Below are 56,112 nucleotides of genomic sequence, written 5' to 3' on the forward strand. Positions count from 1 at the left end.
CCTGGTCGCCACCGACGACCACACCCTGGACCTGGACATGCCGCGTGCGATGGACCTCAACCGCGTGTTCGCGGCGCTGGAAGCCGCCGGCATCCGCGTGCGCTCGATGCGGACCAAGAGCAACCGGCTGGAAGAACTGTTCGTGCGCCTGACCGGCCCGAAGCGGGAGGCCACCGCATGAGCGGCAATATCGATACTGCCGCCACCGCGGCCGCGACCCGCAGCGACGCGACGCGCAACTGGATCGCGCTGGGCACGATCGTGCGCCGCGAGGTCCGCCGCATCCTGCGCATCTGGGGCCAGACCCTGGTGCCGCCGGCGATCACCATGACCCTGTATTTCCTGATCTTCGGCGGCCTGATCGGCTCGAAGATCGGCGACATGGGCGGCTTCAGCTACATGCAGTTCATCGTCCCGGGCCTGGTGATGATGAGCGTGATCCAGAACAGCTACGGCAACATCAGCTCTTCGTTCTTCGGCGCCAAGTTCGGCCGCCATGTCGAGGAACTGCTGGTCAGCCCGATGCCGAACTGGGTGATCCTGTGGGGCTACGTCTCCGGCGCGGTGCTGCGCGGGATGATGGTCGGCGTCATCGTGCTGCTGATCGCGATGTTCTTCACCCCGGTGCGCGTGCCGCATCCGCTGGTGACGTTCAGCACGGTGCTGCTGGGCTCGACGATCTTCGCCCTGGCCGGCTTCGTCAACGCGGTGTACGCCAAGAAGTTCGACGACGTGGCGATCGTGCCGACCTTCATCCTGACCCCGCTGACCTACCTGGGCGGCGTGTTCTATTCGGTCACCCTGCTACCCGGCTGGGCGCAGGTGCTGACCCACGCCAACCCGATCTTCTACATGGTCAACGCATTCCGCTTCGGCCTGCTCGGCAGTTCCGACGTGCCTTTGTGGGTGGCCTATGCACTGATGCTGGCCTTCGTCGCCGCGCTCTCGGCGCTGTCGCTGTGGCTGCTGCGCCGCGGCGTGGGCCTGCGCAGCTGAGCGCAGCCATGCGCATCCTCGTCCTCGGCGCCGGCGGCACGGGCGGCTACTTCGGCGGCAGGCTCGCCCAGTCCGGTGCGGACGTGACCTTCCTGGTGCGTCCCGCGCGCGCGACCCTGCTCCGCGGACAGGGCCTGCGCATCCGCAGCGAACTGGGCGATGCGGACCTCGCGGTGGCGGCCGTCACCATCGACGAGCTGCCGGCACTGCCGCCGTTCGACCTGGTCCTGCTCAGCTGCAAGGCTTACGACCTGGCCAGCGCGATGGACGCGATCGCCGCCGCGATCGGCCCGGAGACGCGGATCCTGCCGATCCTCAACGGCCTTCTGCACTACGACGCGCTCGACGCACGCTTCGGCCGCGAACGCGTGCTCGGTGGCCTGTGCTTCATCAGCGCCACGCTCGGCGGCGAAGGCGAAGTCGTGCACATGGGGCGACCCGCCTCGATCACTTTCGGCCTGCGCGAGGGAAACGCCGGCACCGGCGTCCTGCAGCAACTGGCGGCGGCGTGCACCACGGCCGGGGTCGACCATCTGCTCGCCACCGACATCGCGCAGGCACAGTGGATCAAGTTCAGTTTCCTCGCCGCGCTCGCCGCCGGCACCTGCCTGATGCGCGGCAGCGTCGGCAGCATCGTCGCCACCGAAGGCGGAGCGGACTTCATGGCTGCACTGCACGAGGAGTGCCTGGCGGTGGCCGTCGCGGAAGGCCAGCCAGTGCCGGAGGCCGAGGCACGCACCGCGCGCGGGCAGCTGGTCCGCGCCGGTTCGCCGGTCACCGCCTCGATGCTGCGCGATCTCGAGGCCGGCCGGCCGGTGGAGGCGCTGCAGATCGTCGGCGACCTGTTCCATCGCGCACGCCGCGCCGGCTTGCCAGCGCCGTTGCTGGGCGCCGCCTGGACCCATCTGCAGGCCTACCAGGACGCCCGCGCGGGCTGAGGCCCGGCGGGCTGCCGGTTCAGCGCCCGCCGCGCAGGGTGAGGTAGGTCGCGCTCCACTGCAGTGGATCGTCGGTGTTGTTGTCCTGGAAGAACACGTCGCCATTGCCACGGCTGTTCATGCCCAGGCCCAGCAGGTGGTGGTCGCTGTTGTTGAAGGTGAACTCGAAGCCCTGCAGCGCGTCGATGCGGCTGGACGGAGTGGCGCCGCGGCGAGCCTGGGTACCGGCGAGTGCGCCCTTCTGCGCGACCAGCGCGTTGGGGATCCAGGCGTACTGCACCGTTACCCGGTAGCCGCGGTACTTGCCGGACATCTTCGCGATCCCCTTGGTCGCCGCGCCGGTGCCGGCCATCACGGTGGCGGTTTCCAGCAGGCCCGGCAGCGGGATCACGGCGCTGGCCGCGGCCGCACCCAGGGTCGCCTCCAGGCCGCGGAAATCCATGCCCTGGTCGTCGGTCAACGAGACCTGGACGACATTACGCTCCGGTACCAGCCACAGGCCGACATTGCGCAGGTTGGCGTCGGTGCCGTCGGCACGGCGGAACTCGAAGCCGGACAGCACCAGGGTCGAATCGGCCGGTGCGCGCCCGGGCAAGGGGATCTCGAACTTGCCGCCGCCCTCGGCGCTGACCTGCTGCACGCGCACCCCCGGCAGCGCGGTCAGGCGCGCGGCGCCGTTGAACGGGTCGTCGCCGTTGCTGTCGGCCAGGGCGAAGCGGACGAAGCGTTCCTCGCCGAGCACGCCGATCCGGCGCAGCTTGTGGTCGCCGTTGCCGAAGCGCAGGTCGAAACCGGCCAGCGCCCAACCCGCGGGCAGGGGCCGGTCGATGGCGGCCGGACCGTTGTCGCGCAGGCCCTCGATCCGGGCCAGGTGCAGCTGCGGCGCCTGCGATGGCGTCGCTGGCTTCACCGGCTTCACGACCGGCGGGGTGACCCGGACCTGGGAAAGGGCGGGCGGCACGACCAGGCACAACAGCAGCGAGGACAGGACGAGCGGACGCGATGGCAGCAGGGGCATGGCGGATTCCGTTTCGAGGGATGGCATTGGCACATCCGCAAACGAAGGCCCACGGCTGCCAGCGCCGCGTGGCAGTTGCCGCGCACAAATCGCGGATATCCGGTCAGCCACCCGTTTCCCGGGAGAGGAGAGCACCACCATGTACCGGATCGCCATTCCAACCCTGTTGCTGGCCGTGGCCGCCTGTTCGGGCCCGGCGCCCGGGAACCTGGCCGACAAGGCGGCCGGCAAGGCCGTCGGCGCGATGATCGAGGCGGCCAGCGACGGCAAGGTCAAGGACGAGGGGGACCGGCTGGTGGTCGAGGATGGCAATGGCCAGGAGATGCAGCTGGCGACGAGCCGCGAAGGCCTGCCGCCGCCGGCCTGGTGGCCGCAGGACATCTACCTTCCCGAAGGCGCGGTGATCAGCCAGGTGGCCCAGAACGAGGGCAACAACGTGCTGTCGGCGATGGTTCCGCGCCCGGGCGCGGTGCTGAACGACGAGATCGAGCAGGCCATGCACGTCCAGGGCTGGAAGACCCTGCGCAGCTCGCGCGCCGCCAGTGGCGGCGGCATGGCCGCATTCCGCAAGGAAGGCCGCGAGGTTTCGGTCCTGGTGTCGCCGACCCGCAAGGGCGAACAGGCGGCGATGACGACCTATCACCTGCGCTCGCCCCGCGCGCAATGAGTGGCCGTGCCTGCCGACGGCGACGCGCGAATCGGGCTACCCTCTGAGCCGGGCCTGCGCCCGGGGATGGTGCGGTCACTCATGGGGAACGAGATCACGCAGCTGCTGGAGCGGGTGAGCGCGGGCGAACCGGCGCACCTGTCCGAGGTCTTCGAGCGGCTCTATCCGCAGTTGCGGCAGATCGCCGCGTCGCGACTGCGTCCCGGCGAGCGCACGCTGACCCCGACGGTGCTGGTGCACGAGCTGTACCTGCGCGCGAGCAGCGGCGAACCGCTCAGCGGCAGCGATCGCCGCCACTTCTTCACCACCGCGGCCAAGGCGATGCGCTGGATCCTGGTCGACCACGCGCGGCGCAAGGCCGCCGGCAAGCGCGGCGGCGACCTGCTGGAAGTGACCCTGACCGAATCGCTGGCCGGCGGGCCGGAGCCGGACGTGCTCGACCTGCACGAAGCATTGCAGGAATTGGGCGAGATCGCGCCGCAGCAGCGCGACATCGTCGAACTGCACTACTTCGGCGGCCTCGAGTTCGCCGATGTCGCCGCCGTGCTCGGGATTTCGGAGCGGACGGTCTACCGGCAGTGGCAGCGCGCCCGTGCGTTCCTCCACGCCCAGCTGGAGTGATGCGCGCATGGACCGGCGCGAGCGCGAGACCTGGCAGGCCGCCGACGCGATCCTCGACGGCTTGCTGGACCTGCCGCCCGGCGAGCGCGAGGCACGCCTGCAGGCATTGAATCCGCGCCCGGAAATCGCCGCCCGGGTGCGCAGGCTGCTCGCCGGCAGCGAACGCGAGGGCGTGCTGGACCGCCCCGTGGCCACGATTTCCGAACTGGAACCGGCGCCGGAGCCGTCCCTCGAAGGCCGCCACCTGGGACGCTGGCGGCTGGAGCAATGGCTCGGCGAAGGCGGCATGGCGGTGGTCTACCGGGCCGGGTCGGTGACCCCGCCGGTAGGCCAGCAGGCGGCGTTGAAGATCCTGAGCCTGGGAGCGCTGGCGCGCGGTGGGCGCGAGCGGTTCCTGCGCGAACAGTCGGTGCTGGCCCGGCTGCGCCATCCCTACATCGCCGCCCTGTACGAGGCCGGCGTGGGCGAGGACGGCACCCCCTGGCTGGCGATGGAGCTGGTGGAGGGGCAGCGCATCGACCAGTGGTGCCAGGCCGGCGGGCTGGACCTGCCGGCGCGCCTGGACCTGGTCGAGCAGGTCGCCGACGCGCTCGCCTATGCGCACCGCAACCTGGTCGTGCATCGCGACATCAAGCCGTCGAACGTGCTGGTCGACGAGGATGGCCTGGTCCGCCTGCTCGACTTCGGCATCGGGCGCGAGCTCTCGGCCGCCGCGGTTACCCGAACCCACCTGCGCGCGCTGACCCCCGAATACGCGCCGCCCGAGCAGTTCAGCGGCCAGGACACCGGCACGGCGGCCGATGTCTACGGCCTGGCCGCACTCACCTACCGGCTGCTGACCGGCAGCGCGCCGCATGCCGCGAACCCGCTTCGCGAAGATGCGCCCGAGCCGCCGTCGGTACGCGCCACGCGTGCCGCGGCCGGGACCCTTGAGCATGGATTCGCCGCGCGCCTGCGCGGTGACCTCGACGCGATCCTGCTGCGCGCGCTCGCCTGCGAACCGGCGCGTCGCTATCCCAGCGTGGAGGCGTTCGTCGCCGACCTGCAGCGTTACCGCACCCGGCGGCCGGTGCAGGCCAGGCCGCCGAGTGCGGGGTACCGGCTGCGCCGTTTCCTGCAGCGCAACCGCTGGCCGCTGGCGGCTGCCGCGATCCTGGCGATATCGCTGCTGGGTGGTGGGCTGGGCGTGCTGTGGCAGGCGCAGCGGGCCGAGCTCGCCGCGGAAGAGGCACGCCTGCAGTTGCGTTACCTGGATTCGCTGCTGCGCGAACTGGCGCCCTCCACCGCGCAGGCACGCGAGATGGACCGGGCCCGGCTGGTCACCTCGGCCGCGGCCCATGCGCGCCACGACCTGGCCAGCCGGCCGCGCTTGCTGGCCACCGTGCTGCTGACCCTGGCCGAGATCGCCCAGGCGGCGGGCGAACACCGCCAGTCCGAACACCTGGCGGGCGAAGCGGTCGACCTGCGCGCACGCCTGCATGGCCGGGACAGCCCGGAGTTCGCCACCGCGCTGGTGGTGCGTGCCCGGGCGCTGTGGTCCGAGCGCAGCCTGGGCGGGGATCCGGAGGCCCTGGCCGCGCAGGCGCTGGCGATCTTCGAGCGCAAGGCACCGGAGTCGGAGGGACACATCCGCGCGCTGCTGCTGCAACAGATGCTCGACCTCAGCCTGGACCACGCCGGCCGTGCCCAGGCCACCGGCGAACGCATGCGGGCCTGGTGCCGCGCCCGTGGACAGGAACCGTTCGAGCTGTGCAACGAAGTGATGCTGGCGGTCGCCTCGTTGCAGGACCGACAGGGCTACGTGCGCGACGCCGAGCGCACCTACGCCGAACTGGTCGGAATGCGCTCGGCACGCGATGGCGGCGGCCATGCCAGCACCCTGCAGGTGCGCACCCGGCATGCCCGCGCGGTCCTCAGGCTGGGGGATGCGGCACGCGCGGCCGCGCTGCTCGAACCGGTGCTGGCCAACCAGCTGGAGATCTACGACCGGACCACGCCGGAACTGGCCGCCACCCGCGGCGCACTGGCCGAGGCGCTGACCACCCTGGGCGACTTCGACCGGGCGCGCCAGCTGCACGAGGCCCAGCTGGCCGAACTGGTCGACGAGCGTGGTGGCAGCCATCCGGAGGTGGCCGCGTACCTCGGCAACTTCGGCGTGTTCCTGCTGAAGGCAGGCGACTTCGAGGGCGCGCTGATGCGCCTGGCCGAATGCGCCGCCAGCTACGCCGTCCTGGCCGGACCTGGCCATGCCGGCGTGCAGGTATGCAATGGCAACCGCGCCGACGTGCTGCGCGAAATGGGGCGGGCGGCCGAGGCCGAACCGTTGAGCCGTGCCGCGCTGGACGGCATCCGCGCCGCGTTCGGCGAAGACTCGCCGCTGCTGGCGGCGCGCTACAGCAACCTCGGCCGGATCCTGGTCGCGCTCGACCGCGATGCCGAGGCCTTGCCGCTGCTGGAGCGCGCGCGCGCGGCCTATCGCGCGCAACGCAGTCCGATGGCCGCCCTGATCCGCCTGCACGAACTGGAAATCCTGGTCCGCACCGGCCGCCTGCCGCCCGGCGAGGGCTGGGCGGAAGCACTGGCCGCGCGCGCGCAGCTCGAAGCCGGCTTCCCGGCGCAGAACCCGCAGCGGACCGCGATGCTGGCGCCGCTGACCCGGATCGCCTGCAGCGCGCCCGGGCAGCTGCCCTGCAGCGAACTGCGCGACGAAGCCCTCGTCGGCATGGCCCAGCCGACCACGCCGGCCGATGCCCGGTTGCAGATCGACAAGGCCCTGCAGGTGACCGCGCAGGTATCCAGATCGCCATGGGCGGGCGTCGCGCGCTGAACCGCCGCTGCAGCCTCGCGGCTTGCCGGCACCGTTGGGCGATGGCATGGCAGTCGCCAGGCGTGCTTTGCGGATTCATCTGGGAATACCGGGCGTCAGTCCGGCCCCCCGAATCCGGAGAAAGCGATGAAGTGCGAGCCGACGATCACTGCTGTGCTGCTCGTGTTGGTCGCGGGCCTGTCCGCGTCGCCGGCGATGGCGCGCGATACCTGCCTGGTCGGCCACTGGAGTCCGGTGGGCAACGGTGCGGCCGAATGGGTGCAGCGGCAGGCACCCGGGATGAAGATGGCCACGCCCCAGCAGGCGGCGAGCTTGAACTTGCGAGCCGATGGCGGCTACAGCGCCCGGTCGCAGATGCAGGCCGAGGCTACCAGTGGCGCGATGTCCGCGCGCAGTGGCGGCAGTTTCTCCGCCCAGGGCGGCTGGAGCAGCAGCGGTGGGCAACTGACCCTGACGCCTTCGGCATCGAGCATGGACGGAACGATGCAGATCTCCGCGGGCAAGGGTCCGCCGATGGGGGTCAAGATGCCCAAGGCGGCGGCCCAGCCCACCACCTACCAGTACAGCTGCAGCGGCCCGACGCTGGAGACGCGGATGCGGATACCGGGCGTGGCCGATCCGATCGTGCAGCGTTATCGCCGGCAGTGAGCGGGCCGTGCCGATGCCAGGCGGGAGCAAGGTGATGGAGCGCGGGATCGCCCGGATCGTGGCGGCGCTGGCAACGTGGCTGCTGCTGCCCGGCGTGGCCCTGGCCGGCGCTGGGCCCTCGTTCGACTGCGGCAAGGCCCGTGCGCCGATCGAGCACACGATCTGCGACACGCCCCGGGTGGCATTGCTCGATGCAATCCTCGCCCGCTACTACGCCAGGGCCAGGTCATCGCTGCCGCGCGCCGGGCGAGCCTGCCTGGCCGCCGACCAGCGCGCATGGCTGGCGCTGCAACGCGCTGTCTGCGACTCCGCCGCATGCCTGGAACAGGCCTACCTGCTGCGCCTGGACGCACTGGAAGGCCTGTTGCCGGGGGCCGTCGTCGACCGTCGACTCGAGGACTATCCGGTTACCGGCGGCGCGCGCCTGCTCGGCGTGCTGCCTGCGGTCGAGGGAGGCCAGCTTCCGCCGGGCGGGCTGGAAGAGGTGCTCATGCAAGGCACGCCGGTGGAAGACGAGGGCGGCTACCTGCTCGTCGATGGCCGCTTCGACAGGAACAGCTGGCAGGAATTCGTCGACCTGCAGGGCGACATCGAAGCGATCCATGCCCGCTTCGGCGAGGGTCCGGTCCATTTCACCGGCGTGGCCGGCGGTTTCGGCGCGGGCGCGCTCGACGACCGGGCCCGGGCGGCTATCGAGGATGTCGCTGCCCGCGGGGGCGAGTTGCAGGTCCGGGGCTGGGCGGTCTACACCGATGCGGCACCGCCGCTCATCGACGATCGCCGTTGTGCCTTCGTCTACGGGCTCCCCGCCCCCTGAGCCGGGGTGGTCGCCGGGTCAGCCCGCTGGCGGCAGGCGGAAGAATGCGCGCGCGTTGGCCGTGGTCTGCGCCGTGACGGCAGCCGGGTCCTCGCCGCGGTCGCGGGCCAGCTCCTCGACGATGTGCGGCAGGAACACCGGTTCGTTGCGCCGGTCCTTGGGCAGCGGCTTGAGCGTGCGCGGCAGCAGGTAGGGCGAGTCGGTCTCCACCAGCAGGCGGTTGGCCGGGATGTGCTTCACCAGTTCGCGCAGGTGCGCGCCGCGGCGTTCGTCGCACAGCCAGCCGGTGATGCCGATGTACCAGTCGTTGTCGAGGTAGTCGAACATCTCCTCGCGCGTGCCGGTGAAGCAGTGCACCACCGCCGGGCCGAGCCGGCCGTCGAAGTTCCGCATCATCGCCATGAAGTCTTCGTGCGCGTCGCGCTGGTGCAGGAACAGCGGCTTGGACGTGTCGACGCCGACCTGCAGTTGCCGCTCGAAGGCCTTGCGCTGCGCCGGGCGCGGCGAGAAGTCGCGGAAGTAGTCCAGCCCGCACTCGCCCACCGCCACCACTTCCGGATGCGCATGCAGCGCACGCATCTCCGCGTCGCATTCGTCGGTGTATTCGGTGGCGTGGTGCGGATGCACGCCGGCGGTGGCGTAGAGGAAGCCCGGGTGTCGCTGCGCCAGCTGCAGCGCCAGCGGCGAATGCTCGCGACTGGCGCCGGTGACGACCATCTGCACCACCCCGGCCTCGCGTGCGCGAGCCAGCACCGCGTCGCGGTCGCGGTCGAAGCTGTCGTGGGTGAGGTTGGCGCCGATATCGACGAGCTGCATGCGATGAAAGCCGGAGGGGGGCCGCCCATTGTAGGAGCGGGCATGACCGCGACACGAGCGCCGCAGTTGCGATGGCATTGTCAGTCCCAGCGTGGTCGGGTCGCGGTCATGCCCGCTCCTACGACAAGGCGGCGGTCCGTATCCTGTGTGCATGGATTCCGCATCGTTCCCCATCGCAGCGCTGCTGCCGGCCATCGTCGACAGCCTCGCCGCGCATCCGCGCCTGGTGCTGGAGGCGCCGCCCGGCGCCGGCAAGACCACGCAGGTGCCGCTGGCCCTGCTTGATGCGCCGTGGCTGGAGGGTCGCCGCATCGTGATGCTCGAGCCGCGCCGGGTCGCGGCGCGCAGCGCGGCGATGTTCATGGCCCGCCAGCTCGGCGAGGACGTCGGCGATACCGTCGGCTACCGGATCCGTTTCGAGAACCGGATCGGCCCGCGGACCCGGATCGAGGTGGTCACCGAAGGCATCCTCACCCGGATGATCCAGGACGACCCCGAACTCGGCGGCTCCGGGTCCGGTGGCGTCGGCCTGCTGCTGTTCGACGAATTCCACGAGCGCCACCTCGCGGCCGACCTGGGCCTGGCCCTGGCCCTGGACGTGCAGGCGCAGCTGCGCGAGGACCTGCGCATCGTGGTGATGTCGGCCACCCTCGACGGCGAGCGCCTGGCGCGCTTCCTGGATGCGCCGCGACTCTCCAGCGCCGGGCGCAGCCATCCGGTGCAGGTGGCGCATTTCCCGGCGCGCCGCGAGGAGTCGATCGAGGCGCAGGCACGGCGCGCGACCGAACAGGCGCTGGCCCAGCATCCCGGCGACGTGCTGGTGTTCCTGCCCGGCCAGCGCGAGATCGCGCGGGTGCAGGCGGCGCTGGAGGCGGCGACGCTGCCGGCCAGCACGGAGGTACTGGCCCTGCATGGCGAACTGCCGGTGGAGCAGCAGTCACGCGTGCTGCAGCCCGCTCCCGATGGCCGCCGCCGCGTGGTGCTGGCGACCAACGTGGCCGAATCCTCGGTGACCCTGCCCGGCGTGCGCGTGGTCGTGGACGCCGGGCTGGCGCGCGAACCGCGCTTCGATCCCAACAGCGGATTTTCGCGGCTGGATGCCGTGGCCATCTCGCAGGCTTCGGCCGACCAGCGCGCCGGCCGCGCCGGCCGCGTCGCCGACGGCTGGGCCTGGCGCCTGTGGCCCGAATCGCAGCGTCTGGAAGCGCAACGCAGGCCCGAGATCGCACAGGTGGAACTGGCGGGCCTGGCCCTGGAACTGGCGGCCTGGGGCAACGATGCGCTGCGGTTCGTCGACCCGCCGCCTGCCGGCGCGCTGGCCGCCGCCCGCGAACTGCTGCAGCGCCTGGGCGCGCTCTCCGACGCCGGCGGCATCACCGCGATCGGCCAGCGCATGCTCGCGCTGGGCACGCATCCGCGACTGGCAGCGATGCTGCTGGCCGCGCGTAATCCACGCGAACAGGCGCTGGCCGCCGACCTGGCCGCGCTGGTCGAGGCGCGCGACCCGCTGCGCAGCCGCAGCGATGCGCTGGCCGAGCGCTGGCGTGCGCTGGCTGCGTTCCGCCAGGGAAGCCTGCCGCACGATGCCAGCCGTGCGGCGCTGGCGTCGATCGACGCGGCGGCCAGGCAATGGCGTCGGCGCCTGCGCTGCGAGGCATCTGCGCCGGCGGAGGTCGAGGCGCACGAACTGGGCGACCTGCTCGCCCATGCATTCCCCGACCGGATCGCCGCGCGGCATCCGCTCGATCCCTTGCGCTACGCGCTGGCCAACGGCCGCACCGCCAAGCTGTTCGACGACAGCGCCTTGCGCGGCGAACCGTGGCTGGTGGCCAGCGAACTGCGCTTCGAGCAGCGCGGCGATGCGCTGCTGCTGCGCGCCGCACCGGTGGACGAATCGCGGCTGCGCCGCGACTTCCCGGAACGCTTCGTCGAGCAGGAAGGGGCGGTCTGGGATGCCGACAAGCGCGCGCTGGTGGCGCGGCGCGAATCGCGCTTCGACCGGATCGTGCTCGACAGCCGGCCCGCCGGCCGCGTCGATCCGGCCCAGGCCGCGCAGGCCCTGACCGATGCGGTGCGCGAACTGGGCCTGCCTGCACTGCCGTGGACCGAGAACCTGCGCCAGTGGCAGGCGCGCATGGTCTCGCTGCGCGCATGGCTGCCCGATCTCGCACTGCCCGACATGTCCGACGCGGCGTTGCAGGCCACGCTCGACACCTGGTTGCACCCGGCATTCGCCGGCAAGACCCGGCTCGATGCGCTGTCGGAGGACGAACTGGGCGAAGCGTTGAAATCCCCGCTGGACTGGAGCCTGCGCCAGCAACTGGACCGGCTGGCGCCGGTACGGATCACCGTGCCTTCGGGGATGGAACGCCGCATCGACTACGCGCTCGACCACGAAGGCGCGCCGCAACCGCCGGTGCTGGCGGTGAAGCTGCAGGAGCTGTTCGGGCTGGCCGACACCCCGCGCATCGCCGACGGTCGCGTGCCGTTGCTGTTGCACCTGCTCTCGCCAGGAGGAAAGCCGCTGCAGGTGACCGGCGACCTCAAGGGCTTCTGGGACCGGACCTATCCGGAAGTGCGCAAGGAGATGAAGGGTCGCTATCCGCGCCATCCGTGGCCGGACGACCCGTGGAGCGCGACCGCGACCCATCGGGCCAAGCCGCGCGGGACCTAGGCGCGTTGCCCACCCATACGCGGACGCCCGGGTAGAGACGATGCCCCGGATTGCGCCGGCGCCACCGCCACCGCATACGCCAGGCAAGGCCGGCGCCACGCATGAACCGCCGCCCTCCCGCGGCCGGTCGCGTGGCCCGCGGGCGCTGGCGCTGACGTATCGTCGACATGCCGTCACCGACACTGGCGGCGTCTCCCACCCTTTCCCCCGGGGATCCCCATGAGCAAGCTGACCATCATTTCCGACCGCGCCCTGGAGCTGGCCGAGCACGCCGGCGCGGGCCTGCGCCAGGCAGGCTCGAGCCTGCGCGACGCCGGCATCGGCGCCGAACAGTGGATCAAGACGGGTGCTGCGCTGGGCGCGGCCAAGGCCGGCTTCAACGTCGCCCGCGGCACCGTGCGCCGCCATCCGGTGGCCTTGGCCGCTGCCGCCGCCGTGGTCGGGGCCGGCGTGCTGGCGTACGTGCTCTATCGCAAGAAGCGCGAGCGCGACCTGCAGCAGCCCATCGACGGCCAGTCGGAGCGACTGCCGCGCAGCAACGGCAATGCCGCCACCCGTGCGCGCACGACGCGGACCCGGCGCCCCTCGACCACGGCCTGACCGCGCTCGGCGTAGTAGCGCCCGGCGGTTGTAGGAGCGGACTTCGGGCCGCGACACCGACGCCATCGAACCACGACGGCGTCGCCCGAGGCGAGCGGGAAGAACCCTTTCCCATGACCACTCGCGCCGAGTTCCTCATAGCGAAAGTGGCGCGCCAGGATTCCGCCGCGGAGTGCCGTCGGAGTCAGGCGTTAGCGCTTCTGCCGACGGCGTCGGTGTCGCGGCCTGAAGTCCGTTCCTACAGAAGCGACCCGCCCACCCGCTGCCAGTGCCCGGGTGAAAGCCATGCCTGCGTGCCACCCATTGCATCGAGCCGATGGCCTCCGATCCCGACCCGCACCAGGCGTAGCGTCGGCAGGCCGACCGCGGCAGTCATGCGCCGTACCTGGCGGTTGCGGCCTTCGCCGATCACCAGTTCCAGCCACGCATCGGGCACGGTCTTGCGGAAGCGCACCGGCGGATCGCGCGGCCACAGGGTCGCCACTTCTTCCGGCGCGAGCCTGCGCGCCTGAGCCGGCCGGGTCGGCCCGTCGTTGAGGACCACGCCCGCGCGCAATGCCTGCACCTGCTCGGGCTGCGGATCGCCCTCGACCTGCACCCAATACGTCTTGGGCTGCTTGTGCCGGGGATCGGTCAGGCGGTTGGCCAGCGTGCCGTCGTCGGTCAGCAGCAACAGGCCTTCGCTGTCGTGGTCCAGGCGTCCGGCCGCGTAAACCGCCGGCGGCAGGCCGAAACCGGCCAGCGTCGGCCGCGGTGGCGTGCTGCGATCCGTGAACTGGCACAGGACGCCAAAGGGCTTGTTGAACGCGACCAGCATCGGAAGGGGCTGGACTCAGGCCAGGTGCAGGCCGTGGCCACCCAGCGGCCGGGTTTCGCTGCGTGAATCGAAGCCGGCGATCAGCGGCCGTCCGCGCGCGATGGCGTCCTTCACCGCGGGCAGTGCCAGCGAACCCTGGTGGCTGGCCGCGCTGTCCCAGACTTCGGTGATCCACAGCGCGTCGTCATCGGCCGGGTCCTCGGCGATGACGTAGCTCAGGCAGCCGGGCATCGCGGCCGTTCCTTCGAGCAGGACATCGGCCAGTGCCGCGCGTTGCCCCGCGATGGCGCGAATCCTTCCGATCAGTCCGTACATGGGTGCTCCGTTCGCGACAGGCAGGGCCGGGATCGACGCGCCGTGCCAGCACCGAATGAATCCGCGCCGGTCCACGGGTGGCCAATGGATCGCGGCGACGTTGCGGGAAGGGGTCGCGCGCGCGGCGCGACCGCCCCTCGCCTCCTGTCTTACTCCTGGCCCGCCTTCTTCACGAAGCGCAGGGTCATCCGGTCGCTCTCGCCGATCGCCTGGTACTTCGCGCGGTCGGCCTCCGGATGGTTGTTCGAAGGCGGCAGCGTCCACACGCCGTTCGGATGGTCCTTGGTGTCGCGCGGGTTGGCGTTGACCTCGCTGCTGCCGGCCAGCTCGAAGCCGGCCGCCTTAGCCAACGCGATGACCTGGTCCTGGCCCACGTAGCCGCTCTTGTCGTCGGCCGGCACGTCGCCCTTGGCGCGGTGCTCGACCACACCGAGCACGCCGCCGGGCTTGAGCACGTCGTAGAAGCCCTTGAACATGCCCTCGGCCTGGCCGGCGCTGCGCCAGTTGTGCACGTTGCGGAAGGTCAGCACCAGATCGGCCGAACCCGGCGCGCCGAAAGACGGCGACTTCGGGTCATAGGCCACGACCGCGGCCTTGTCGAACTGCGCCGCGGCACCGGCGAATTTCCTGGCCAGGCCGTCCTTGCCCTTCTGGTAGTAGTCGCGCTGGCGGCCGGCCTCGTACGCGGCCGGATCCACGATCGCGGCGACGTACTTGCCGTCTTCGCGCAGGTAAGGCGCGAGGATCTCCGCATACCAGCCACCACCGGGGGTGATCTCCACGACGGTCTGGTCGGGCCTGATGCCGAAGAAGGCCAGGGTCTGTCCGGGATGGCGATAGGCGTCGCGCGGCGTGTTGGCCGGATCGCGCCACTTGCCGTCGATGGCAGCCTGCAGCGCGGTATCGGGCGCGGGCAGCGTGGCCGTGTCGGCCGGTTTGACGGCCTGCGCCATCGGCGCGGCGATCGCGAGGGACAGGCCCAGCAGGCAGGCACGGGAAAGCGGAATACGTGACATCGCGACGCTCCGGTTCAGAAGTTGCGCGAGCCTAGCACGGGGTCCTTAAGGCGACGTCCATGCGGGTGCTGGAACCAGGGTGCGCATGCACATCGACGACCGGATGCACGGCGTATCCTTCGGGCCATCGATGCCACGGCACGGGAGCAGCACGCATGACGACCAGTACGCGAATCGTCCTGGCCTCGCGGCCCACGGGCGAGCCCCAACCCGCCAACTTCCGCCTCGAACAAGCCACGATACCGGTGACCGGTCCAGGCCAGGTCCTGCTGCGCAACCTCTACCTGTCGCTGGACCCGTACATGCGTGGTCGCATGAATGCCGGCCGGTCCTACGTGCCGCCGATCGCCATCGATGGCGTCATGGATGGCGGCACCGTGTCGCAGGTGGTGGAGTCGCAACATCCGGACTGGCATGCGGGCGACCTCGTGCTTGCCCACGGTGGCTGGCAGACGCACGTCCTGGTCGAGGGCAGCCAGCTGCGCCGTCGCCTCGATCCGGCCACCGCGCCGCTGACCACCGCGCTGGGCGTGTACGGCATGCCCGGTTTCACCGCATACGCGGGTCTGCGCGAGATCGGCAAGCCGCAGCCAGGCGAAACGGTGGTGGTGGCCGCGGCCGCTGGACCGGTCGGCGCCACCGTCGGCCAGATCGCCAGGCTGCAGGGCGCGCGCGTGGTCGGTATCGCCGGAGGGCCGGACAAGGTCGCCTGGCTGCGCGACGAACTCGGCTTCGACGCGGCCATCGACCATCGCGCGCCGGACTTCGCCGAACAACTGCGTGCCGCTGCGCCGGGTGGCATCGATGTCTATTTCGAGAACGTCGGCGGCAAGGTGTTCGATGCGGTGCTGCCATTGCTCAACGATTTCGCGCGGGTTCCGGTCTGCGGCGTCGTCGCGCACTACAACGCCACCGCCCTGCCCGAGGGTCCCGATCGCGTGCCCTGGCTGCTCACCCTGGTGCTGCAGCGCCGGATCACCCTGCGCGGCTTCATCCAGTCCGACTTCATGCACCTGTACCCGGAGTTCGTGCGCGAGATGGGCGCATGGCTGCGCGATGGCCGCATGCGCTACCGGGAAGATTTCGTCGATGGACTGGAGAACGCGCCGCAGGGCCTGATCGGCATGCTCCGCGGCGACAACTTCGGCAAGCGGATCGTGCGCATCGCGGCGCCGGCATGAGGTCATAGCCGCAGCGCAGCGGGACGAGGTCGCCCGCCGCGGAACGGAAGCTGTCGTTCGCCGGGCCTGTGCCGCTGCCCGCACGACCCGGTGGCTCAGGCCAGCTTCAAGGCTTCCGGATACGGCGGCGTGTCCGGCCATTCGCCGCGGCGCAGCTGCGCCTGCAGCAGCTGCCACCACTGCGGATCGAACAGTTGCCCATGCACCGCCTTCAGCGCCGCGGCCAGCGGTGCGGGCAGGGCCATGAACATCGCGAAGCGTTCGGGGAACACGTCGCCCGCGGCCACGTGGAACCACGGCTCGCTGGCGATCTGCTCCTCGTAGCTGGTGGGCTTGGGCCACTCGCGGAAATGGCACTCGCTGACCGCGCCGATCTCGTCGTAGTCGTAGAACACCACGCGACGATGGCGCGACACGCCGAAGTTCTTCAGCAGCATGTCGCCGGGGAAGATGTCGTTGCGCGCCAGGTCGACGATCGCCTGGCCGTAGTCCAGCGCGGCCTGGCGTGCGCCATCGGCGGTCTGTTCGCGCAGGTACAGGTCCAGCGGACGCAGCCGGCGCTGCACGTAGCACAACCGCAGCACGACATCGTCGCCCTCCTCTTCCAGGCTGCCGGCGCAGGTCGCGCGCAGTTCTTCCAGCAATGCCGGATCGAAGCGCGCGCGTGGGAAGCGCAGGTGCCGGAACGGCTGCGCGTCGAGCAGCCGGCCGACCCGGTCCAGGCGGAACACGCGTTCGTACTGCGCCTGCACTTCGACCGGCGTGGTCCGCTTGGGCCATTCGAAGCGGTCGCGGATCACCTTGAACACCAGCGGCTGCCCGGGCAGGGTGAACACCGCCATCACCATGCCCGGCGTGCCCTCGGCACGGACCAGCCGTTCGGCCGGATGCGCGTGGAAATAGCGGAAGAAGCTGCGATAGCGCTCGGTCTTGCCCTGCTTGGCGCGGCCGAGCACGGTGTACAGCTCGTCGATGGGCTTGTGCGGCAGCACCGAGCGCAGGAACACCACCGCGTCGCCCACGGTCGGCAGGTCGGCCTGGAAGTAGCTGCGCGAGACGCCGAACAGCTGGGCCACGTCGGCGCGCCGGGTCAGTACCGCTTCGGCGCGGATGCCGTCCTCGCCGTGCACCAGCGCGATCACGCAGGGCGAGAAGCGGTGTTCGCCGTATACGCGGCCGACCAGGTACGCCCGGCGTTCGCGATAGAACACCGTGTCCAGCAGCTCGATGCCGCGCACCGGATGCTCGCCCCAGTGCGCCAGGTCGTCCTGCAGGCGGATGGCTATTGCCGCCGCGCAGCGGGTGCGGTGCGCGTACGGCACGGCGAAGCGGTAGTTCTCCAGTACCCGCATGAAGGTGTCGGTCGGCCGCGTCTCGGAGACGGCGTAGCTGTGCCGTGCCACCGGCAGGGTGATCGCATCGGTCGGCTCGATGTCCAGGGCGACGAACTCGATCGCCGGATCCACGCCGCGGCTGCGGAAGAAGCGCCGGGTCAGCGTGTTGTAGAAGGTCTTGTACAGCTCGACGTCGATCAGTCCGTCGATCAGGCCCGAATAGGCGCTGCGCGCGGCGCCCCACAGCGGGCGGTCGTGGGCCTGCATGCCCAGCAGCGCGGCCAGGCGGCGGCCGCACTCGTCGATGCAGGTGTCGTACAGGCCCAGGCGTTCGGCCGCGTCCTCGCGCGCGCCGGGCCAGTTGCGCGTTTCGAAGCGCCGCTGCGCGCGCCGGCTGATCGCCGCGAAACGCGCGTGGTAGTCGTCGAAGGCGTCGCGGATCTGCGCGGCGATGGCGTCGGCCTGGGTCATGCGCGCATGGTAGGGCGGGATTCGGCCCCGCCGCCACGGCACGTCTGGCGCAAAGCACGCGCTGGAGCGGGGCTTGCCCCGCTGCTTGCTCCGATGGGCCGCCTACAGCAGCGGGACAAGCCCGGGGCTACGGAGTCAACACTTCCAATGTCTGCACATCGATGTAGCGACCGCCGAAGCCGCGTTCGATCTCGCCGGTGATCCGCACCTTGTCTTCCGGCCCGACCTTGCGGCCCTGCCAGGTCTTGTTCTCGATCTCGACCCGGATCTCGCCGGTCTCGTCGCGGAAGGTGAAGTACTCGTCACGCAGGTGGCCAACGACATTGCCGGTCAGGGTGACGTCGCTGCCCACCCGGGCATTGCCGACCGCCGCGACGGTGGACGCCTGCGGCGACGCGCTGGGGCCGGTGAACTGGGCGGTTGCCGGGAGGGAAACGGCAAGCGCGGAAAGGGACAACGCGAAAGCGAAGACGATCCTCTTCATCGCATCTACTCCTTGGGGAATGCCGTCCCGGTCGTGGGCGCCTGGCATCGGCATCCCGATTATGCGCATCCGCACCGGCGGACCATGAATGCGCGTGTCCGCTCAGGCGCTCGGCCCGGCGGCCTGCTCCAGCAACCATTCGCGCATGATCGCGAAACCGGGATGCGACACGCTGCGCTCCGGATACACGAGGTAGTGGCCGAATCCGGCCGGCAGGTGCTCGCGCGCCAGCGGGACCAGGCGCCCGGCGCGGACCAGGGGCTCGGCCAGCGTCCAGCGCGCCAGGGCCACGCCCATGCCCTGCACCGCGGCCTGGTGCAGGGTCTCGGTGTCGTCGAAGCGGGCGACGTAGCGCTCGGGCGCTTGCCCGCCGAAGCGCGCGAACCAGTCCTTCCAGCGATCAGCCGGATCGCCCAGCAGCGGGAGTTCCGCCAGTCGATCCAGCGCCGGCTCGCCGTGGCGCTCGACCAGCGCGGGACTGGCGACCGGCACGATCGATTCGTGGAACAGCAGCTCGGCGCGCACGCCCGGCCAGTGGCCTGCGCCCAGGCGCAAGGCCAGGTCCACCGGCTCGCGTTCGAAGTCCACCACGTGCGTGCTCGACTGCAGGTTCAACGCGAGCTCGGGATGCCCAGCCAGGAACGCCGGCAGCCGCGGCACCAGCCAGGCGGTGGCCATCGACGGGATCAGGCTCAGCGTCACCGTGTTGTCGCTGCGCACGCTGGCATGCCGCAGGGCGTGCTCGATGGTGGCCAGCGGTCCGGCGATCGCGTCGAACAGGCGCTGGCCCTCGGGAGTGGGTTCGACCCCGCGCGGACCGCGGGCCAGCAGGCGATGGCCCAGGCGTTGTTCGAGCAGGCGCATGCGATGGCTCAGCGCGCTCACGGTGAGGTTCATGCGCTCGGCCGCGCGGGTCAGGTTGCCGAGCCGGGCGGCGGTGACGAAGGCTTCGACCTGGTCCAGCGGGAGCCGGCTCATCTTGAATTCACCTCAACCCTGATGCGCAGATGTTTCGCTTTTTGCTCGGCAATCGTGGACCTATCTTGGCAACCGTTCAAGCCGGAGTGCCGGCAAAGGAGCGGTGTCATGGATAGCACGAACAACGGGTGGTGGCGGCAACTGGCGGCGATGTACCAGGGACTGTTGTTCCTCGACGGCCATATCGTCGATCCCCCCGCCGCCGCCGGGGAGGATCGCGACGGCGCCGGGCAGGTGCTCGAAGGCGCACGGGCCGGGCATCGGCACCCGCGTGCCCGGATACGCCTCGACGCACGCCGGCTGCGCGCGGGCATCGCGTTTTCGCTGTTCCGCTGACGGTGGTCGCCCGCCGCGCAGCGCGCGCAAACGACGACGCCCGGCCGGAGCCGGGCGTCTGGAGGGCATTGCGGTGACGCGGCTTTCGCCGCGCCGACTCAACCCAGGGTGGCGAGCGCGGCGTTGAACGTCGCCGACGGCCGCATCGCCGCACCGGCCTTGGCCAGGTCCGGATGGTAGTAGCCGCCGATGTCGACCGGCTTGCCCTGTGCGCCGTTGAGCTCGCCGATGATCGTGGCCTCGCCCTCGGCCAGCGCCTTGGCCAGCGGTGCGAACCTGGCCTTCAGGCCCGCGTCCTGGTCCTGCGCGGCCAGCGCCTGCGCCCAGTACAGGGCCAGGTAGTAGTGGCTGCCGCGGTTGTCCAGCTCGCCGACCTTGCGCGCCGGCGAACGGTTGTTGTCCAGGATCAGGCCGTTGGCCTGGTCGAGCGCGGTGGCCAGCACGCCGGCGGAGGCATTGCCGGTCTGCTCGGCCAGGTGTTCCAGCGAGGCGGCCAGTGCCAGGAACTCGCCCAGCGAATCCCAGCGCAGGTAGTCCTCTTCCACGAACTGCTGCACGTGCTTGGGCGCCGAGCCACCGGCACCGGTCTCGAACAGGCCGCCGCCGGCCATCAGCGGCACGATCGACAGCATCTTGGCGCTGGTGCCCAGCTCCAGGATCGGGAACAGGTCGGTCAGGTAATCGCGCAGGACATTGCCGGTCACCGAGATGGTGTCCTTGCCCTGGCGGATGCGCTCGAGCGAGAACTTCGTCGCATCGACCGGCGACAGCACGCGGATATCCAGACCGGCCGTGTCATGGTCCTTGAGGTACGCCTCGACCTTGGCGATCACCTGGCGGTCGTGCGCGCGCGCAGTGTCCAGCCAGAACACGGCCGGGGTACCGCTGAGGCGGGCGCGGTTCACGGCGAGCTTGACCCAGTCCTGGATCGGCGCGTCCTTGGTCTGGCACATGCGCCAGATGTCGCCCGCTTCCACCTTGTGCTCGAACACGACCTTGCCGGCGTCGTCGGTGACGCGCACGGTGCCGTCGGCCGGGATGCGGAAGGTCTTGTCGTGGCTGCCGTACTCCTCGGCCTTCTGCGCCATCAGGCCGACGTTGGGCACGCTGCCCATGGTGGTCGGGTCGAACGCGCCGTGCGCCTTGCAGTCCTCGATCACCACCTGGTACACGCCGGCGTAGCAGCGGTCCGGGATCACCGCCTTGGTGTCCTGCAGCTTGCCTTCGGCGTTCCACATCTTTCCGGAGTCGCGGATCATCGCCGGCATCGAGGCGTCGACGATCACGTCGCTGGGCACGTGCAGGTTGGTGATGCCCTTGTCGGAGTTGACCATCGCCAGCGCATGGCCGGCCGCGTACACGGCCTCGACGTCGGCCTTGATTACGGCCTGCTGGTCTTCCGGCAGCGGGGCGATGCGCGCATACAGGTCGCCGATGCCGTTGTCGGGCGAGAAGCCGACCGACTTCAGCGCGTCGGCGTGCTTGGCCAGCGCATCCTTGTAGAACTCCGAGACCGCCACGCCGAACATGATCGGGTCGGAGACCTTCATCATGGTCGCCTTCAGGTGCAGCGAGAACAGCACGCCCTGCGCCTTGGCCTCGGCGACCTGCGCGGCGATGAAGCCCGCCAGCGCCTTGCGGCCCATCGTCGACGCGTCGACGATCTCGCCGGCCTTGACCGCGACCTTTTCCTTCAGTACCACGGTCTTGCCGTCCGCCTGGGCGAGCTCGATCTTCAGGCCGCCAGCGGTGGCGATCGTGGCCGACTGCTCGCTGCCGTAGAAGTCGCCGCCGTCCATGTGCGCCACGTGGGTCTTCGAATCCTTGCTCCACGGACCCATCCGGTGCGGATGCTTGCGCGCGTAGCTCTTCACCGAGGCCGGCGCGCGGCGGTCGGAATTGCCCTCGCGCAGCACCGGGTTGACCGCGCTGCCCTTGGTCCGGTCGTAGCGGGCCTGGATGTCCTTTTCCTTGTCGTCCTTCGGCGCGTCCGGGTAGTCCGGCAGCGGGTAGCCCTGGTCCTGCAGCTCCTTGATCGCGGCCTTCAGCTGCGGCACCGAGGCGCTGATGTTGGGCAGCTTGATGATGTTGGCTTCCGGGCGGGTCGCCAGCTCGCCCAGTTCGGCCAGGTGGTCGCCGATCTTCTGCGCGTCGCCGAGGTAGTCCGGGAACTGGGACAGGATGCGGCCGGCCAGCGAGATGTCGCGGGTCTCCACTGCGATCCCGGCGGTGCCGGCGAACGCCTGGACGATCGGCAGCAGCGACTGGGTCGCCAGGAACGGGGCTTCATCGGTGAGCGTGTAGATGATCTTCGGCGTGTTCGACATGGTCTGCGGGGGCTCTCTTCGGATCGACTGACAGAACAGGGACGGCCGGGGCGCGGCGGGCGCATGGCCCGATGCCGTCCGGCGGCGGCGAAACCCCCGTATTGTCGCGTGTTTTGGCGGTCGGCGCGCGCAATGCGGCCCCGTGTGCCCGTGCTGCGCGGTATGGCGCGCGGGACTGTCCCGGACAGCGTGCAGGCACCCGGCCATCCCTGCTGCCAGGTGCCGCCGCGGCGGATATCCGGCTCCCGTGGGCGGTCGAAGTCCGGGATGCGTGGCCACCTTCCGCGCTACGCCTGCCGCCCGCGCACTCCCGGTGCCAGCGTGCCCGGGAAGCGGCCTTTACAATGCGCGCATGGATACCCACTACCCCACCGTACGGCTGAAGAACGCCTGGCGTTCCAGCCATCCCTGGATCTTCCAGAAACTGGTCGACAAGCCCGCGCAGAAGCCCAAGCCGGGCGAGATCGTCGACGCGTTCGACGTCGAGGGCCAGTTCATCGGCCGCGGCTTCTACAACGGCCACTCGCGCATCGCGCTGCGCATCCTCGAGAACGACCCGGCGGTGGCCGTGGACGCCGGCTGGTTCACCCGCAGGATCGGCGAGGCGATCTCGCTGCGCCGCGACGTGTTGAAGCTCGATGAGGTCTCCGACGCCTGGCGCGTCGTGCATTCCGAGGGCGATGGCCTGTCCGGGCTGGTGGTGGACCGCTACGCGGACCTGCTGGTGGTCGAGTTCTTCAGTGCCGGCATGTACCGCCATCGCGAGTGGATCTATGCCGCGCTGCGCGAACATTTCCCGGGCGCGCGCATCTACAGCTTCGCCGACGAGCACGTGCAGAAGCAGGAGAGCTTCGACTACCGCCCGGTCTACAGCGGCGGCGGTTCGCCCGAGCCGGCAGTGATCACCGAATACGGGATCCGCTTCCGCGCCGATCCGGCCGGCGCGCACAAGACCGGCTTCTTCGCCGACCAGCGCGAGAACCGGCAGTGGTTCTCGCAGCAGGTGGCCGGCAAGACCGTGCTCGACCTGTGCTGCAACACCGGCGGATTCGCGGTCTACGCCGCGGCGCGCGGCGCGGCCGAGGTCACCGGCATCGACATCGACGAGGCGGTGATCGAAATCGCCAAGGGCAATGCGCGCCTCAACGGCGTGAAGCCGCGCTTCGTGCAGGCCGACATCTTCCCGTGGCTGCGCGACGCGGCCAATCGCGGCGACCGCTACGACGCGGTGATCCTGGATCCGGCGAAGATGACCCGCGACCGCGACCAGGTCATCCCCGCGCTGAAGAAGTACCTGGACATGAACAAGCTGGCGCTGGGCGTGGTCAAGCCGGGCGGCCTGTTCGCCACGTTCTCGTGCACCGGCCTGGTGGCCGAGGACCAGTTCCTGGACATGCTGCGCCGCGCCGCGTTCTACGCCGGGCGCACGGTGCAGGTGCTGAAGGTGGCCGGCGCCGGCGCCGACCACCCGTTCCTGGCCAACGTGCCCGAGTCGCGCTACCTCAAGGCGGTGTTCTGCCGCGTGCTCGACTGAGCCTGCCGCCGGCGGGAGGTTTCCGCCGGCGATGCCCCGCTCAGGCGCGCGCCAGCTGGCTGTTGCGGCGCGCGTACACCAGGTACAGGACGAAGCCGAACACGTTCCAGGCCAGGAAATACAGCTGGGTCCGCTGCGGCAGGCTCCAGAACAGGTAGGCGCAACCGGCAATGGCCAGCGGCGCGATCACCCACGCCAGCGGCGTGCGGAAGCCGCGCGCACGATCGGGCTCGCGCTTGCGCAGCACCAGCAGGCACACCGACACGGCGATGAACGCGACCAGGGTGCCGGCATTGGCCAGCGCCGCGATCTCGTCCAGCCGGGCCACGCCGGCCAGCGCGGCGACCAGGATCGCGGTGAACACGGTGATCGTCACCGGCGTGCCGGTCTTCGCATTGACCTTCGACAGCGAGCGCGGCAGCAGGCCGTCGCGCGACATCACGAAGAAGATCCGGCTCTGGCCATAGAAGAACGCCAGCAGCACGGTCGGCAAAGCGACCACCGCAGCGACGCCGATCGCCGCGGCCGCCGGGCCGTGGCCCAGCTCGCGCAGGATCAGCGCCAGCGGCTCGGCGCTCTGGCCGAACACGGTGTAGCTCAGTGCACCGACCGCGGCCAGCGCCACCAGCACGTAGATGATGGTGCAGCCGACCATCGAACCGATGATGCCGATCGACAGGTTGCGGCTGGGATCCTTGGTTTCCTCGGCGGCGGTGGAAATCGCGTCGAAACCGTAGAAGGCGAAGAAGATGATCGCTGCCGCGGCCATGACCCCGCGTTCCACGCCGTCGGCACCCATCGATTTGGGAAAGCCGTAAGGCATGAACGGCTGCAGGTTGTCGGCGTTGAACGCCGGCAGGGCGATGGCGATGAACACCGCCAGCGCGACCAGCTTGACCACCACCAGCACCGCGTTGAGCGTGGCGCTCTCGCGGGTGCCGGCCATCAGCAGCCCCGCCACGGCGAAGGTGATCAGGATCGCCGGCAGGTTGATGATGCCGCCGGCGTGCGGCCCGGCTGCCAGCGCGGGCGGGATGGTGACGCCGACCCATTGCATGAAGCCGACGAAGTAGCCCGACCAGCCCACCGCGACGGTGCTGACCACCAGCGAATACTCCAGGATCAGGCTCCAGCCCACGATCCAGGCCAGGGTCTCGCCCAGGGCGGCGTAACTGTAGGTATAGGCACTGCCGGCCGCCGGCATCATCGTCGCCATTTCGGCATAGGCCAGTGCGGCGCATGCGCAGACCACGCCGGCGATCACGAACGAAAGCAGCACCGCCGGACCCGCCTTGTCGGCGCCGACCCCGATCAGGGTGTAGATGCCGGTGCCGACGATGGCGCCGATGCCCAGCGCGACCAGGTGCGGCCAGCCCAGGGTCGGGACCAGGCGGCGACCTTCCTCGTGCTGGGTGATGGTGTCGAGCGACTTGCGGCGGTGCCAGCTCATGGATGTCCAGGACGGATGCGAAGCGCGGAGTGTGGCGCAACGCAACGCAGCAAAGCCATCGACCGCCGCGGGCCGGGGTGCGTTCCGCCCTAGGCGCCGGCGTTGCCGCTGCCGTGCAGCAGGTAGTCGCGCAGGGCCACCGCGTTGTTGTGCTCTTCGTCGTGGGCGGCGTAGAGCAGGGTCACCGGTCCACGGACCAGGTAGCCACGCAACCGGGCCAGGGCCTCGGGATTGGCTTCCAGCTCAGCGAAATAGCGCGTGCGGAAGCCGTCCCAGCGCGCCGGATCATGGCCGAACCACTTGCGCAGCGCGGTGCTGGGCGCCAGCGCCTTGAGCCAGGCTTCGGCCTGCAGCGTTTCCTTGCGCAGCCCGCGTGGCCACAGTCCGTCGACCAGCAGGCGCTGGCCGTCGCCGGCTTCCGGCTCCTCGTAGGCGCGCTTGAGATGGATGGGGTGGCGGGTGCGGCTGGCCATGGCGGGGCATCCGGAAGTGCCCGCAGTCTGGGAGCGGGGCGGGAAGGCGGGAGTGAAGGCCCCGGCCTGGCGACCGGGTGCAGGCGAGGATGGGCGCCACGCGTCGCGTCCCCTGCGACCATGGCCGCTACACTTTCGGCATGAACCCAGCCGTCCTGCCCTATGTGATCGTCGTCCTCCTGCTCGCGGCGCTGGTGCTGCTGGCCCTGCTGCTGTGGGGCCGTTCGCCCGGCCGTTCCGAGGGCGCGGTAGGTGAGCTCGACAGCGCGCGCGCCGCCGCACAGGCCGCCGCGGTGGAATCCGGGCAGCTGCGGGGTCGCCTCGAATCCGTGCAGCTGGAGCTGGAGAACGAGCGGCAACGCGCCGCCGCGCAGCTTCAGGCGCTGGATGCGGCACGGCAGAGGATCGAGCGCGAGACCACGCTGCTGGCCGAACGCGAGACGCGCCTGGCCGAGCGCGACGCCGCCCTGGCGCGCGCGCAGGAACGCATCGGGATGCTCGAGGGCGAGCTGGACGCGCAACGCGGTGCCTACCGGCAGCTCCATGGCGAGCACGCCCGCGCGAGTGCGGACCTCCAGCATTCGCGGCAGGCGCAACAGGAGCTGCGCGCCTACCTGGACACCGCGCAGGAAAAGCTTTCGGGCGCGTTCGCCGAGCTGGCCGGCAAGGTGTTCGACGAGCGCGGCCAGCAGTTCGAGAAGAACGTGCGCCAGGCCACCCTGCAATCGCGCACGGACATGGAAGGCCTGCTCAAGCCGTTCTCCGACAAGCTGGGCGAATTCCGCCAGCGGGTGGACACCGTCTACGGCGACGAGGCGCGCGAGCGCGCCAGCCTGCTCGGTGCGGTCGGCGAACTGAAGACGCTCAACCAGGACATGGCGATGCAGGCCGCCGCCCTGACCAGCGCGCTCAAGGGCAGCGCGAAGGTGCGCGGCGACTGGGGCGAGCTGATGCTGGACAACGTGCTGCGCGGTTCCGGCCTGGAGGAGGGCGTGCACTACCGGCGCCAGCAGCATGCCGTCGACGACGAAGGCGCGCGGCTGCGCCCGGACGTGGTCGTGCACTTCCCGGACCAGCGCCAGGTGGTGGTCGACAGCAAGGTCAACCTGGTCGCCTGGCAGGAAGCGATGAACGCGACCACGCCCGAGCAGCACGACGAGGCGCTGCGCCGGCACGCGATCGGCCTGCGCCAGCACGTCAAGGACCTGGGCGACAAGAACTATCCCAAGGCCGTCGGTGGCGAGGCGCTCGACATCACCATCGCTTTCGTGCCGATCGAGGGTGCGCTGTCGGCCGCGCTGGGCGCCGACGCGGACCTGCAGGGATACGCGTTCGATCGGCGCGTGGTGTTCGCCTCGCCGAACACGCTCATGGCGCTGTTGCGCGTGACCGAGCGGTTGTGGACCCGCGACAAGGTGCAGAAGCAGGCGCTGGAGATCAGCGAGGTCGGGGGTCGCGTGCTTGATGCGCTCACCGCCTTCCTTGCCGAGTTCGACACCGCGGGCAAGCGGCTCGATGACGCCAGCCAGGCCTTCAGCCGTGCGCGCAACCGGCTGGTCGATTCGCCGCAATCCGCGTTCAACCGTGCGCGCAAGCTCGCCGAGCTCGGCAGCAAGGCCAGGCGCGCGCTGCCGGCCGAGCTGCAGCCGGACACGATCCAGCAGCTGGCCGCGCCCGCGGCGGGCGACGGGGACGTGCAGGAGTGAGCTTCGCGGGCGGCGCATAATCCAGGGCCCGCCACCTGGACCTGCCGCCATGACCGAAACGCTCGACACGATTCCGCTGGCCACCATCGACGGCCGGCCCGCCACCCTCGGCGACTGGAGCGGCAAGGTGCGGCTGCTGGTCAACGTCGCCTCCAAGTGCGGGCTGACCCCGCAATACGAAGGCCTGGAGCAGCTCTATCGCGAGAAGAAGGACGCGGGCCTGGAAGTGCTGGGGTTCCCGGCCAACGACTTCATGGGCCAGGAGCCGGGCAGCGAGGCGGAGATCGCCAGCTTCTGCTCGGTCAACTTCGACGTGACCTTCCCGATGTTCGCCAAGATCGCGGTGACCGGCGACGGCGTCCATCCGCTGTACCGCGCGCTGGTGGCGGCCCGGCCCGACGCGACTGGCGAAGGCCCGATGCGCGACAAGCTGGCCGGCTTCGGCATCGCCGCCAACCCGGCACCGGGCGTGCTGTGGAACTTCGAGAAGTTCCTCGTCGGGCGCGACGGCAAGGTCGCAGCCCGGTTCTCGCCGGACGTCACTGCCGAAGATCCGCGCCTGCGCGCGGCCATCGACGCCGCCCTGTCCGCCTGAGTGGTACCGGAAAGGAAGGCCCGGGAGTGATCCCGGGCCTTCGTGCTCCTGCGTGCGTGCTCCTGCGTGCTGCGGGGCGCCCGGTCAGCCGCCGGGCAGCGGCAACGGCATCGCGTCGGCCGGCACGATCGGATTGCGCTCTTCCTCTTCGCGCAGGTAGTCCGGCAGGTCGCCTTCCTGGGTGGCCCGGTTGCGGCGGTCGCCCTCGATCTGGAAGGTGCGGCGCTGCAGCCAGGCATCGCGCACCAGCGCGTAGTCGTCGGCGGCATCGGCGCGCATCGCATCCAGCGACAGCAGCTGCGCGCGCGTGTCGACCAGTTGCAGGCCCTGCAGCGTGACCCGGATCTTGTCCTCCTCGACCCGGCGTACGACCGACAGCGGCATGTCGCCGGCCAGGCCGAACACGTCGCGCAGGGTGCGCGGACCGAACAGCGGAAGCTCGACGAACCGCGAGCTGCGCCAGCCCCACATGCCCAGGGTCTGGCCGAAGTCCTCGCTGCGGCGCTTCATCTTCAGGTCGCTGGCCGGATCGAACACGCCGCCGATGCCCAGGGTCGAATTGACCACGAAGCGCCCCAGGGTCTGCACCGCGTCGCGCGGCCGGCCCTGCAGCACCTGGTTGACGAAGGTCAGCGGCGAGCCGAGGTTGTCGAAGAAGTTGGTCACGCCCAGCCGCAGCGGCTGCGGGACCACCGCCACGTAGGCCTGGGCCAGCGGCCGCGCGACCGCGCGGTCGACCGCATTGTTGAACGCGTGGATCTTGCGGTTCATCGGCTCCCACGGATCGTAGGACGAGCGCGCGGCTGTCGCCGGATCCGCGGCGTCCGCATCCTGCGCGGTGGCCGCCGGTGCCTCGCCGTACAGCGCCGCGTAGTCGTCCTCGGCCGCGGTGGGTGCAGCGGTGGTCGCGGCGTCCACGCCGGGTGCCAGGCTGGCCTCCTGTGCGGGCGTCGCAGCGGTCTGCGCGAGCACACCGCCTTCGGCCGTTTCCTCCAGCGACGGGTCGGGCGCCCGCGCGGCGTCCGCAGGCACCGTCGTCCCGGCCACGGGCGTGGCCAGTGGCGCCGCGGCGTCGGCAGCGGGCTTGGGTGCACTGGCGCACGCGGCCAGCATCAGCAGCAGTGCGGGCGCGAGGAGCCTGGACACAAGGATCATGGCGCCGGATCCGCGAAGCCGAGCGCCGCGTCCAGCCGGTAGGCGGCACGCAGTTCGGCCAGTCCGTCCGGGGTGCCGACGATCACCGGCGCGTCGAGGCGCTCAAGCGCTTCGGCGAGCAGCGCCAACCCGGCGCTGTCCAGGCGCTGCACGCCGGACAGGTCCACGGTGCGCACACCTTCCAGCTGCGGCAGCAGCGCTGGCCACGCCCCGGTGGCCGCGGCGCGGTCGAGGAGACCGCCCAGGCGCAGGACCGACCCGTCGCGATGCAGCGACAGGCCGTGGCCCGGATCAGTGTGCGCCATCGGCATCTGCTTGCGGCTGGAGGGTGCCGGCGCGCAGGTCCGCGGCGACCTGCGCGATCGACTTCTGCCGCAGCGGCGCATCGAACTGGCTGCGGAAGGTCTGCACGTAGGACACGCCTTCGACCATCACGTCGAAGATCTTCCAGCCGCCGTTGTCGCGCATCAGGTAGTCGACCGGGATCGGATTGCCGCCTTCGCGCAGCACCTCGGTGGAAACCTTGACGCCGCGGCCACCCGGCAGCGGGGTTTCGGATTTCAGGCGGATCCGCGGCTTGCCTTCGATGGTCACCAGCGCCGCGCCGTAGCGTTGCATCAGGTTGTCGGTCATCGCGTCGGCGAACAGCTTCACGTCGGCGTCGCTGGCGCCACGGCCATGCGGGCCCAGCACCAGCTTGGCGGCGTATTCGCGGTCGAACACGCTGCGCAGTTCGCTGTCGATGAAGGTGCGCAGCGCGGTCGGGTTCTTCTGGAACTCGGCCCGGCGCGCCTGCAGCGTGGTCAGGATGCGGGTGCCGTTGTCGACGACCTGCTTGCCGGGCGTGGCGGCCGGCGTGGCGGCCGGCGTGGCAGCCTGCTGGGCGTGGACGGCGACCGGCGCGACCGCGAGCAGCGGCAGGGCCAGGACGAGGGACAGGATCAGGGCTCGGTTCATTGCGGTGTCGCTTCCGTGGGGGACGGGTCTTGGGACGTTGGCGGAGGCGGCGCACCTGCACCGGCACCACCGAACATGTACTTGCCGACCAGCTGGATCAGGTCGATCGCCGGCTGGGTGTAAGCGATCTCGTCGCCCGGCTGCAGCGGCTCGGGATCACCGCCCGGCTGCAGGCCGATGAAGCTTTCGCCGAGCAGGCCGCTGGTGAGGATGCCGGCGGAGGTGTCGGCCGGCAGGTCCTTGTAACGATCGTTGATGGCCAGGGTGACCACCGAATCGAACTTCACCGGATCCAGGTCGATCTTCTCGACCCGGCCCACGACCACGCCGCCGATCTTCACCGGCGCCTGCAGGCGCAGCTGGCCGAGGTTGGCGAAGCGCGCGACCAGCGGATAGCTGCCGCCGCCAAAGCCGAACTGGCGGTTGGTCGAGGCGAACGCCAGCACCAGCAGGGACGCCAGCGCCAGCACGAGGAAGGCGCCGACCGCGAATTCGAGTCTTGGACCACGGATTGCCATGGGGATTACCTATACGAGCCGGTTTGAACGGAGTGACAACTTGAGGGCGGGAGCCCGGGGTTTCATTCAGTGTCCGCACATGGATGTGCGGGCATTGCGAGGACTCGCACTAGCGGAACAGCAGCGCCGACATCACGAAGTTCAGCATCAGCACCAGCAGCGAGGCGTTGACCACCGCGCGCGTGGTCGCCACCGAGGTGCCTTCGATGGTCGGCTCGGCGTGGAAACCCACGTACGAGGCGACCAGCGCCGCGGTACCGCCGAACACGGCCGACTTCAGCAGCGCCACGCCGAAGTCGTCCCAGAAGTCGACGCTGCCCTGCAACGCCGACCAGAACGTGCCGTTGTCCAGGCCCAGCACCTGCACGGCCTGGAACCAGCTGGCGCTGATCGCCAGCGAGCAGAAGAACACCGTCAGCAAAGGCACGCACAGCACCGCGGCCCAGAAGCGCGGCGCGACCACCTTGGCGATCGGATCGATGGCCATCAGCTCCAGCGCCTTGATCTGGTCGGTCGCGCGCATCAGCCCCAGCTCCGCCGCGATCGAACTGCCTGCGCGGCCGATGAACAGCAGAGCGGTCAGTACCGGGCCCAGCTCGCGGTACAGCGACAGGCCCAGCAGCGTCGACAACGCATCGGCGGCGCCGAAGGTGGTCAGCGTGCGGTAGCCCTGCAAGGTCAGCACCAGGCCCACGAACGCGCCGCCCACGGCGATGATCGGCAGCGAGCGGCCGCCGATCTTGTAGATTTCGCGCACGAGTTCGGCGAAGAAATCGCGGGTCGGCAGGGAGGCGCGCAGCACCGACAGCGAGAACAGGCCGGCGCGGCCCAGCGATTGCACGGTCGCGGCGATGGCCATCAGCCTGCCTCCGCGCGGATGCGTTCGAGGGGGGCGCTCTCGAAGGGAATGGGACCATCCGGTTCGCCGCGCAGGAACTGCCGCAGCAGGGGATCCTCGCTGGCCTCCAGCTGCGCGGGGGTGCCGTCGAACACGATGCTGCCATTGGCGATCACCACCGCCTGGTCGGCGATGGGCAGGGTCTCGTGTACATGGTGCGAGACGATGATGCTGGTCAGGCCCAGGCTGCGCGAGAGGCGCCGGATCAGGCTCATGATCACGCCCGACGCAATCGGATCCAGCCCGGTCAGCGGCTCGTCGTAGAGCATCAGCGGCGGATCCAGCGCCAGCGCGCGGGCCAGCGCGACGCGCCGGGCCATGCCGCCGGACAGTTCGCGCGGATACAGGCCGGCGGCGGCGCGCAGGCCGACCGCATTGAGCTTCATCGCCACCAGCCGCTGCAGCACCGGCTCGGGCAGGCGGGTGTGGGTGCGCAAAGGCAGGGCCACGTTCTCTGCCACGCTCAGGTCGGTGAGCAGGCCGTTGCCCTGCAACAGCACGCCCAGGCCCTTGCGCATCTCCAGCAGCTCGCGGCTGCGGCGCGGCACCGCTTCGCCGAACACCTGCACCGTGCCGGTCGCCGGGACCAGCTCGCCGGTCAGCGCCGCCAGCAGGGTCGACTTGCCGGTGCCCGACGGGCCGAGCACGGCGGTGATGCTGCCCGCCGGGACCACCAGGTCGAGGTCGCGCAGGATCGTGCGCCCACCCCGGTCGAGGCGGACACCCTTGAGGGTGACGGCATTGGCAGTCTGGACAGGCATGGGGGCGTTGCGGTCGCGTGCGACAAACGACGCATCATGCGTCGAGGAAACTGAATCTTAACCTATCGACTGAACCCCTCAGTACAGGAATTCCAGCACGCCACTGGAACGCAGCAAGGCCCTGCGTCGAGTGAATGCTCATGCCCGACGAACCCGGTTTCCTTTGCGGCGTAGGCCGGGTGCGCCGGCGCGGCGCGTCTCGCCTGCTGCGATGTCGCTGCGGCAAGATGGGGCGATGACCGGCCCGGCCACCGACTTCCGCCTCTACCACTCCAATGCATTGGACGTGCTGGCCGGCATCCTGGCCGAAGTGCTGCACGAACCGGCGCCCGGGCAGTCGCTGCTGGCGCCGGAGGTCGTGCTGATCCCGCAGGTGGCGATGCGCCGCTGGCTGCAGGCCACCCTCGCCGCTGCGCACGGCGTGGCCGCGAACCTCGAATTCCTCACCCCCGGCGAATTCGTCGGCCGCGCGCTGGCGGCCAATCCGCCGCCGGGCGAGGCGGCGGTGCGTGACGAGCCCCGCGACGAACTCGATGCGGCCAGCCTGCACTGGCACCTGTATGCGGCGCTGACCGACCCGGCACTGCTGGCGGATCCGGCGCTCGCCGGCATCGCCGCGCACGTCGGTGGCGGCGATCCGCTGCGCGCCTGGTCGCTGGCCGGCGAACTGGCCGGCGTGTTCGAGAAATACCAGGCCTGGCGCCGTGACTGGCTGCTGCGCTGGGAAGCCGGGGCCGACCCCGGCGACCCGCAGGCCATCCTCTGGCGCCGCGTCGCCAGCGGCCGCGCGCACCGCGCCCGGCGCATCCAGCAGTACCTCGAACGCTTCGGCACGGCCGGCGGCCCGCTGCCGGCCGGACTGCCGCCGCGGCTGTCGGCGTTCGCCACGCTCAATGTCTCGCCGGACGTGCTGCGGGTGATCGCCACCCAGGCGCGGGTCGGCAGCCTGCACTGCTTCGTGCCCTCGCCGGTGGCCGATTACTGGGGCGACCTGCAGCGCCTGCGTCGCGGCGAACCGCGCGACGACACCGCCGAGCACCCGCTGTTGCAGCGCTGGGGCGCGGCGGGCGTCGACTTCATGCGCATGGTCGGCGACTACGAGGTGGTGCACGCCTCGGCCGACTTCGCCGTGCACGTCGATCCGGGCGAAGGTGGCGGCGCGCTGCACGGCAGCCTGCTGCGTCGCCTGCAGTCGGACCTGTTCCATCGCCGTGCGATGCCGGGCGGACCGGCGCGCGCCGGGATCGACCGCAAGGATCCCAGCCTGCAGCTGCACGCCTGCCACACCCGACTGCGCGAACTGCAGGTGCTGCACGACCAGCTGCGCGGCCTGTTCGACGACCCGCGCTTCGATCCGCCGCTGCAGCCGCGCGAGGTCGCGGTGCTGGCGCCGGACATCGATCCGTACCTGCCGTACCTGGACGCGGTGTTCGGCCGTCGCGGCCAGGACGACGCCATTCCCTACGCGCTGGCCGACGCCAGCCCGCTGGCCAACGAGCCGCTGGCGGAACTGTTCCTGCGCCTGCTGGCGCTGCCGGTCTCGCGCTTCGGCCTGCATGAAGTACTCGACCTGCTTTCCACGCCGGCGCTGGCCGAGGCCAACGGCCTGGACGCACCGGCGCTGGAACGGCTGCAATCCTGGCTGGAAACGGCCGGCGCGCGCTGGGGCATCGATGCCGGCCATCGCGCACGGCTGGAGGCGCCGGCGGACGAGGCCTATACCTGGGCCTTCGCCCTGGACCGGTTGCTGCTCGGCCACGCCACCGGCAGCGAGCAGCCGATCGTGCTGCCCGGCGGCCAGGTGCTGGCGCCATTGCCACTGCTCGAAGGCGGCGCGCTGGATGCGCTGGATACCCTGGTGCGGCTGCTGCGCGTGCTCGCCTTGCATGCGCGCGTGCTCGGCGAAGCCATGCCCCCGTCGCAATGGCGCGAGCGCCTGCTTCGCCTGCTCGACGCGTTGCTGCCGCGCTCGCCATCGAGCCCGGCCACGCAGCGCGCGCTGGACCGCCTGCGCAGCCTGGTCGACGCCTTCGCCGCCACCGCCGGTCGCGCCGGCTACGACGCGCCGGTGCCGGCCGAAGCGGTGCGCGCGCACTTCGCCGACGCGCTGGCCGAAGCCGATACCCGCGCGCCGCTGCTCACCGGCGGCGTCAGCATCGGTCGCATGGTGCCGATGCGCCTGCTGCCGTTCCGCGCGATCTGCGTGCTGGGCATGAACGATGGCGAGTTCCCGCGCCGCGATCCGGCCGCCGGCCTCAACCGCCTCACCGCCGAACTGGGCACCGCCGATCGCAGGGCAGGCGACCGTTCCACCCGCGACGACGACCGCTTCCTGTTCCTGCAGCTGATGGTCGCCGCGCAGGACGTGTTCTACGTCAGCTGGATCGGCAAGGATCCGCGCGACGGCAGCGAGCGTGAGCCGTCGGTGCTGGTGTCCGAGCTGATCGACGTGGCCAGGGCCCACCACGCCGATCCGGAAGCCGCGGCGCGCGACCTGGTCGTGCACCACCCGCTGCAGCCGTTCTCGCCGGCCGCGTTCGGTGCCGGCGACGAGCCGCGCCGCTTCTCCTATCGCGAAGCCTGGCGCGCCGCCGCGGCGCAACCGGCGACCCGGCGCACCGCGCTGCCGCCCTGGTTCGCCGGCGAAGCGTTGCCGGCCACGATGGAAGATGCCGACGCGTCGCTGCAGGTCGACGAACTGCGACGTTTCCTGTTGCACCCGGCGCGCGCGCTGGTGCGGCGCATGGGCCTGCAGCTGCCGGAGGTCGAAGCCGCGGGCGAGGATATCGAACCGTTGTCCGGTCCCGGCGGCGGCCTGGAGAAGGCGCGCCTGCAGCAGGCCGTGTTCGAAGCGCTGCTGCGCGACGAGGACGCCGCCACCACCCACGCGCTGCTGCGCGCCCGGGGCCTGCTGCCGTCGGGCGCATCGGGTCGACGCGTGCTGGCCGCGATGCGCGGCGAGCTGGCGCCGTACGCGGAAGCCTTCCTCGACTGGCGCGGCGCGGCGCAGCCGCAGTCGCTCGCGCTGCCTGAGATGGAGGTCGAAGGCGTGCGCCTGCACGGCCGGATCGAGAACGCCTGGTCGCACGGCCTGGCCCGCCTGCGCTTCGGCGAACGCAACGGGCCCTCGGCGATCCGCCACGGCCTGGACTGGCTGCTGGCCTCCGCCGCCGGCATGGCGCTGCCGCTGGTGGAGTTCCACGAGACGAAAGACCATGGGCCCGGCCCGCACCTCCGCGAGCCGCTGTCGCCCGCGGTGGCCAGGCAGGTGCTGGGCCGGCTGCTGCAGCTGCGCGCGCAGGGCCTGCGCGAACCGCTGCCCTTCGCCCCGTACAGCAGCTGGGAGCTGTACCGCTACAGCGAGCGCTTCGATTTCGGAGTGAAGCAGGCCAGCGCGAAGTGGCGCGGCAACGGCCAGGGCTTCGCCGAAGGCGAGGACCCGGCGCTGCGGCTCGCCCTGCGCGGGCGCGATCCGTTCGCCGATGACGCCATGCTGTTGCAGTTCGCCGACACGACGATGGCGGTGTTCGCCGCGGTGGTCGAAGGCAAGGTCTACGCAGGCGTGGATCCGGAAGCTCTCAGCGGCCTGGCCGATGCCTGGGACGCGGAGGACGCCGCGTGAGCGCGCAGGACGCCTACCTCGCGTTGCCGCTGTCCGGCGTGCGCGCGATCGAAGCCTCGGCCGGCACCGGCAAGACCTTCACCCTGGCCACCCTGGTGGTGCGGCTGGTGCTGGAACGCACGCTGCCGGTCGAACGCATCCTCGCCGTCACCTTCACCGAGGCGGCCACCCAGGAACTGCGTGCCCGCGTACGCCGGCGCCTGCTGCTGGCCGCCGACATCGCCGCCGGCACGCCGTACGACGGCGCCAGTCCCGAGGCCTCGCTCACCGCCGCGCTGATCGAAGCGCACGTGGAGGCGAGCGGCGAACCGCGCGAGGCCGTGCAGCGCCGCCTGAGCGCCGCCGCCGACGGCATCGACCAGGCCGCCGTGTTCACCATCCATGGCTTCTGCGCACGGGTGCTGCGCGAGCACGCGCTGGAAAGCGGCCAGGGCTTCCACGCCCCGGAACTGCTGGCCAACGACCTCGCCCTGCGCGAGGCCATCGCCGCCGACCTGTGGCGCGCGCATACCCGCGACGACGACAGCGTCGAGGACCTCGCCGCATTGTGGCCGCAGGGTCACGAGGCGCTGGCGCAGGACCTGCCATTGCTGGTCCGCGAAGCGGTGCTGCAGCCGCCACTGCCTGCTCCCCTGCCCGACCCGATGCCGGCACTGCACGCCGCCGCCGCAGCGCTGGTGGAATCGGCGCGCACCCATGGGGACGGCTTCCGCGAATCGCTGCTGGCGGCGGTGGACGGCAAGGTCCTGCATGGCGGCAGCTACAAGGTCGAGTGGATCGAAGACCTGTTCGCCGCGCTGCGCCGCTGGTGCGCGGCCGGCGATCCACGGCGGCCATTCGAGCATGCCAAGCTGCCGCAGCTGCACCGGCAGACCCTGCAGGCGCGCACCAACGGCAAGTTCGCCGGGCGCACGCCCGACTCGCCGCTGTGCGGCGCCGTGGAGGATTACGCCGCCGCACTGGCGGCGATGGGCGACTACCAGGAGGCGCGCCGCACCACGCTGCTTCATCGCATCCGCGAGGACGCGCGACGCCGCCTGGCCGCGCAGAAGCAGCAGTTGCGGGTGCAGACCTACGACGACCTGATCGATCGGGTCGCCGATGCGCTGGACGGCACGCACGCCGACGAGCTCGCGCGGCAGTTGCGCGCGCAGTACGCCATCGCCCTGGTCGACGAGTTCCAGGACACCGACCCGCGCCAGTGGAGGATCTTCGACCGCGTGTTCGGCGCCGGCAACGACGACCCGGCGCTGTTCGTGATCGGCGATCCCAAGCAGGCCATCTACGGCTTCCGCGGCGGCGACGTGGAAACCTACCTGGCCGCGCGCGCCACCGCCGAACAGGCGCCGCCGCTGTCGCACAACTTCCGCTCCCGTCCCGCCGTACTCGGCGCGATCGAGGCGCTGTATGCGCAGGCCGACGTCGCGGCCGGCAACGACGACAAGCTGGGCCCGCCCTTCGTCGACCCGCGCATCGAATTCCACGCGGTGCAGCCCGGCGGCAAGCGCGCCGATGCCGACTACCTGCGCGACGGCACGCCCGCACCGGCGCTGGTGCTGTGGCAGGCGCCGCCACCGGAGCAGAAGGCGCACAGCGCCGGCCGTTCGCGCGAACTCGCCACCAGCGCCTGCGTGGCCGCGATCTACGCCGTGCTCACCGACGCCCGCGCCGGTCGCGCCGCGATCGACGGCCGGCCGGTGCAGCCGGGCGACATCGCCGTGCTGGTGCGCAAGCACAGCGAGGCCACGATGATCCGCGAGGCCCTGGCCCGGGTCGGCATCCCCGCGGTGGCCGCCGGCAGGCAGAGCCTGTTCGCCACCGCCGAGGCGCACGAACTGCATGTGCTGCTGGAAGCGCTGCTGCATGGCGGCGACGAACAACGCCTGCGTGCGGCGCTGGCCACGGTGCTGGTCGGTGAGGACGCGCAACGCCTGGCCACGCTGGAGGGCGACCGCCCGGCGTTGCGCCAGTGGCAGGACGCCGCTCTCGGCTGGCGCGAGCGCCTGGACCGCGGCGGCCCGCTGGCCCTGGTCAGCGATCTTTGCGCGCAGCACGCCACCCGCCTGCTCGGCCTGCTCGATGGCGAGCGTCGCCTGACCAACTACCTGCAGCTGGCCGAGCAGCTGCAGGAAGCGCTGCGCGCCGCGCCGGGCCTGCACGGCCTGGTCGACTGGCTGGAGCAGGCGATTGCCGTCGCCAGCGCCGACGACGATGCGCAGCTCCTGCGCCTGGAATCGGATGCGCGCCGCGTGCAGGTGGTGACCCTGCACAAGAGCAAGGGACTGGAGTACCCGCTGGTGTTCCTGCCTTTCGTGGGCATCGGCGGCAAGTCGCCGGAACCCGGCCGCCGCGTGGTGGTGCATGGAGGCGATGGCCGGGTGCTGCACTGGAAGCTGCAGGCCGCGACCAGCGGTTGGGCGGACGCGGCCGAGGCGTGGAAGCGTGCGCAGCGCGCCGAGGACGCACGCCTGCTCTACGTAGGCCTGACCCGCGCCCGCGACGCGCTGTGGCTGGCCACCGGCGCGTTCTACAACCACGCCCAGTCGCCGTTGTGGTCGATGGTGCAGGACCCCGCCGCGCTCGCCGCGCGCGCACCCGGCAGTATTGCCGTCGATCCGAAGCAGGCGCCGGCGTCGCTGCCCTGGCTGCCGCCGCAGGCCGAAGGCGAAGTGCCGCCCGCGCGTCGCCCGACCCGTTCGCTGGCCAGCGACTGGTGGGTCTACAGCTTCACCCAGCTGGCCAATGCCGACACCGGCCACGATCCTTCCAGCGCCGCCACCCAGCCGGCCGCTGGCGGCCGCGACGAGCCTGCCGCGGCTGAGGACGCCGCCGCCCTGGCGAACGCGGACGACGGCTTCGACCCGCGCTTCGCCGGCGCGCGTTTCGGCGTGGTCCTGCATGAAGTGTTCGAGCACGCCGATTTCACCGCCTGGCGCGACTGGCGTGCCGGCGATCCCGCACCGGCCGGCGAGCACGAACGCGTCGTCGAAGCCCTGCGCCGCGGCGGCTACGCCGCCGACGAAGTCGAAGCCGGCATCGACGTGCTCACGACGCTGGCCGGGCAGACGCTCACCGTCGCCCTGCCCGAAGGCGTACGCCTGGCCGAGCTGCCCGGAGCGCAGCGCCGCCCCGAAATCGAGTTCCAGTTCGCGCTTGCACCCACGCGCGTCGACCGCCTGCTCGCCCTGCTGCACGCGCATGGCCTGCTGCGCACGCGCCAGGGTTTCGGCGGCCGCCGCCAGCTCGAGGGCCTGATGACCGGCCTGATCGACCTGACCTATCTCCACGACGGCCGCTGGTACGTGCTCGACTACAAGTCCAACCGCCTGCCGGCCTACAACGCGCCGGCCATGGCCGAAGCCATGGAGCACAGCGAGTACCCGCTGCAGGCGCTGGTCTACACCGTCGCACTGCACCGCTGGCTGCGCTTCCGCCTTGGCGCGGCCTACGACTACGCGCGCGACTTCGGCGGCGTGCGCTACCTGTTCTGCCGCGGGCTCGACGCCAGCCGCGCCTGCTCGTCCGGTGTGTCGCCCGGCGTGCAGGCCTGGCGCTTCGATCCCGAACTGGTGCACGCGGTCGACGCGCTGTTCGCCGGCCTGGCGCAGGGAGCGGCGGCATGAGCCTGCTCGACGCCCTGCGCGGCCAACTGCGTACCGTCGACCATGCGCTGGGCCTGAGCCTGCGCCGGCTCGATCCGGATACACCCGACGAAGTCGCCACCGCCGCGGCGTTGGCCTCGCTGGCGGTCTCCGCCGGCCATGCCGGGTTCCGTCTTTCGCGTCCGCACGACCTGGTCGATGCCGCGATCGACTGGCCAGCGCCGGTCGAATGGCAGCGCGTGCTCGAAGCTTCGCCCTGGGTCGCCACGCCGCAGGCGGGCGATGCGGAAACCGCCGCCGACGCACCGCTGGTGCTGGAACACGGCCTGCTCTACCTGCGCCGCTACCGCGAGTACGAACGCCGCCTGGCCGCCGGCCTGAAGCGGCTCGGCGGCGCCGACTCCAGCGACGATGTCGCTCTGGCCGCGCTCGCACCGCTGTTCACGCGCCTGTTCCCGCACGCCGGCGGCGGCGACGACCGCCAGGCCCGCGCCGCCGCCGTGGCCCTGCGCCAGCGCCTGCTGCTGGTCACCGGCGGACCGGGTACCGGCAAGACCACCACCATCGCGCGCCTGCTGGTCCTGCTGGCCGCGCGCGCCGCCGCTGCGGGGCAGGCCGCGCCGTGCATCGCCCTGGCCGCGCCCACCGGCCGCGCCGCCGAACGCATGGCCGAAAGCCTGCGCAAGGCCGCGCAGCTGCTCGCCGCCGACGGCATCGAGACGGAACTGCTGGCGCCGCTGGCCACCACCGGATCCACCCTGCACCGCCTGCTCGGCACGCGCCCGGACGCACCCGAGTTCCGCCACCACGCCGGCAACCCGCTGGAAGTGGACCTGGTGGTGGTCGACGAAGCCTCGATGATCGACCTGCCGCTGATGGCCAAGCTGGTCGAAGCGGTGCCGGACGGCGCGCGCCTGGTCCTGCTCGGCGATCCCGACCAGCTGCCGTCGGTGGAAGCCGGCGACGTGCTCAGCGGCATCCTCGCCGCCGCCGGCGATGGCCTGCGCCTTGCGGCCGAAGACGCGACCGCGCTGCACCCGCTGCTGGGCGGCATCGATGCATCGGCCATCGATGCCGGCGACGCGCGCAGCGCCTTCCCCGCCCGTCACGTGCACCTGTTGCGCGGCTGGCGCCAGTCCGCCGCGCTCGACCTGGCGCCGCTGGCCGCGGCCGTGCGCGAAGGCGACACCGGCGAAGCGCTGCGCCTGCTGCGCGCCGGGCAGCTCGACGGCGTGCACTACCACCCCACGCTGGCCGATCCACTCGCCGAAGCCCCCCAGCGCGAACGCCTGCTCGCGCACTGGGGCGCACTGGCCAACGCACCCGATCCGGCCACCGCACTGGCCCGGGCCGGCGAGCTGCGCATGCTCACCGCCGTGCGCGACGGTCCACAGGGCGCGCGCAGTCTCAACACGCGGATCGAAGCGCTGCTCACGGGTCGCCTCGCCGCCGCGCCGGCGCGCGGCAATGCCCATCCCGCGCGCGGCGACGCCGCCTTCTTCCACGGACGCCTGCTGCTCGTCACCGAGAACAGCTACCGCCACCGCCTGTTCAACGGCGACACCGGCATCTGCCTGCGCGACGCCGCCGGCCAGCTGATGGCGTGGTTCCCCGGCGAAAGCGCCGACGAGCCGCGCGCGTTCCATCCGGCGACCCTGCCCGCGCACGAAAGCGCCTTCGCCATGACCGTGCACAAGGCGCAGGGCTCGGAGTTCGACGAGGTCTGGCTGCAGCTGCCGGGCAACGACAGCCGCGTGCTCTCGCGCGAACTGGTCTACACGGGCCTTACCCGCGCCCGCCGCGAACTGCATCTGGCAGCCAGCGGCCCGATCCTGGAAGCGGCGCTGGCCCGGCACGCCAGCCGCGTGTCGGGATTGGCCGCGCGGCTGCGAGGCGCCTCGGGTTCCACGTAGGCGATCGTGTTCCCCATGCCGGCTCGTGCACGCCGGTATCGCGACCCGTGTCAGCGCGTCCGGCAGGCAGGTGATCGCACCGCCACCGTTGCGTCGCTCAGTGCGCGCCGGCCTTCAGCGGCAAGGAGAACTCGAACAGCGTGTCCGCCGCTTCGGAGGAAAACACGCGCAGCTCCCCGCCGTGGGCCACGGCGATCTGCGAGGCGATGTACAGGCCCAGGCCGAGCCCAGGTGCCAGCCGACGGTCGGCGGGCCGCTCGAACGGTTCGAAGATGCGTCCGACCTCGTCGACCGGGATGACGCCGCGGTTGGCCACGCTGATCCGCAGCGTCGTGTCGGTGGTCACCGCCATCACCTGGATCGTGGTTTCGGTGCTGCCATGCACCAGCGCGTTGATCAGCAGGTTGCTGAGCATCTGTCCCAGCCGCGACTCGTCGCACTCCACCGCGTGGTCGATGTCCAGCACGGCCAGCACCCGCCGTCCCGGATGGCCCTGCCGGACTTCATCGACCACTCCCGCCAGGTGCGCCTGCAGCGTGGCGCAGGGCCGCACGTCCAGGGCGATGCCCCCGGCCAGGCGTCCGCGCGCGAAATCCATGGTCGTTTCGATCAGCTCGCTCATCCGCTCGGCGCTGCGATGAAGGTGCGAGACCAGGCGCTCCTGTGCCGCCGGGAGCGCGGCCATCCCGAACATCTCGGTGGCCATGCGGATGGCCTGCAGGGGATTTCGCAGGTCATGGGCCAGTACCGCGATGAACTCCTCGCGCAGCTTGGCCACGGCCTGCGCGTCGAACAGTTCCTGCCTGGATTCCGCAAGCGCCAGTCGGGACTGGGTGAGTCGCAACGCGCTGTCGGTCAGTTCGACGCTGGCGGAGAGGCGGTCGCTGGTGTCGTCGAGCAGCGCGCCGAACAGGCGGGCCAGGCGCTGCATGCCCTCGACCATCGCGGCGCTGACCGGGCGCGGTTGCGCATCGAACGCGCACAGCGTGCCGAACAGGCGGCCGTCGCGGGTTCGCAACGGCACCGCGACATGGCTGTGGATGCCGTGTTCGCGCACCAGCGGGCTGTCGCGGAAACGCGCTTCCAGCCCGGCGTTGCCGAAGTACACCGGCTCGCCGCGGGCACGCACCTCGTTGCAGAACGTCAGTGCCGGGTCCAGCGCGCTGCCTGCCCGGACCCCCAGCCTGCACTGGCCGTGCACCGCCACCGCGCGCCATGCCGAGGGGGTGACCTCGGCGGCCAGCACGCATTCCATCCCGGTGACGAGCGCGCCCAGGGCCAGCAGGTCGGCACCCACGGTCCGTGTCGTCGCGGCATCACCGACCCTTCCCGGTTCCACTTCCATACCTGTCCGGCGCCCCCTGCTTTCCGAAAAATCTGCCCACGTGGCCACGCGGTGTCCACAGGCCCCGGTCAAATCATGGGCGAAATCGCGGCGAACCTCATGAACGGTTAAAAAAGCGGACCATTCGCGGAGCTGGCGCAGTTGCCCTCGCTTCGGCTCCGGCTCCCGCACCCGCACCCCTGCTGCAGCCCCGGGCGTCCATTGACGCTGGTCCCTTGCAGCCGGAGTATCCAGCGCACATCCCCTGGGGAGGGGAACGGTTCCGCGTCGAGCGCGGCAGGGGCGACATGGAGAACACGTCGGGGGGCGGCGACGCCGCAGTGGTGCCGCCGGAGATCGATCGCTGGAACTGGGGAGCATTCGTGCTCACCTGGATCTGGGGAGTGTGCAACAACACCTTCATCGCGCTGCTCATGTTCGTGCCGTTCGCCAACATGGTGATGCCGTTCGTGCTGGGCGCCCGCGGCAGCGCCTGGGCGTGGCGCAACAAACGCTGGGAAAGCGTCGAGGCGTTCAAGGCCGCGCAGCGCAAGTGGGCGTGGTGGGGACTGGCCGCGCTGCTGCTGTTCGTGTTGCTGCTGGTCGGCATCTTCGCGGCGGTCTTCGCCACGCTGAAACATTCCGAGCCCTACCGGCTCACCGTCCAGGCGCTGGAGGCCAACCCCGCCGCCGTGGACTTGCTGGGCCAGCCGATTTCCACCGGCATCCCGATGGGCGGCATCCAGACCTCCGGTCCAGACGGTGAAGCCAATCTGTCGTTCAGTGCAGAAGGACCCAGGGGCGAAGGCACCGTCTACATGAAGGCCACGAAGAGTTTCGGCCGGTGGGTGGTCGACCGGGCGGTGCTGCAGGACGAGGAAACCGGACAGCGCCTGGAGCTCGTGGAAGGTGCTTCGTCCGGTCCCCTGCCGGGAGTCGAGCCGTGAGGAACCTCATCGTCCTGCTGTTCTTGGGCACACTCGCCTGGTACGGCTACGGCAAGTTCAAGGAACGCAGTCCCGGGCCCGAAGCGCAGGTAGCCGACCTGGCCCGTCGCGCGCAGCCGGCCGCGGACGCGCCTGCGCCGGCCCGTGCGCCCGAAGCGCAGCGCTTCACCTGCGATGGACGCACCCACTGCTCGCAGATGCGCTCCTGCACGGAGGCGACGTACTTCATCCGCCACTGCCCCGGGACGAAGATGGATGGCGACAACGACGGGGTGCCCTGCGAGCAGCAGTGGTGCAACTGAGGGCGCGGACAACCCGCTGCACGCGCGGTAGCGACTCGGCATCTGCAGGACTTGTGCGGGAGCGGCAGCAGGAACCGGCCAGTCGGATCCGCGCGTCCCGACCGGGGCAGCCATCAACCACCACAGGGGAATCGCAATGGAAAATCCATACTCCGCACCCGCGGCCCACATCGGCGGGTCGAACGCGGACGTCCCGGACGAAGTCCTGAAGAAGATCAGGCACGCCTGGGTGGCGGCGATCTTCTCCGGCGGCATCACGCTCGCGGCCACGCTGGTCGCCATGTCGGGCACCGACGTCCTGGGCTTCTCGGCATGGGAGCTGATCGATGTCGCCCTGATCTTCGGCCTCGCGTTCGGCATCTACAGGAAGAGCCGCACCTGCGCCGTCGTCATGTTCTGCTACTTCATCGCGTCCAAGATCCTGCTGGCCATGCAGGTAGGGGTCACCGGCGTCCCGATGGCGATCATCTTCGGCTACTTCTTCTGGCAGGGCGTGTCGGGGACCTTCGCTTACCACAAGATCGCAAATCCCTAGCCGCAGGAAATCCCTGCCGGTACCGGCCATCCGCCGCTGCGGTGTATCGTCCGCGCATGCCCAAGGCCACTGCTCCCACGAGGTTCAAGGCCCGCCTGCTGCGCCCGGCAAAGCCGGCGGACGCCGACTGGCTGTTCTTCGTGCTGCCGCAGCAGGCAAGCGATGCGCTCCCCACCCGCAGCCAGGCGAGCGTCGACGGCACCCTGGAGGGTCAGCCGTTCCAGGCCACGCTGGATCCGGACGGCAAGGGCGGCCACTGGATGAAGGTCGAAGCGGAACTGGCGCAGGCTGCCGGCGTTGCAGCCGGGGCGACGGTCGCGGTGCAGGTGGCGCCCGTGGCCGAGGAGCCGCAGCCGAAGGTGCCGGCCGACCTGGAAGCGGCGCTGGCCGCGCAGCCGCCAGCACGCGCGACCTGGGACGACATCAGCGCGGTCGCGCGCCGCGACTGGATCCTGTGGGTCACCTCGGGCAAGAAGGCCGAGACCCGGGTCAAACGTATCGCGGTGGCTTGCGACAAGCTCGCAAAGGGCCAACGGCGCGCCTGCTGCTTCGACCGCTCCGGCATGTACAGCAACTCCCTCTGCGCGCCGGAACCGGCTGAATAGGCGGCGCGGCGCCGCCCGCCACAAGCCCAGGCCCTACCCGGCTGCTGCCCGTCGCCGCGCCGACGCCCGCGTCCGCGCGCGCTCCTCCGGCCCCCGACCCCCGACTTCCGGCACCCGTGCCTGGTGTCGCATGCAACTACCCTGAGGGGCCGCCTGGCACGACCGCCACCGACCACGGAGATCCCTTGAAGAAGACCCTGCTGACCGCCGCGACCCTGCTGGCCCTTGGCTTCGCCGCCCAGGCGAGCGCCCACGACACCCACGCCTGCGCCGACGAGGCCTGCTCGCTGCAATGGCTGTACGAGGGCGCCGGCGACAGCGCTGGCGGCAACACCACCGTCGCGACCCGCTATGGCAGCTGGGGCATCGACACCGCCGGCATGGATCGGGCCACCGCGCCGGGCGCCGACTTCTTCGGCTACGTCAACGGCACCTGGGCGGAGAACACCCCGATCCCGTCCGACCAGTCCAGCTACGGCTCGTTCCGGGTGCTGCGCGACCTTTCCGAGGCGCGCGTGCGCGCGCTGGTGGAGGGCCATGCGCTCGGCGATCCGGCCAGCGGCGGCGATGGCGCGAAGATCGCCGCCGTCTACCGCGGCTTCATGGACGATGCGGCGATCGAACAGCTCGGCGCCGCGCCGCTGCAGCCGATGCTGGCGCGCATCCGCCAGGCCGACAGCCACGCCGCGCTGGCCGCGCTGATGGGCGCGCGCGACACCTTCAACGTGACCCTGTTCGGCCTGGGCGTTTCCGACGACCAGCGCGACCCGGACCGCTACACCCTGTATATGAGCCAGTCCGGCCTGGGCCTGGGCGACCGCGAGATGTACCTGCGCGACAACTTCGCGCCGCAGCGCGAGCGCTACCTGGCCTACATCGCGCAGCTGCTGGAGCTGGGCGGCTGGAACGACCCGAAGGGCAGCGCGGCGGCGGTGCTGGCGCTGGAGACCCGCATTGCCGAAGCGCACTGGACCCGCGCCGAAAGCCGCGACCGCGACAAGACCTACAACCCGGTGCCGTTCGACCGCATCGAGTCCTACGCCCCGGGCTTCCCGTGGGCGACCTACTTCGCCGCCGCCGGCGTCGGCGACGGCGACCGCGCGGTGGTGCGCCAGAGCACCGCGATCCCGAAGCTGGCGAAGATCTTCGCCAGCGCCGACGTGGCCACGCTGCAGGCCTGGCAGGCCTTCCACGCCATCGACGAGGCCGCGCCGCTGCTGTCCAGCCCGTTCGCCAACGCCCATTTCGAGTTCCGCGACAAGTTCCTGTCCGGTCAGCTCGAGCAGCGCGAGCGCTGGAAGCGCGGCGTCGCCCTGGTCGAAGGCAGCCTCGGCGAGGCGATCGGCCGCGAGTACGTGAAGCTGTACTTCCCGGCCGACGCCAAGGCCAAGATGGACGCGCTGGTGGCCAACGTGAAGGCGGCCATGGGCGCGCGCCTGGACACCTTGGAGTGGATGAGTCCGGCGACCAAGGCCGAGGCCCACGCCAAGCTGGCGGGCTTCGGCCTGAAGATCGGCCATCCTGAGAAGTGGCGCGACTACAGCAGCCTGCAGGTCGCCAACGGCGACGTGGTCGGCAATGCGCTGCGTTCGCGCCAGTTCGAGTGGGATTACCGCCGCGCCCGCCTGGGCAAGCAGGTCGACAAGGCCGAGTGGGGCATGACCCCGCAGACCGTCAACGCCTACTACAACTCGGTCAAGAACGAGATCGTGTTCCCGGCCGCGATCCTGCAGCCGCCGTTCTTCGATCCCAAGGCCGACCCGGCGGTGAACTACGGCGGCATCGGCGGCGTGATCGGCCACGAGATCATCCACGGCTTCGACGACCAGGGCCGCAAGTCCGACGGCGCCGGCGTGCTGCGCGACTGGTGGACGGCCGAGGACGCGGCCAAGTTCGAGGCGCAGGCCGCCAAGCTGGGCGCGCAGTACGAGGCCTTCAAGTTCCCGCAGCTGCCGGACATGCACATCAATGGCCGCACCGCGATGGGCGAGAACATCGGCGACCTCGGCGGCCTGACCATCGCCCTGGAGGCCTACCGCCGCTCGCTGGGCGGCAAGCCGGCGCCGGTGATCGACGGCTTCAGCGGCGAGCAGCGCCTGTTCCTGGGCTGGGCGCAGGTGTGGCGCACCCTGTGGCGCGACGACGCCCTGCGCCAGCAGCTGGTCAACGGCACCCACTCGCCGGGCCACATCCGCGCCTTCGCCCCGCTGCGGAACATCGACGCCTGGTACAGCGCCTTCGACGTCAAGGAAGGCGATCCGCTGTACGTCGCCCCGGAAGACCGGGTGCGGATCTGGTAACGACGAAGGGGCCGCGAAAGCGGCCCCTTCCTTGTTGCGCTGGCGGAAGTACTTACGCCACGGGGTCGGGTATCGCGCCGCTCAGACCTCGCCCTTCTTCGACAGCAGCACCGCGATCGGGCGACTGCCCTGGAATTCCGCCAGCACCATCACCAGGCTTGCCGTTACCGGCACGGCCAGGAACGCGCCGGGCACGCCCCATAGCGCGGTCCACACGGTCAGGCAGACCAGGATCACGAACGGGCTGAGGTTGAGCGAGCTGCCCATGAGGTAAGGGTCGAGCAGGTTGCCGTTGAGGAACTGCACCACCGACAACGCACCGGCCAGCACCAGGGCGGCCTTGAGGTCGCCGAACTGCAGGAGCGCGAACAGTACCGGCAGCGCCACGCCCAGCACCGAGCCGATGTAGGGCACGTAGTTGAGCAGGCCGATGACCAGCGCCCAGAACGGCGCCAGCTCCACGCCCATCGCGGCCAGCACGATCCAGCTTACGAAGCCGAGCAGGATGCTCAGCAGGGTCTTCAGCGCCAGGTAGGTGCCGATGCGGCGGTTGATGTCGCCGACGATCCGTCGCACGCGGGCGCCGCGCTGCGGACCGGGCGAGAGCGCGTCGAGCTTGGCGTCGAAGTGGCGGCGTTCGATCATCAGGAACGCCACGTACAGGCCGACCACGGTCAGGCCGCCGATCATCGAGGCGACCCAGCCCAGGGTCGAGCCGGCCAGCCTTTGCAGGTTGACCTGGGCCAGCACCGCGGTGCGGATGCCTTCCCAGCTGGGAGCCGACTCGACGCCCAGCAGCGCCGCGCCCTGCTGCACCATCGACACCAGCTGCGCCTGGTAATGCGGAACCTGCGCCAGCAGCTGGTCCACGCTGTCCATCGCAAGCCAGCCCAGCAACGCCAGCGCAGCGAGCATCACCAGCGTGGCCAGTGCGTACAGCGCCTGCACCGGCAGCGCCGGTCCGATCACCGGGATCCGGGCCAGCAGCCGCGTGGCGCCGAGGATGACGTACACCGCCATCACGCTGAACACGATCGGCACCAGGATGTCGCGGCCGATGTACAGCATCCAGCCCAGCAGCACCGTAAACACGGTGCCGTATACGAGTGCGCGGAAGCGTTCGTTCATCGGCCATCCCCTGGGTGTCGCGGCCATTGTGGTCCAGCGCAGTGGCGCGCGCACCTGCCCCGGGCGGACCGGCTCCATCGTCGCCCACCCGGTTTCGTCGGCCGACAGCACGACTCGTCGCATGCCGGTTGTGGCTGCCACGGGCCGCCTGCACTGTGGCGCCCTGTCGCCAATGGAGGCGGCCGCGGGTGTCCACGAGGGGCGTCCGCATGCGGAACGAAGGAGTGCCTGCGATGTTCCGACTCTGCGCGATCCTGTTGTCCCTGCTGCCGGGCGCGTCCGTGGACATCGCTCGGCCCGGACCCTTCGCCTTCGGCAGTTCCGTGGCGCAGGCGCAACAGCGCCCGGCACCGCTGTGCACGTCGCTGGAGATCCGGGTGCTTACGCCGCCGACCGCGCCGCTGGCCCGCATCAGCCGCCACCCGGTCGACTGCGCCGGCTTCGTCCATGCCGACCGGCCGCGCACGGTTGAACTGGTATTCCAGGACTACCGCCTGGACCTGGTCTGGATCCTGTTTCCTGCGCAGCGGAAGACCGAACTCCTCCAGGCCTTCAGCACCCGCTACGGCAAGCCGTCGCTGGAGGTGGAGTTCGGCAGCATCTACCTGGCCGCCAGCGCGGCCGCGCGCAACGCGCCCAACGGGGCCCTGTTCGCGTCCGAGCGCCAGGCCCGCGCAATGATGGCGAGGCTGCAGGCGCAGGCCGCGGCGGCATCGCCATCCACCTCACCCTGACCCATCCACGGAGAGTCGCCGATGAAAACCCTGATCGCCCTGCTGGCCTGGTGCCTGCTGCTGGTGCTGTGCTGGCCGCTGGCGATCCTGGCGCTGGTGCTGTGGCCGCTGGTCTGGCTGCTGTCGCTGCCGTTCCGGCTGGTCGGCATCACTTTCACCGCGCTGTTCGCGTTCCTGGCTGCGCTGCTGATGCTGCCGGCGCGGCTGCTCGGGGGTGGGTCGGGTCCGGCAGCGCGCGATAGCGGAAATCGCGAAAGCGCACCGGGGCCTGGCCTGCGCTGTACAGGCCAGCACGCAGGCTGAGGAAGCCGCCGAACACGTTGTGGTGGATGCCCGACACTTCCATGCGGGTGCCGTGCAGCCGCCAGGTGCGGCCCCCGTCGTACGAGTAGCGCCAGGTCAGTACGTGCGCGCCATTCGTGAGCCGCAAGCGGACCGCGCCGCTCCCTTGGCGAGGCACGCGTGCCCAGGGATGTTCCTCCGCGTACTGGAAGGTCTTCACCACTTCGGGCGTAACGCCCAGGCCGACGAAGGCCTTGTGGTTGTAGAACAGCAGCAGCCCACCTTCGCCCCCGTCGGGGACCTCTACGGTCACTTCGATCTCGTAACTGCGATCGACCATCGTGCACAGCAGCGGCGCACTGTCGGCCGGCGAGGAGCCTGATCCGGACAGTGCGAGTGCGCCGCCCGAGCGGCTGATCCGTGCCAGGCCGTCCGCGCCCGGCTGGAACAGGCACCACTGCGTGCCGAGCCGGTCGCCGGAAAAATCGTCGGACAAAGCCGTACCCGCGCTTGGCCTGGATGACGGCAGCGGCTTGCGCAACGGACGCGAAAGATCGCCTCCCTTGGCGCGGAACCAGCCGTCATCGCACCATTCGACTGGTTCCATCAGGGCCTGCCGCCCCAGCGTGCGAAAGCCGTTCTCGTAGCCGTGGTAGACCATCCATGCATCGCCCGCCGGGCCTTCGACCACGGTGGCGTGGCCACGCGACCACCACGGCTCGTCGATCGACAGCGTGCGCACCAGCGGATTGTGCGGGCAGTGTTCCCATGGGCCGTGCACCGAACGCGAACGCGCGGCGATGACCATGTGCCCGGTGACCGGCCCGGCGGTGCCGCCCACCGCGGTGACCAGGTACAGCCAGCCGTCGCGCCAGAACAGCTTGGGACCTTCCGGCGCGAAGTTCTCGGTGATCCACTCTTCCGGATAGCGCCACGGCTCGTAGGCCATCTCCAGCATGCCGTCGGTGGCCAGGCCATCATCGGTGAGCCGGATCTTGCGGATGCCGTTGACGAACAGGTAGCGCTTGCCGTCCTCGCCGACCACGTGGCCCGGGTCGATGAAGTGCTCGATGCCCAGGTCGACCGGATCGCTCCAGCGGCCGCCGCGGATGTCGTCTGTCCAGATCACGAAGATCCGCCAGCCCTTGTCGCCCGGATTGGCCGGCAGGTAGATGTAGTAGCGATCGCCGTGCCTGCACAGGTCCATCGCCCACACGTCGCCCAGCGGCTGGCGCAGCGCCGGACCCAGCGGTGCCCAGTTCAGCAGGTCGGTCGAGTGCCAGATGACGATCCCGGGCACGTCGCGGAACGAGGAGAACGTCATGTAGTAGTCGTCGCCATCCTTGAGGATGGTCGGGTCCGGGCGGTCGCCTGCCACGATCGGATTGAGATAGGTGCCGTCGCCCAGGTCGGCACGACGCTGGTTTTCCACGCCCCGGCGCCAGCGCGGCGGCGCCGGTACGCACGGTCCGGCTGGAGCGGCCTTGTCGCCGCCACCGGCAAGCGCGGCCAGCGGTGCGGCCAGCGCACCGGCGGCCATGGTCTTGAAGAGGTCCCTGCGCGTGGTCATCGGCATTCCTGCGGCGTTCGCGGCGAATCTAGCGGGCGACCGTGCCGGCATGTCAGTCATGCCCGGGTGGCATGGCGCCGTTGCCCTGGCCCGGCAGGCGCGCGCGGGCCTGTCCCTCGCCCCATGCCGTACCCTCTGCGGATGCCCCCCTTCCAGGACACCACCACTCCCGCTGGCCGCCTGCGTGGCGGCGTAGCGCGTCTGTTGCGCGTAGCGGGGCATCCGCTGCTGCTGGCCGGCGCGCTGGCCTTGTGGTGGATGCTGGGCCAGGACGGGATCGCGCTGCTGGCGACCCTGGCGACGATGCTGCTGCTGATGGAACTGCTCGAGCGGCTGGTGCCGGCGCTGCCCGCATGGCGGCTGGGTATTGCTGCCAGGCTACGCCTGCTGGGCGTGTACCTGTTCGGCCTGGCAGTCTCGGCCGCGCTGCTGGCCACCTACGAATCGTTCCTGCCGGCGGCGCTGGAACCGCTGCGCACGCGCGTGGGCGCGGTGCTGTGGCCGCAGTCGTGGCCGTGGCTGCTGCAGGCACTGGTGCTCTACTTCGCTTCCGATCTCATCTACTACTGGGTGCATCGCGCCATCCACGCCTCGGCGCTGCTGTGGCGCCTGACCGGGCACGGTTTCCATCATGGCTTCCGGAACCTGCACGCGCTCAACGCCGGCTCCAACCATCCGTTCGAACTGGTGCTGGTGGTGCTGCCGCTGGTGCTGCTGGCCGCGCTGACCGGCGCGCCGGGCGATGCGGTCGGCGCCGCGGGCGTGCTGCTGCTGTTCAATTCGATGCTGGCCCATTCCAACCTGGCGATGGCCACGCCGGTGTTCAGCCTGTTCTTCACTGCCAGCCATCAGCACCGGCGCCACCACTCGGCGGTATTCGAGGACAGCAACAGCAACTACGCCTGCGCGGCGATCGGGTGGGACCGGCTGTTCGGCACCTACAGCGAAGGCCCGGTCGCGCAGACCGGGATCGGGCCGCGGCAGCCGCCGGTGTGGCGCATGTACCTGCTGCCGTTCCGCGAGCCGGACGACGTGGACACGGTGGCCTCGCGCACGCGCGAAGACCGCTGAGTTCCCGGCGAACCGGTCGTGCGAAAAAGGCCCGGCTTGCGCCGGGCCTTTCCATATCATCGAAGCCGGGGCAGCAGATCAGGCCGCCGACTTCTTCTCCGCGATCCAGGTGTCCACGCGGCGCTCCAGCAGGTCCAGCGGCATCGCGCCGCCGCCGAGGATGACGTCGTGGAAGCCGCGGATGTCGAACTTGTCGCCCAGTTCGGCCTCGGCCTTCTTGCGCAGCTGCTGGATCTTGATCATGCCGATCTTGTACGCGGTGGCCTGGCCGGGATTGACCAGGTAGCGCTGCACCTCGGACTTGATCGCCGCCGCCGGGACCGAGCTGTTGGCGGTGAAGTAGTCGATCGCCTGCTGCTCGGTCCAGCCCTTGGCATGCAGGCCGGTGTCCACCACCAGCCGGATCGCGCGCCACATCTCCGACATCAGGCGGCCGAACTCGGCGTAGTCGGTCTTGTAGGTATCCGGGATCTCCTTGGCCAGCCACTCCGAGTACAGCCCCCAGCCTTCAGCGTAGGCGGTGGTGTTGTACTGGGTGCGGAACTTCGGGATGCCGGTCAGCTCCTGGGCGATCGCGATCTGCATGTGGTGGCCCGGCAGGCCCTCGTGGTAGGCGATGACCTCCAGTTCGGTCTTCGGCATCGCGTTCATGTCCGACAGGTGCGCGTAGTACACGCCCGGACGCGAGCCATCGGGAGTGCTCGGGTAGTAGTGCTGGGCGGCACCCGGCTGCTCACGGAACGCTTCCACGCGCTTGACCACCAGGTCGGCCTTCGGCATCAGGCCGAAGTACTCCGGCAGGTGCTTCTTGATGTTGGCGATGTCGGCGGTGGCCTGGTCGATGTAGGCCTGGCGGCCGGCGTCGGTGTTCGGGTAGACGCGGGCCGGGTCGTTGCGCACGTGTTCGAAGAACGACTGCAGGTCGCCTTCCACGCCCATCTTCTTCTGCAGCGCCTCGAGCTCGCCGCGCAGGCGCGCCACTTCGGCCAGGCCGAGCTCGTGGATCTGCTCGGCGGTCATGTCGGTGGTGGTGTTCTGCTTGAGCTGGTATTCGTAGTAGGCCTTGCCGTTGGGATGGGTGGTGCCCACGCCGGTGGCGTTGACCGGGGCCTTGGACAGTTCCTCCTCGGCGAAGGCGATCACCTTCGCGTAGCCCGGCGCCACGTTCTCCAGCAGCGCCTTGCGCGCCAGTTCCTTCAGCTCGGCGGCGCGTTCGGCGGTGACCTTGCCGTCCTTGGCCAGCGCGTCGGCCTTGGCCTGGGCGTCGGTCCACAGCGCGCTGTCGGGGCCGGCGGTGAACGGCGCGCCGGCAACGACCTTCTTCGACTGGTCGATCACGCCCTCGTAGGCGAACTTCGGCGGACGGATGCCCTGCGCGGTCGAGGCGGCGGTGCGCCCGAGCAGCTGGTCGAACGCCACCGGCACCTTCTGCAGGCGCGAGACGTAGGCCAGGTAGTCCTTCTCGTCGTCGACCTTGTGGAAGTTGATCAGGAAGGTCGGCACCAGGTTCTGCATGCCGCTCATCTGGTCGAACGGATAGCCGTCGGCGAGGAACGGCATGCCGTCGCGCGCGTTCTCGTACTGGCGCTTCCACAGGTCCCAGGACAGGCGGGTTTCCGGGTCGAGCCTGGCGTAGTCAAAGGTCGATTCCATTTCCTTGACCGACGCTTCCAGCCAGGCGAGCTGCTTGCGCATGCCGGCTTCGGACATGTCGTCGATCTGGTCGTTGAGTTCCTTGCGGCCCTGGAACGAAAGCTGGATCGGGCTGAACTGCAGCTGCTCCTCGTACTTGGTGTCGAACCAGGCGTTGAGGCGCTCGGACTCGGCCTTGACCTGTTCGGCGGTCGGCGCGGCGGCGGTCGCGGTGGCGCTGGAAGTGGCAGCGGAGTCGCCGGCCGGTTTGGAGCACGCCGGCAGGAGCAGGGCCAGCGACAGGGCGATGGCGAGGGGGGTCAGGACGGAGACTGGGCGCACGGCGGACTCTCGGGTGAAGGGACAGCCGATTCTGCGCCCAACCGCCGGCCATGGACCATGCGGATGGTCATGCTCCGACCCCTCCGCCGCTCCGGCGGGCGATGCGGTCGGGCGTTGCCGGCGGCACGGACACGGCCCCGGGCGCCCGGCCGTTCGCCTGCGGGCGCCTAGGGTGGAGATCAAGCCGGCGCCCCCGGCCCTGCGTGCCCGCGTGGCCCCGCACCCGGCCAAACCGGGCCAGCCGGCGCGACTCGGGTACGATGCACGCCCCGCCATCGGTGCCCCGACCATGACCGACCAGGACACGTCCGCTCCCGTCACCCAGGACCAGGCCGAAGAGGCCGTGCGCACCCTGCTGCGCTGGGCGGGTGAAGATCCTTCCCGCGAAGGCCTGCTGGACACGCCCAAGCGCGTGGCCGAAGCCTATGGCGACTGGTTCAGCGGCTACCGCGAGGATCCGCGCGCCTACCTGGAGCGCACCTTCGAGGAGGTCGCCGGCTACGACGAGATGATCGTGCTGCGCGACATCGAGTACGAAAGCCACTGCGAGCACCACATGGCGCCGATCATCGGACGCGTCCATGTCGGCTACCTGCCCGACGGCAAGGTGGTCGGCATCAGCAAGCTGGCGCGGGTGGTCGAGACCTACGCGCGCCGCTTCCAGGTGCAGGAGAAGATGACCGCGCAGATCGCCCATTGCATCCAGGACGTGCTGCATCCGCTGGGCGTGGGCATCGTGGTGGAGGGCGTGCACGAGTGCATGACCACCCGCGGCATCCACAAGCGCGGGGTCAGCATGGTCACCTCGAAAATGCTCGGCAGCTTCCGCGAAGACGCGCGTACCCGCGCCGAGTTCCTGCGCTTCATCGAAAGCGGCCGGCGCTGAGCCCGGCGATGGCGGTGCAGGCCTGTCCCTGCGGCAGCGGCCTGGCGTATCGGCAGTGCTGCGGTCGCTGGCACGACGGCGAGCCGGCGCCGGATGCCGCGATGCTGATGCGCTCGCGTTACAGCGCCTACGTGCTGAAGCTGCGCGACTACCTGCTCGCCACCTGGCATCCGGCCACGCGGCCATCGGCGGACGAACTGGGCCTGGAAGACGCGCCCGGCGCGCGCACCGCATGGCTGGGGCTGGAAGTGAAATCGCACCGGCTGACCGGGGCGGACACCGCCGAGGTCGAGTTCGTCGCCCGCTTCCGGGTCGGCGGAGGCCGTGCCCAGCGCCTGGCCGAACGCAGCCGCTTCGAACGCATCGACGGGCGCTGGTACTACCGCGACGGCGACCTGGGCTGAGCCGCCGCGCCGGTTGACTTCCGGCAGGTCACCCCGGCTCCGCGCCCGCTTAGAGTGGCGCGGCACCCATGAGGAAGACCGGCATGAACAGCCCCGCCCCGCCCGTGTCCCCGCCGCCTCGCAGGCCGCCTGGCCTGTTGCGTCGCCTGTTGCGCAGCCTGGGCTGGACGGCGCTGGTGCTGCTGGTGCTGGCCGCGCCGACGCTGGCCTACCACGCCCGCTGGAGCTGGCCGCGCGCCATCGTGCCGGCGGTGGGGACGGCGCAGGAACAGCAGCGCGCTGCGGCGGGCATGGATCCGGAACTGGCCGCGCGGCTGATGGCGATCGTGCGCGACGCCCGCGCCACGTCCGGCCTGCCGTCGCTGTCGGCGGCAGTGGCGCGCACCGACGGACTGGACTGGGCCGGCGCCAGTGGCTGGGCCGACATCGATCGCGGCCAGGCCGCGGGCGTGGCTTCGCGCTACCGCACCGGCAGCATCGCCAAGCCGATCACCGCAGTGGCGATGATGCGCCTCGCCGAAGCCGGCGCGCTCGACCTGGATGCACCCGGCGCCGACGCGGTCGCCGGGTTGCCCCCGGCGCTGGCGCCGCTGACCGCGCGGCAGCTGGCCTCGCACACCGCCGGCGTGCGCCACTACTCGCCCATGCCCTACGGCTGGCTGTGGCCGGGCTGGTTCGAGGCCAACTCGCAGCGGCACTACCCCAGCGTGGAGGCCGGGCTGGCGATGTTCGCCGACGACCGCCTGCGTTTCGCGCCCGGCACCGGCTTCCAGTACTCCACCTTTGGCTATTCGCTGCTGTCGAGGCTGCTGGAGGGCGCGTCCGGACGCCCGTTCCCGGAACTGCTGGCCGCGCAGGTGTTCGCGCCGGCCGGGATGACCGGGACCGCGGTCGACACGCCTGACGCGATGCCCGACCGGGTCGCCTTCTACGTGGGCGAGGGCGGCCGCTATACCGCCGCGCGACCGGTCGATTCGAGCTTCCG

General features: G+C 70.8%; 49 protein-coding genes and 1 pseudogene (2 of these 50 running past the window's edge). 29 read left to right on the plus strand and 21 right to left on the minus strand.

Going from position 1 to position 56,112, the window contains the following annotated elements; all coding sequences use genetic code 11:
* The 3 genes in view from MNQ95_RS06690 to panE are tightly spaced (at most 8 nt apart) and all read left to right on the plus strand, a layout consistent with a single transcriptional unit that may run on beyond the window.
* Positions 1-181, plus strand: partial view of an ABC transporter ATP-binding protein gene (locus MNQ95_RS06690; RefSeq protein WP_162408209.1) — the final stretch only. Its footprint begins 773 nt before the window's first position; the window shows 181 of its 954 coding nt (coding positions 774-954); the start codon falls outside the window, past its left edge; it ends in the stop codon at positions 179-181.
* Entirely contained in the window at positions 178-996 is an 819-nt protein-coding gene (locus MNQ95_RS06695) for an ABC transporter permease (RefSeq protein WP_162408210.1), read from the plus strand. Before MNQ95_RS06690 ends, MNQ95_RS06695 begins: the two co-directional genes overlap by 4 nt.
* A gap of 8 nt (positions 997-1,004) precedes the next feature.
* Complete coding sequence (gene panE, locus MNQ95_RS06700) at positions 1,005-1,934, plus strand: 2-dehydropantoate 2-reductase (protein WP_241954183.1); 930 nt, start codon at positions 1,005-1,007, stop codon at positions 1,932-1,934.
* 19 nt (positions 1,935-1,953) lie between these two features.
* On the opposite strand, the gene MNQ95_RS06705 is transcribed toward panE, so the two are convergent.
* On the minus strand, positions 1,954-2,952 hold the full coding sequence (locus MNQ95_RS06705; protein ID WP_162408212.1) for a hypothetical protein: 999 nt from the start codon (positions 2,950-2,952) through the stop codon (positions 1,954-1,956).
* A 139-nt stretch (positions 2,953-3,091) separates the two neighbouring features.
* Here MNQ95_RS06705 and MNQ95_RS06710 point away from each other — a divergent pair, with 139 nt between their 5' ends.
* The 5 genes from MNQ95_RS06710 (at position 3,092) to MNQ95_RS06730 (ending at position 8,532) form a co-directional block, all read left to right on the plus strand.
* A complete protein-coding gene (locus tag MNQ95_RS06710) occupies positions 3,092-3,619 on the plus strand; it encodes a hypothetical protein (RefSeq protein ID WP_162408213.1) in 528 nt (175 codons plus the stop codon).
* Positions 3,620-3,700: 81 nt separating this feature from the next.
* Positions 3,701-4,240 carry an ECF-type sigma factor gene (locus MNQ95_RS06715; RefSeq protein ID WP_241954184.1) on the plus strand — a complete coding sequence of 180 codons (540 nt, stop codon included), beginning with the start codon at positions 3,701-3,703 and terminating at the stop codon, positions 4,238-4,240.
* Between the two features lie 7 nt (positions 4,241-4,247).
* Positions 4,248-7,067: a serine/threonine-protein kinase gene (locus tag MNQ95_RS06720; RefSeq protein WP_241954185.1), complete on the plus strand. Its 2,820-nt coding sequence runs from the start codon at positions 4,248-4,250 to the stop codon at positions 7,065-7,067.
* A gap of 126 nt (positions 7,068-7,193) precedes the next feature.
* Positions 7,194-7,715, plus strand: coding sequence for a hypothetical protein (locus MNQ95_RS06725; protein WP_241954186.1), 522 nt, complete (start codon positions 7,194-7,196; stop codon positions 7,713-7,715).
* Positions 7,716-7,749: 34 nt separating this feature from the next.
* Positions 7,750-8,532 carry a lysozyme inhibitor LprI family protein gene (locus MNQ95_RS06730; protein WP_241954187.1) on the plus strand — a complete coding sequence of 261 codons (783 nt, stop codon included), beginning with the start codon at positions 7,750-7,752 and terminating at the stop codon, positions 8,530-8,532.
* 18 nt (positions 8,533-8,550) lie between these two features.
* Here MNQ95_RS06730 and MNQ95_RS06735 read toward each other — a convergent pair whose 3' ends face one another.
* Positions 8,551-9,348 carry a TatD family hydrolase gene (locus MNQ95_RS06735; protein ID WP_241954188.1) on the minus strand — a complete coding sequence of 266 codons (798 nt, stop codon included), beginning with the start codon at positions 9,346-9,348 and terminating at the stop codon, positions 8,551-8,553.
* A 151-nt stretch (positions 9,349-9,499) separates the two neighbouring features.
* Here MNQ95_RS06735 and hrpB point away from each other — a divergent pair, with 151 nt between their 5' ends.
* On the plus strand, positions 9,500-12,022 hold the full coding sequence (gene hrpB / locus MNQ95_RS06740; RefSeq protein ID WP_241954189.1) for an ATP-dependent helicase HrpB: 2,523 nt from the start codon (positions 9,500-9,502) through the stop codon (positions 12,020-12,022).
* Between the two features lie 219 nt (positions 12,023-12,241).
* Positions 12,242-12,622, plus strand: coding sequence for a hypothetical protein (locus tag MNQ95_RS06745; protein WP_241954190.1), 381 nt, complete (start codon positions 12,242-12,244; stop codon positions 12,620-12,622).
* 238 nt (positions 12,623-12,860) lie between these two features.
* Here the strand turns inward: MNQ95_RS06745 and MNQ95_RS06750 are convergent, their stop codons facing one another.
* From MNQ95_RS06750 to MNQ95_RS06760, 3 genes are all read right to left on the minus strand, one after another.
* Entirely contained in the window at positions 12,861-13,439 is a 579-nt protein-coding gene (locus MNQ95_RS06750; protein WP_241954191.1) for a pseudouridine synthase, read from the minus strand.
* Between the two features lie 15 nt (positions 13,440-13,454).
* Complete coding sequence (locus MNQ95_RS06755; RefSeq protein WP_162410259.1) at positions 13,455-13,754, minus strand: putative quinol monooxygenase; 300 nt, start codon at positions 13,752-13,754, stop codon at positions 13,455-13,457.
* A gap of 149 nt (positions 13,755-13,903) precedes the next feature.
* The gene (locus MNQ95_RS06760; RefSeq protein WP_241954192.1) at positions 13,904-14,770 is read right to left on the minus strand and encodes a class I SAM-dependent methyltransferase; all 867 of its coding nucleotides are present in this window, start codon (positions 14,768-14,770) and stop codon (positions 13,904-13,906) included.
* 155 nt (positions 14,771-14,925) lie between these two features.
* On the opposite strand from MNQ95_RS06760, the gene MNQ95_RS06765 reads away from it, so the two are divergent.
* Complete coding sequence (locus MNQ95_RS06765) at positions 14,926-15,951, plus strand: NADP-dependent oxidoreductase (protein WP_241954193.1); 1,026 nt, start codon at positions 14,926-14,928, stop codon at positions 15,949-15,951.
* Positions 15,952-16,046: 95 nt separating this feature from the next.
* Here MNQ95_RS06765 and aceK read toward each other — a convergent pair whose 3' ends face one another.
* From aceK to MNQ95_RS06780, 3 genes are all read right to left on the minus strand, one after another.
* A complete protein-coding gene (gene aceK / locus MNQ95_RS06770; RefSeq protein ID WP_241954194.1) occupies positions 16,047-17,756 on the minus strand; it encodes a bifunctional isocitrate dehydrogenase kinase/phosphatase in 1,710 nt (569 codons plus the stop codon).
* Between the two features lie 127 nt (positions 17,757-17,883).
* Positions 17,884-18,240 (minus strand): YgiW/YdeI family stress tolerance OB fold protein, encoded by a 357-nt coding sequence (locus tag MNQ95_RS06775; protein ID WP_241954195.1) that lies wholly within the window; start codon positions 18,238-18,240, stop codon positions 17,884-17,886.
* Positions 18,241-18,342: 102 nt separating this feature from the next.
* On the minus strand, positions 18,343-19,218 hold the full coding sequence (locus MNQ95_RS06780) for a LysR substrate-binding domain-containing protein (RefSeq protein ID WP_241954196.1): 876 nt from the start codon (positions 19,216-19,218) through the stop codon (positions 18,343-18,345).
* A 108-nt stretch (positions 19,219-19,326) separates the two neighbouring features.
* Here MNQ95_RS06780 and MNQ95_RS06785 point away from each other — a divergent pair, with 108 nt between their 5' ends.
* A complete protein-coding gene (locus tag MNQ95_RS06785; protein ID WP_162410265.1) occupies positions 19,327-19,554 on the plus strand; it encodes a hypothetical protein in 228 nt (75 codons plus the stop codon).
* A gap of 98 nt (positions 19,555-19,652) precedes the next feature.
* Here MNQ95_RS06785 and MNQ95_RS06790 read toward each other — a convergent pair whose 3' ends face one another.
* The gene (locus MNQ95_RS06790; protein ID WP_241954197.1) at positions 19,653-21,881 is read right to left on the minus strand and encodes an NADP-dependent isocitrate dehydrogenase; all 2,229 of its coding nucleotides are present in this window, start codon (positions 21,879-21,881) and stop codon (positions 19,653-19,655) included.
* Between the two features lie 352 nt (positions 21,882-22,233).
* On the opposite strand from MNQ95_RS06790, the gene MNQ95_RS06795 reads away from it, so the two are divergent.
* Entirely contained in the window at positions 22,234-23,415 is a 1,182-nt protein-coding gene (locus tag MNQ95_RS06795; protein ID WP_162410267.1) for a class I SAM-dependent rRNA methyltransferase, read from the plus strand.
* A gap of 40 nt (positions 23,416-23,455) precedes the next feature.
* Here MNQ95_RS06795 and MNQ95_RS06800 read toward each other — a convergent pair whose 3' ends face one another.
* Positions 23,456-24,865, minus strand: a complete 1,410-nt coding sequence (locus MNQ95_RS06800) for an amino acid permease (RefSeq protein ID WP_241954198.1) — start codon at positions 24,863-24,865, stop codon at positions 23,456-23,458.
* A gap of 89 nt (positions 24,866-24,954) precedes the next feature.
* The gene (locus tag MNQ95_RS06805) at positions 24,955-25,338 is read right to left on the minus strand and encodes a DUF488 domain-containing protein (RefSeq protein ID WP_162410269.1); all 384 of its coding nucleotides are present in this window, start codon (positions 25,336-25,338) and stop codon (positions 24,955-24,957) included.
* A gap of 140 nt (positions 25,339-25,478) precedes the next feature.
* Here MNQ95_RS06805 and MNQ95_RS06810 point away from each other — a divergent pair, with 140 nt between their 5' ends.
* Complete coding sequence (locus tag MNQ95_RS06810; protein WP_162410270.1) at positions 25,479-27,044, plus strand: DNA recombination protein RmuC; 1,566 nt, start codon at positions 25,479-25,481, stop codon at positions 27,042-27,044.
* A 49-nt stretch (positions 27,045-27,093) separates the two neighbouring features.
* Positions 27,094-27,639 (plus strand): glutathione peroxidase, encoded by a 546-nt coding sequence (locus tag MNQ95_RS06815; RefSeq protein ID WP_162410271.1) that lies wholly within the window; start codon positions 27,094-27,096, stop codon positions 27,637-27,639.
* A gap of 84 nt (positions 27,640-27,723) precedes the next feature.
* Here the strand turns inward: MNQ95_RS06815 and MNQ95_RS06820 are convergent, their stop codons facing one another.
* The 6 genes from MNQ95_RS06820 to MNQ95_RS06845 form a co-directional block, all read right to left on the minus strand.
* Positions 27,724-28,794: an MlaA family lipoprotein gene (locus MNQ95_RS06820; protein ID WP_241954199.1), complete on the minus strand. Its 1,071-nt coding sequence runs from the start codon at positions 28,792-28,794 to the stop codon at positions 27,724-27,726.
* Positions 28,791-29,099 carry an STAS domain-containing protein gene (locus tag MNQ95_RS06825; protein ID WP_162410272.1) on the minus strand — a complete coding sequence of 103 codons (309 nt, stop codon included), beginning with the start codon at positions 29,097-29,099 and terminating at the stop codon, positions 28,791-28,793. Before MNQ95_RS06825 ends, MNQ95_RS06820 begins: the two co-directional genes overlap by 4 nt.
* Entirely contained in the window at positions 29,086-29,751 is a 666-nt protein-coding gene (locus MNQ95_RS06830) for an MlaC/ttg2D family ABC transporter substrate-binding protein (RefSeq protein ID WP_162410273.1), read from the minus strand. The genes MNQ95_RS06825 and MNQ95_RS06830 overlap by 14 nt, the downstream gene beginning before the upstream one ends.
* Complete coding sequence (gene mlaD / locus MNQ95_RS06835; protein ID WP_162410274.1) at positions 29,748-30,269, minus strand: outer membrane lipid asymmetry maintenance protein MlaD; 522 nt, start codon at positions 30,267-30,269, stop codon at positions 29,748-29,750. Before mlaD ends, MNQ95_RS06830 begins: the two co-directional genes overlap by 4 nt.
* Positions 30,270-30,378: 109 nt before the next feature.
* Positions 30,379-31,128, minus strand: a complete 750-nt coding sequence (locus MNQ95_RS06840) for an MlaE family lipid ABC transporter permease subunit (protein WP_162410275.1) — start codon at positions 31,126-31,128, stop codon at positions 30,379-30,381.
* A complete protein-coding gene (locus MNQ95_RS06845; protein ID WP_241954200.1) occupies positions 31,128-31,928 on the minus strand; it encodes an ABC transporter ATP-binding protein in 801 nt (266 codons plus the stop codon). Before MNQ95_RS06845 ends, MNQ95_RS06840 begins: the two co-directional genes overlap by 1 nt.
* A gap of 211 nt (positions 31,929-32,139) precedes the next feature.
* Between MNQ95_RS06845 and recC the strand changes: the two genes are divergently transcribed.
* The 3 genes from recC to recD are packed head-to-tail and all read left to right on the plus strand — an operon-like array spanning position 32,140 to position 41,065.
* Entirely contained in the window at positions 32,140-35,550 is a 3,411-nt protein-coding gene (recC, locus tag MNQ95_RS06850) for an exodeoxyribonuclease V subunit gamma (RefSeq protein ID WP_241954201.1), read from the plus strand.
* On the plus strand, positions 35,547-39,173 hold the full coding sequence (locus tag MNQ95_RS06855) for a UvrD-helicase domain-containing protein (protein WP_241954202.1): 3,627 nt from the start codon (positions 35,547-35,549) through the stop codon (positions 39,171-39,173). The genes recC and MNQ95_RS06855 overlap by 4 nt, the downstream gene beginning before the upstream one ends.
* The gene (gene recD, locus MNQ95_RS06860; RefSeq protein ID WP_162410279.1) at positions 39,170-41,065 is read left to right on the plus strand and encodes an exodeoxyribonuclease V subunit alpha; all 1,896 of its coding nucleotides are present in this window, start codon (positions 39,170-39,172) and stop codon (positions 41,063-41,065) included. Before MNQ95_RS06855 ends, recD begins: the two co-directional genes overlap by 4 nt.
* A 97-nt stretch (positions 41,066-41,162) precedes the next feature.
* On the opposite strand, the gene MNQ95_RS06865 is transcribed toward recD, so the two are convergent.
* Positions 41,163-42,362, minus strand: coding sequence for a GAF domain-containing sensor histidine kinase (locus MNQ95_RS06865; RefSeq protein WP_241954203.1), 1,200 nt, complete (start codon positions 42,360-42,362; stop codon positions 41,163-41,165).
* A gap of 335 nt (positions 42,363-42,697) precedes the next feature.
* Here MNQ95_RS06865 and MNQ95_RS06870 point away from each other — a divergent pair, with 335 nt between their 5' ends.
* The 5 genes from MNQ95_RS06870 to MNQ95_RS06890 all read left to right on the plus strand — a co-directional run bounded on the left by MNQ95_RS06870 (position 42,698) and on the right by MNQ95_RS06890 (position 47,078).
* On the plus strand, positions 42,698-43,336 hold the full coding sequence (locus MNQ95_RS06870; RefSeq protein ID WP_241954204.1) for a cytochrome c oxidase assembly factor Coa1 family protein: 639 nt from the start codon (positions 42,698-42,700) through the stop codon (positions 43,334-43,336).
* Positions 43,333-43,638 (plus strand): excalibur calcium-binding domain-containing protein, encoded by a 306-nt coding sequence (locus tag MNQ95_RS06875; protein ID WP_238390338.1) that lies wholly within the window; start codon positions 43,333-43,335, stop codon positions 43,636-43,638. The genes MNQ95_RS06870 and MNQ95_RS06875 overlap by 4 nt, the downstream gene beginning before the upstream one ends.
* A gap of 136 nt (positions 43,639-43,774) precedes the next feature.
* Positions 43,775-44,173 (plus strand): hypothetical protein, encoded by a 399-nt coding sequence (locus MNQ95_RS06880; protein WP_162410282.1) that lies wholly within the window; start codon positions 43,775-43,777, stop codon positions 44,171-44,173.
* Between the two features lie 56 nt (positions 44,174-44,229).
* On the plus strand, positions 44,230-44,778 hold the full coding sequence (locus MNQ95_RS06885; RefSeq protein WP_162410283.1) for a YdeI/OmpD-associated family protein: 549 nt from the start codon (positions 44,230-44,232) through the stop codon (positions 44,776-44,778).
* Between the two features lie 185 nt (positions 44,779-44,963).
* Complete coding sequence (locus MNQ95_RS06890; RefSeq protein WP_162410284.1) at positions 44,964-47,078, plus strand: M13 family metallopeptidase; 2,115 nt, start codon at positions 44,964-44,966, stop codon at positions 47,076-47,078.
* An 81-nt stretch (positions 47,079-47,159) separates the two neighbouring features.
* Here MNQ95_RS06890 and MNQ95_RS06895 read toward each other — a convergent pair whose 3' ends face one another.
* Entirely contained in the window at positions 47,160-48,206 is a 1,047-nt protein-coding gene (locus MNQ95_RS06895) for an AI-2E family transporter (protein ID WP_241954205.1), read from the minus strand.
* A 233-nt stretch (positions 48,207-48,439) separates the two neighbouring features.
* On the opposite strand from MNQ95_RS06895, the gene MNQ95_RS06900 reads away from it, so the two are divergent.
* On the plus strand, positions 48,440-48,940 hold the full coding sequence (locus tag MNQ95_RS06900) for a hypothetical protein (protein WP_162410286.1): 501 nt from the start codon (positions 48,440-48,442) through the stop codon (positions 48,938-48,940).
* A 21-nt stretch (positions 48,941-48,961) separates the two neighbouring features.
* Positions 48,962-49,159 (plus strand): annotated as a pseudogene (locus MNQ95_RS06905) (hypothetical protein); the annotation flags it as partial.
* Here MNQ95_RS06905 and MNQ95_RS06910 read toward each other — a convergent pair.
* Positions 49,095-50,798, minus strand: coding sequence for a family 43 glycosylhydrolase (locus MNQ95_RS06910; RefSeq protein WP_241954206.1), 1,704 nt, complete (start codon positions 50,796-50,798; stop codon positions 49,095-49,097). The pseudogene MNQ95_RS06905 and the gene MNQ95_RS06910 sit on opposite strands and share 65 nt — an antisense overlap.
* A 135-nt stretch (positions 50,799-50,933) precedes the next feature.
* On the opposite strand from MNQ95_RS06910, the gene MNQ95_RS06915 reads away from it, so the two are divergent.
* Entirely contained in the window at positions 50,934-51,863 is a 930-nt protein-coding gene (locus MNQ95_RS06915; protein ID WP_241954207.1) for a sterol desaturase family protein, read from the plus strand.
* 78 nt (positions 51,864-51,941) lie between these two features.
* Here the strand turns inward: MNQ95_RS06915 and MNQ95_RS06920 are convergent, their stop codons facing one another.
* Complete coding sequence (locus tag MNQ95_RS06920) at positions 51,942-53,837, minus strand: DUF885 domain-containing protein (protein WP_241954208.1); 1,896 nt, start codon at positions 53,835-53,837, stop codon at positions 51,942-51,944.
* Positions 53,838-54,126: 289 nt separating this feature from the next.
* On the opposite strand from MNQ95_RS06920, the gene folE reads away from it, so the two are divergent.
* The 3 genes from folE to MNQ95_RS06935 form a co-directional block, all read left to right on the plus strand.
* Complete coding sequence (folE, locus tag MNQ95_RS06925) at positions 54,127-54,723, plus strand: GTP cyclohydrolase I FolE (RefSeq protein ID WP_162410289.1); 597 nt, start codon at positions 54,127-54,129, stop codon at positions 54,721-54,723.
* 8 nt (positions 54,724-54,731) lie between these two features.
* The gene (locus tag MNQ95_RS06930) at positions 54,732-55,127 is read left to right on the plus strand and encodes a YchJ family protein (protein WP_241954209.1); all 396 of its coding nucleotides are present in this window, start codon (positions 54,732-54,734) and stop codon (positions 55,125-55,127) included.
* Between the two features lie 83 nt (positions 55,128-55,210).
* A protein-coding gene (locus MNQ95_RS06935) for a serine hydrolase domain-containing protein (RefSeq protein ID WP_241954210.1) crosses the window boundary here: on the plus strand, positions 55,211-56,112 show its 5' portion. The gene runs 403 nt beyond the window's last position; only the first 902 of its 1,305 coding nucleotides appear in the window; the start codon lies at positions 55,211-55,213; the stop codon falls past the right edge of the window.

It is taken from the genome of Pseudoxanthomonas daejeonensis, from assembly GCF_022637495.1.
Taxonomy (GTDB): domain Bacteria; phylum Pseudomonadota; class Gammaproteobacteria; order Xanthomonadales; family Xanthomonadaceae; genus Pseudoxanthomonas; species Pseudoxanthomonas daejeonensis.

Excerpts from the sequence above, each read along its gene's own strand:
- MNQ95_RS06695 (WP_162408210.1), top strand. The coding sequence starts at position 178 with ATGAGCGGCAATATCGATACTGCCGCCACCGCGGCCGCGACCCGCAGC.
- panE (WP_241954183.1), top strand. The coding sequence starts at position 1,005 with ATGCGCATCCTCGTCCTCGGCGCCGGCGGCACGGGCGGCTACTTCGGC.
- MNQ95_RS06705 (WP_162408212.1), bottom strand. The coding sequence starts at position 2,952 with ATGCCCCTGCTGCCATCGCGTCCGCTCGTCCTGTCCTCGCTGCTGTTG.
- MNQ95_RS06710 (WP_162408213.1), top strand. The coding sequence starts at position 3,092 with ATGTACCGGATCGCCATTCCAACCCTGTTGCTGGCCGTGGCCGCCTGT.
- MNQ95_RS06715 (WP_241954184.1), top strand. The coding sequence starts at position 3,701 with ATGGGGAACGAGATCACGCAGCTGCTGGAGCGGGTGAGCGCGGGCGAA.
- MNQ95_RS06720 (WP_241954185.1), top strand. The coding sequence starts at position 4,248 with ATGGACCGGCGCGAGCGCGAGACCTGGCAGGCCGCCGACGCGATCCTC.
- MNQ95_RS06725 (WP_241954186.1), top strand. The coding sequence starts at position 7,194 with ATGAAGTGCGAGCCGACGATCACTGCTGTGCTGCTCGTGTTGGTCGCG.
- MNQ95_RS06730 (WP_241954187.1), top strand. The coding sequence starts at position 7,750 with ATGGAGCGCGGGATCGCCCGGATCGTGGCGGCGCTGGCAACGTGGCTG.
- MNQ95_RS06735 (WP_241954188.1), bottom strand. The coding sequence starts at position 9,348 with ATGCAGCTCGTCGATATCGGCGCCAACCTCACCCACGACAGCTTCGAC.
- hrpB (WP_241954189.1), top strand. The coding sequence starts at position 9,500 with ATGGATTCCGCATCGTTCCCCATCGCAGCGCTGCTGCCGGCCATCGTC.
- MNQ95_RS06745 (WP_241954190.1), top strand. The coding sequence starts at position 12,242 with ATGAGCAAGCTGACCATCATTTCCGACCGCGCCCTGGAGCTGGCCGAG.
- MNQ95_RS06750 (WP_241954191.1), bottom strand. The coding sequence starts at position 13,439 with ATGCTGGTCGCGTTCAACAAGCCCTTTGGCGTCCTGTGCCAGTTCACG.
- MNQ95_RS06755 (WP_162410259.1), bottom strand. The coding sequence starts at position 13,754 with ATGTACGGACTGATCGGAAGGATTCGCGCCATCGCGGGGCAACGCGCG.
- MNQ95_RS06760 (WP_241954192.1), bottom strand. The coding sequence starts at position 14,770 with ATGTCACGTATTCCGCTTTCCCGTGCCTGCCTGCTGGGCCTGTCCCTC.
- MNQ95_RS06765 (WP_241954193.1), top strand. The coding sequence starts at position 14,926 with ATGACGACCAGTACGCGAATCGTCCTGGCCTCGCGGCCCACGGGCGAG.
- aceK (WP_241954194.1), bottom strand. The coding sequence starts at position 17,756 with ATGACCCAGGCCGACGCCATCGCCGCGCAGATCCGCGACGCCTTCGAC.
- MNQ95_RS06775 (WP_241954195.1), bottom strand. The coding sequence starts at position 18,240 with ATGAAGAGGATCGTCTTCGCTTTCGCGTTGTCCCTTTCCGCGCTTGCC.
- MNQ95_RS06780 (WP_241954196.1), bottom strand. The coding sequence starts at position 19,218 with ATGAGCCGGCTCCCGCTGGACCAGGTCGAAGCCTTCGTCACCGCCGCC.
- MNQ95_RS06785 (WP_162410265.1), top strand. The coding sequence starts at position 19,327 with ATGGATAGCACGAACAACGGGTGGTGGCGGCAACTGGCGGCGATGTAC.
- MNQ95_RS06790 (WP_241954197.1), bottom strand. The coding sequence starts at position 21,881 with ATGTCGAACACGCCGAAGATCATCTACACGCTCACCGATGAAGCCCCG.
- MNQ95_RS06795 (WP_162410267.1), top strand. The coding sequence starts at position 22,234 with ATGGATACCCACTACCCCACCGTACGGCTGAAGAACGCCTGGCGTTCC.
- MNQ95_RS06800 (WP_241954198.1), bottom strand. The coding sequence starts at position 24,865 with ATGAGCTGGCACCGCCGCAAGTCGCTCGACACCATCACCCAGCACGAG.
- MNQ95_RS06805 (WP_162410269.1), bottom strand. The coding sequence starts at position 25,338 with ATGGCCAGCCGCACCCGCCACCCCATCCATCTCAAGCGCGCCTACGAG.
- MNQ95_RS06810 (WP_162410270.1), top strand. The coding sequence starts at position 25,479 with ATGAACCCAGCCGTCCTGCCCTATGTGATCGTCGTCCTCCTGCTCGCG.
- MNQ95_RS06815 (WP_162410271.1), top strand. The coding sequence starts at position 27,094 with ATGACCGAAACGCTCGACACGATTCCGCTGGCCACCATCGACGGCCGG.
- MNQ95_RS06820 (WP_241954199.1), bottom strand. The coding sequence starts at position 28,794 with ATGATCCTTGTGTCCAGGCTCCTCGCGCCCGCACTGCTGCTGATGCTG.
- MNQ95_RS06825 (WP_162410272.1), bottom strand. The coding sequence starts at position 29,099 with ATGGCGCACACTGATCCGGGCCACGGCCTGTCGCTGCATCGCGACGGG.
- MNQ95_RS06830 (WP_162410273.1), bottom strand. The coding sequence starts at position 29,751 with ATGAACCGAGCCCTGATCCTGTCCCTCGTCCTGGCCCTGCCGCTGCTC.
- mlaD (WP_162410274.1), bottom strand. The coding sequence starts at position 30,269 with ATGGCAATCCGTGGTCCAAGACTCGAATTCGCGGTCGGCGCCTTCCTC.
- MNQ95_RS06840 (WP_162410275.1), bottom strand. The coding sequence starts at position 31,128 with ATGGCCATCGCCGCGACCGTGCAATCGCTGGGCCGCGCCGGCCTGTTC.
- MNQ95_RS06845 (WP_241954200.1), bottom strand. The coding sequence starts at position 31,928 with ATGCCTGTCCAGACTGCCAATGCCGTCACCCTCAAGGGTGTCCGCCTC.
- recC (WP_241954201.1), top strand. The coding sequence starts at position 32,140 with ATGTCGCTGCGGCAAGATGGGGCGATGACCGGCCCGGCCACCGACTTC.
- recD (WP_162410279.1), top strand. The coding sequence starts at position 39,170 with ATGAGCCTGCTCGACGCCCTGCGCGGCCAACTGCGTACCGTCGACCAT.
- MNQ95_RS06870 (WP_241954204.1), top strand. The coding sequence starts at position 42,698 with ATGGAGAACACGTCGGGGGGCGGCGACGCCGCAGTGGTGCCGCCGGAG.
- MNQ95_RS06880 (WP_162410282.1), top strand. The coding sequence starts at position 43,775 with ATGGAAAATCCATACTCCGCACCCGCGGCCCACATCGGCGGGTCGAAC.
- MNQ95_RS06885 (WP_162410283.1), top strand. The coding sequence starts at position 44,230 with ATGCCCAAGGCCACTGCTCCCACGAGGTTCAAGGCCCGCCTGCTGCGC.
- MNQ95_RS06895 (WP_241954205.1), bottom strand. The coding sequence starts at position 48,206 with ATGAACGAACGCTTCCGCGCACTCGTATACGGCACCGTGTTTACGGTG.
- MNQ95_RS06900 (WP_162410286.1), top strand. The coding sequence starts at position 48,440 with ATGTTCCGACTCTGCGCGATCCTGTTGTCCCTGCTGCCGGGCGCGTCC.
- MNQ95_RS06910 (WP_241954206.1), bottom strand. The coding sequence starts at position 50,798 with ATGCCGATGACCACGCGCAGGGACCTCTTCAAGACCATGGCCGCCGGT.
- MNQ95_RS06915 (WP_241954207.1), top strand. The coding sequence starts at position 50,934 with ATGCCCCCCTTCCAGGACACCACCACTCCCGCTGGCCGCCTGCGTGGC.
- folE (WP_162410289.1), top strand. The coding sequence starts at position 54,127 with ATGACCGACCAGGACACGTCCGCTCCCGTCACCCAGGACCAGGCCGAA.
- MNQ95_RS06930 (WP_241954209.1), top strand. The coding sequence starts at position 54,732 with ATGGCGGTGCAGGCCTGTCCCTGCGGCAGCGGCCTGGCGTATCGGCAG.